The 56,478-nt window shown below is 73.2% G+C and carries 54 protein-coding genes and 1 pseudogene (1 of these 55 only partly in view); 24 read left to right on the forward strand and 31 right to left on the reverse strand.

Annotation, left to right across the window (positions count from 1 at the left end; translation table 11 throughout):
• Positions 1-252 (reverse strand): annotated as a pseudogene (locus VGN18_RS18080) (hypothetical protein); the annotation flags it as partial.
• Between the two features lie 34 nt (positions 253-286).
• Complete coding sequence (locus VGN18_RS18085) at positions 287-505, reverse strand: hypothetical protein (protein ID WP_327541117.1); 219 nt, start codon at positions 503-505, stop codon at positions 287-289.
• A 154-nt stretch (positions 506-659) separates the two neighbouring features.
• On the opposite strand from VGN18_RS18085, the gene VGN18_RS18090 reads away from it, so the two are divergent.
• Positions 660-2,000, forward strand: a complete 1,341-nt coding sequence (locus tag VGN18_RS18090; protein WP_327541118.1) for a zinc-dependent metalloprotease — start codon at positions 660-662, stop codon at positions 1,998-2,000.
• A gap of 3 nt (positions 2,001-2,003) precedes the next feature.
• On the opposite strand, the gene VGN18_RS18095 is transcribed toward VGN18_RS18090, so the two are convergent.
• Complete coding sequence (locus VGN18_RS18095; RefSeq protein ID WP_327541119.1) at positions 2,004-2,591, reverse strand: M48 family metallopeptidase; 588 nt, start codon at positions 2,589-2,591, stop codon at positions 2,004-2,006.
• Positions 2,592-2,843: 252 nt separating this feature from the next.
• Here VGN18_RS18095 and VGN18_RS18100 point away from each other — a divergent pair, with 252 nt between their 5' ends.
• The 3 genes from VGN18_RS18100 (at position 2,844) to VGN18_RS18110 (ending at position 5,582) form a co-directional block, all read left to right on the forward strand.
• A complete protein-coding gene (locus VGN18_RS18100; RefSeq protein WP_327541120.1) occupies positions 2,844-3,923 on the forward strand; it encodes a hypothetical protein in 1,080 nt (359 codons plus the stop codon).
• Between the two features lie 62 nt (positions 3,924-3,985).
• Positions 3,986-5,317 carry an ABC1 kinase family protein gene (locus VGN18_RS18105; RefSeq protein WP_327541121.1) on the forward strand — a complete coding sequence of 444 codons (1,332 nt, stop codon included), beginning with the start codon at positions 3,986-3,988 and terminating at the stop codon, positions 5,315-5,317.
• Between the two features lie 79 nt (positions 5,318-5,396).
• Entirely contained in the window at positions 5,397-5,582 is a 186-nt protein-coding gene (locus VGN18_RS18110) for a hypothetical protein (RefSeq protein ID WP_327541122.1), read from the forward strand.
• Positions 5,583-5,642: 60 nt separating this feature from the next.
• On the opposite strand, the gene VGN18_RS18115 is transcribed toward VGN18_RS18110, so the two are convergent.
• Both VGN18_RS18115 and VGN18_RS18120 read right to left on the reverse strand, forming a co-directional pair.
• On the reverse strand, positions 5,643-5,786 hold the full coding sequence (locus VGN18_RS18115) for a hypothetical protein (protein WP_327541123.1): 144 nt from the start codon (positions 5,784-5,786) through the stop codon (positions 5,643-5,645).
• A gap of 149 nt (positions 5,787-5,935) precedes the next feature.
• Complete coding sequence (locus VGN18_RS18120) at positions 5,936-6,223, reverse strand: WhiB family transcriptional regulator (RefSeq protein ID WP_349259966.1); 288 nt, start codon at positions 6,221-6,223, stop codon at positions 5,936-5,938.
• A gap of 329 nt (positions 6,224-6,552) precedes the next feature.
• Here VGN18_RS18120 and VGN18_RS18125 point away from each other — a divergent pair, with 329 nt between their 5' ends.
• Both VGN18_RS18125 and VGN18_RS18130 read left to right on the forward strand, forming a co-directional pair.
• Positions 6,553-6,834: a hypothetical protein gene (locus tag VGN18_RS18125; RefSeq protein WP_327541125.1), complete on the forward strand. Its 282-nt coding sequence runs from the start codon at positions 6,553-6,555 to the stop codon at positions 6,832-6,834.
• A gap of 141 nt (positions 6,835-6,975) precedes the next feature.
• Positions 6,976-8,559: an MFS transporter gene (locus VGN18_RS18130; RefSeq protein WP_327541126.1), complete on the forward strand. Its 1,584-nt coding sequence runs from the start codon at positions 6,976-6,978 to the stop codon at positions 8,557-8,559.
• Here the strand turns inward: VGN18_RS18130 and VGN18_RS18135 are convergent.
• Positions 8,487-10,487 carry an ATP-dependent helicase gene (locus tag VGN18_RS18135; RefSeq protein ID WP_327541127.1) on the reverse strand — a complete coding sequence of 667 codons (2,001 nt, stop codon included), beginning with the start codon at positions 10,485-10,487 and terminating at the stop codon, positions 8,487-8,489. The genes VGN18_RS18130 and VGN18_RS18135 overlap by 73 nt on opposite strands.
• A gap of 150 nt (positions 10,488-10,637) precedes the next feature.
• Between VGN18_RS18135 and VGN18_RS18140 the strand changes: the two genes are divergently transcribed.
• The 4 genes from VGN18_RS18140 to VGN18_RS18155 all read left to right on the forward strand — a co-directional run bounded on the left by VGN18_RS18140 (position 10,638) and on the right by VGN18_RS18155 (position 15,809).
• Positions 10,638-10,871 carry a mycoredoxin gene (locus tag VGN18_RS18140; protein ID WP_349259965.1) on the forward strand — a complete coding sequence of 78 codons (234 nt, stop codon included), beginning with the start codon at positions 10,638-10,640 and terminating at the stop codon, positions 10,869-10,871.
• Entirely contained in the window at positions 10,868-11,482 is a 615-nt protein-coding gene (locus VGN18_RS18145; protein WP_327541129.1) for a hypothetical protein, read from the forward strand. Before VGN18_RS18140 ends, VGN18_RS18145 begins: the two co-directional genes overlap by 4 nt.
• Entirely contained in the window at positions 11,479-15,258 is a 3,780-nt protein-coding gene (locus tag VGN18_RS18150) for an ABC transporter ATP-binding protein (protein ID WP_414655066.1), read from the forward strand. The genes VGN18_RS18145 and VGN18_RS18150 overlap by 4 nt, the downstream gene beginning before the upstream one ends.
• 362 nt (positions 15,259-15,620) lie before the next feature.
• Entirely contained in the window at positions 15,621-15,809 is a 189-nt protein-coding gene (locus tag VGN18_RS18155) for a hypothetical protein (RefSeq protein ID WP_327541131.1), read from the forward strand.
• A 298-nt stretch (positions 15,810-16,107) separates the two neighbouring features.
• Here the strand turns inward: VGN18_RS18155 and nudC are convergent, their stop codons facing one another.
• The 4 genes from nudC to VGN18_RS18175 form a co-directional block, all read right to left on the reverse strand.
• On the reverse strand, positions 16,108-17,016 hold the full coding sequence (gene nudC / locus VGN18_RS18160; protein WP_327541132.1) for an NAD(+) diphosphatase: 909 nt from the start codon (positions 17,014-17,016) through the stop codon (positions 16,108-16,110).
• Positions 17,017-17,027: 11 nt separating this feature from the next.
• Positions 17,028-18,374 carry a pitrilysin family protein gene (locus tag VGN18_RS18165; RefSeq protein WP_327541133.1) on the reverse strand — a complete coding sequence of 449 codons (1,347 nt, stop codon included), beginning with the start codon at positions 18,372-18,374 and terminating at the stop codon, positions 17,028-17,030.
• 100 nt (positions 18,375-18,474) lie between these two features.
• Entirely contained in the window at positions 18,475-19,782 is a 1,308-nt protein-coding gene (locus tag VGN18_RS18170; RefSeq protein ID WP_327541134.1) for a pitrilysin family protein, read from the reverse strand.
• Between the two features lie 36 nt (positions 19,783-19,818).
• On the reverse strand, positions 19,819-21,228 hold the full coding sequence (locus VGN18_RS18175) for a M20/M25/M40 family metallo-hydrolase (RefSeq protein ID WP_349259967.1): 1,410 nt from the start codon (positions 21,226-21,228) through the stop codon (positions 19,819-19,821).
• A 37-nt stretch (positions 21,229-21,265) separates the two neighbouring features.
• Here VGN18_RS18175 and VGN18_RS18180 point away from each other — a divergent pair, with 37 nt between their 5' ends.
• On the forward strand, positions 21,266-22,399 hold the full coding sequence (locus VGN18_RS18180; RefSeq protein WP_327541136.1) for an FAD-dependent oxidoreductase: 1,134 nt from the start codon (positions 21,266-21,268) through the stop codon (positions 22,397-22,399).
• 55 nt (positions 22,400-22,454) lie between these two features.
• Positions 22,455-22,922 carry a GNAT family N-acetyltransferase gene (locus VGN18_RS18185; RefSeq protein WP_327541137.1) on the forward strand — a complete coding sequence of 156 codons (468 nt, stop codon included), beginning with the start codon at positions 22,455-22,457 and terminating at the stop codon, positions 22,920-22,922.
• A gap of 9 nt (positions 22,923-22,931) precedes the next feature.
• Here VGN18_RS18185 and VGN18_RS18190 read toward each other — a convergent pair whose 3' ends face one another.
• The 5 genes from VGN18_RS18190 to VGN18_RS18210 are packed head-to-tail and all read right to left on the reverse strand — an operon-like array spanning position 22,932 to position 30,949.
• Positions 22,932-23,573 (reverse strand): class I SAM-dependent methyltransferase, encoded by a 642-nt coding sequence (locus tag VGN18_RS18190; RefSeq protein ID WP_327541138.1) that lies wholly within the window; start codon positions 23,571-23,573, stop codon positions 22,932-22,934.
• Positions 23,570-24,199: a VOC family protein gene (locus VGN18_RS18195; protein WP_327541139.1), complete on the reverse strand. Its 630-nt coding sequence runs from the start codon at positions 24,197-24,199 to the stop codon at positions 23,570-23,572. Before VGN18_RS18195 ends, VGN18_RS18190 begins: the two co-directional genes overlap by 4 nt.
• A complete protein-coding gene (locus tag VGN18_RS18200; RefSeq protein WP_327541140.1) occupies positions 24,196-27,435 on the reverse strand; it encodes an ATP-dependent DNA helicase in 3,240 nt (1,079 codons plus the stop codon). Before VGN18_RS18200 ends, VGN18_RS18195 begins: the two co-directional genes overlap by 4 nt.
• The gene (locus tag VGN18_RS18205) at positions 27,432-30,518 is read right to left on the reverse strand and encodes an ATP-dependent DNA helicase (protein WP_327541141.1); all 3,087 of its coding nucleotides are present in this window, start codon (positions 30,516-30,518) and stop codon (positions 27,432-27,434) included. The genes VGN18_RS18200 and VGN18_RS18205 overlap by 4 nt, the downstream gene beginning before the upstream one ends.
• Before the next feature lie 8 nt (positions 30,519-30,526).
• Positions 30,527-30,949 carry a VOC family protein gene (locus VGN18_RS18210; protein WP_327541142.1) on the reverse strand — a complete coding sequence of 141 codons (423 nt, stop codon included), beginning with the start codon at positions 30,947-30,949 and terminating at the stop codon, positions 30,527-30,529.
• A gap of 47 nt (positions 30,950-30,996) precedes the next feature.
• Between VGN18_RS18210 and VGN18_RS18215 the strand changes: the two genes are divergently transcribed.
• On the forward strand, positions 30,997-31,125 hold the full coding sequence (locus VGN18_RS18215) for a hypothetical protein (RefSeq protein WP_327541143.1): 129 nt from the start codon (positions 30,997-30,999) through the stop codon (positions 31,123-31,125).
• Between the two features lie 37 nt (positions 31,126-31,162).
• The gene (locus tag VGN18_RS18220; RefSeq protein WP_327541144.1) at positions 31,163-31,876 is read left to right on the forward strand and encodes a DUF429 domain-containing protein; all 714 of its coding nucleotides are present in this window, start codon (positions 31,163-31,165) and stop codon (positions 31,874-31,876) included.
• Here VGN18_RS18220 and VGN18_RS18225 read toward each other — a convergent pair.
• On the reverse strand, positions 31,873-32,736 hold the full coding sequence (locus VGN18_RS18225; RefSeq protein WP_327541145.1) for a hypothetical protein: 864 nt from the start codon (positions 32,734-32,736) through the stop codon (positions 31,873-31,875). The two genes, VGN18_RS18220 and VGN18_RS18225, sit on opposite strands and share 4 nt — an antisense overlap.
• A 115-nt stretch (positions 32,737-32,851) precedes the next feature.
• Entirely contained in the window at positions 32,852-33,166 is a 315-nt protein-coding gene (locus VGN18_RS18230; protein ID WP_327541146.1) for an MGMT family protein, read from the reverse strand.
• A 55-nt stretch (positions 33,167-33,221) separates the two neighbouring features.
• Here VGN18_RS18230 and VGN18_RS18235 point away from each other — a divergent pair, with 55 nt between their 5' ends.
• Positions 33,222-34,241, forward strand: a complete 1,020-nt coding sequence (locus VGN18_RS18235; RefSeq protein ID WP_327541147.1) for a nitronate monooxygenase — start codon at positions 33,222-33,224, stop codon at positions 34,239-34,241.
• Here VGN18_RS18235 and VGN18_RS18240 read toward each other — a convergent pair.
• The 5 genes from VGN18_RS18240 to VGN18_RS18260 all read right to left on the reverse strand — a co-directional run bounded on the left by VGN18_RS18240 (position 34,238) and on the right by VGN18_RS18260 (position 39,330).
• Positions 34,238-34,843: a TIGR03086 family metal-binding protein gene (locus VGN18_RS18240; RefSeq protein ID WP_327541148.1), complete on the reverse strand. Its 606-nt coding sequence runs from the start codon at positions 34,841-34,843 to the stop codon at positions 34,238-34,240. The two genes, VGN18_RS18235 and VGN18_RS18240, sit on opposite strands and share 4 nt — an antisense overlap.
• Before the next feature lie 46 nt (positions 34,844-34,889).
• Complete coding sequence (gene moeZ / locus VGN18_RS18245) at positions 34,890-36,068, reverse strand: adenylyltransferase/sulfurtransferase MoeZ (RefSeq protein ID WP_327541149.1); 1,179 nt, start codon at positions 36,066-36,068, stop codon at positions 34,890-34,892.
• A gap of 114 nt (positions 36,069-36,182) precedes the next feature.
• On the reverse strand, positions 36,183-37,226 hold the full coding sequence (locus tag VGN18_RS18250) for a DUF3152 domain-containing protein (protein WP_327541150.1): 1,044 nt from the start codon (positions 37,224-37,226) through the stop codon (positions 36,183-36,185).
• Between the two features lie 94 nt (positions 37,227-37,320).
• The gene (locus VGN18_RS18255; protein WP_327541151.1) at positions 37,321-38,310 is read right to left on the reverse strand and encodes an alpha/beta hydrolase; all 990 of its coding nucleotides are present in this window, start codon (positions 38,308-38,310) and stop codon (positions 37,321-37,323) included.
• A gap of 24 nt (positions 38,311-38,334) precedes the next feature.
• On the reverse strand, positions 38,335-39,330 hold the full coding sequence (locus tag VGN18_RS18260; RefSeq protein ID WP_327541152.1) for a Ku protein: 996 nt from the start codon (positions 39,328-39,330) through the stop codon (positions 38,335-38,337).
• 63 nt (positions 39,331-39,393) lie between these two features.
• Here VGN18_RS18260 and ligD (VGN18_RS18265) point away from each other — a divergent pair, with 63 nt between their 5' ends.
• The 4 genes from ligD (VGN18_RS18265) (at position 39,394) to VGN18_RS18280 (ending at position 42,279) form a co-directional block, all read left to right on the forward strand.
• Entirely contained in the window at positions 39,394-40,314 is a 921-nt protein-coding gene (ligD, locus tag VGN18_RS18265; protein ID WP_327541179.1) for a non-homologous end-joining DNA ligase, read from the forward strand.
• Positions 40,307-41,245, forward strand: a complete 939-nt coding sequence (gene ligD, locus VGN18_RS18270) for a non-homologous end-joining DNA ligase (protein WP_327541153.1) — start codon at positions 40,307-40,309, stop codon at positions 41,243-41,245. The genes ligD (VGN18_RS18265) and ligD (VGN18_RS18270) overlap by 8 nt, the downstream gene beginning before the upstream one ends.
• A 56-nt stretch (positions 41,246-41,301) precedes the next feature.
• Positions 41,302-41,949 (forward strand): TetR/AcrR family transcriptional regulator, encoded by a 648-nt coding sequence (locus VGN18_RS18275; RefSeq protein WP_327541154.1) that lies wholly within the window; start codon positions 41,302-41,304, stop codon positions 41,947-41,949.
• 102 nt (positions 41,950-42,051) lie between these two features.
• Complete coding sequence (locus VGN18_RS18280) at positions 42,052-42,279, forward strand: DUF3107 domain-containing protein (protein WP_327541155.1); 228 nt, start codon at positions 42,052-42,054, stop codon at positions 42,277-42,279.
• Positions 42,280-42,334: 55 nt separating this feature from the next.
• Here the strand turns inward: VGN18_RS18280 and VGN18_RS18285 are convergent, their stop codons facing one another.
• Both VGN18_RS18285 and VGN18_RS18290 read right to left on the reverse strand, forming a co-directional pair.
• Positions 42,335-43,309: a lipase family alpha/beta hydrolase gene (locus VGN18_RS18285; RefSeq protein WP_327541156.1), complete on the reverse strand. Its 975-nt coding sequence runs from the start codon at positions 43,307-43,309 to the stop codon at positions 42,335-42,337.
• Between the two features lie 95 nt (positions 43,310-43,404).
• Entirely contained in the window at positions 43,405-44,049 is a 645-nt protein-coding gene (locus VGN18_RS18290; RefSeq protein WP_327541157.1) for a ferritin-like fold-containing protein, read from the reverse strand.
• Between the two features lie 236 nt (positions 44,050-44,285).
• Between VGN18_RS18290 and VGN18_RS18295 the strand changes: the two genes are divergently transcribed.
• From VGN18_RS18295 to VGN18_RS18305, 3 genes are read left to right on the forward strand one after another with little or no spacing between them, the layout of a single operon-like run.
• Positions 44,286-45,983, forward strand: coding sequence for a DEAD/DEAH box helicase (locus VGN18_RS18295; protein ID WP_327541158.1), 1,698 nt, complete (start codon positions 44,286-44,288; stop codon positions 45,981-45,983).
• A gap of 26 nt (positions 45,984-46,009) precedes the next feature.
• A complete protein-coding gene (locus VGN18_RS18300; protein ID WP_327541159.1) occupies positions 46,010-47,371 on the forward strand; it encodes a PQQ-binding-like beta-propeller repeat protein in 1,362 nt (453 codons plus the stop codon).
• Positions 47,368-48,207 carry an alpha/beta fold hydrolase gene (locus tag VGN18_RS18305; RefSeq protein WP_327541160.1) on the forward strand — a complete coding sequence of 280 codons (840 nt, stop codon included), beginning with the start codon at positions 47,368-47,370 and terminating at the stop codon, positions 48,205-48,207. The genes VGN18_RS18300 and VGN18_RS18305 overlap by 4 nt, the downstream gene beginning before the upstream one ends.
• Here VGN18_RS18305 and VGN18_RS18310 read toward each other — a convergent pair.
• The 4 genes from VGN18_RS18310 to VGN18_RS18325 are packed head-to-tail and all read right to left on the reverse strand — an operon-like array spanning position 48,204 to position 50,674.
• The gene (locus VGN18_RS18310; RefSeq protein ID WP_414655067.1) at positions 48,204-49,016 is read right to left on the reverse strand and encodes a RecB family exonuclease; all 813 of its coding nucleotides are present in this window, start codon (positions 49,014-49,016) and stop codon (positions 48,204-48,206) included. The genes VGN18_RS18305 and VGN18_RS18310 overlap by 4 nt on opposite strands.
• 26 nt (positions 49,017-49,042) lie before the next feature.
• Positions 49,043-49,900 carry a PHP domain-containing protein gene (locus VGN18_RS18315; protein ID WP_327541162.1) on the reverse strand — a complete coding sequence of 286 codons (858 nt, stop codon included), beginning with the start codon at positions 49,898-49,900 and terminating at the stop codon, positions 49,043-49,045.
• Between the two features lie 35 nt (positions 49,901-49,935).
• Positions 49,936-50,508, reverse strand: coding sequence for a PH domain-containing protein (locus VGN18_RS18320; RefSeq protein ID WP_327541163.1), 573 nt, complete (start codon positions 50,506-50,508; stop codon positions 49,936-49,938).
• Positions 50,509-50,515: 7 nt separating this feature from the next.
• A complete protein-coding gene (locus VGN18_RS18325) occupies positions 50,516-50,674 on the reverse strand; it encodes a hypothetical protein (RefSeq protein ID WP_327541164.1) in 159 nt (52 codons plus the stop codon).
• 115 nt (positions 50,675-50,789) lie between these two features.
• Between VGN18_RS18325 and VGN18_RS18330 the strand changes: the two genes are divergently transcribed.
• A complete protein-coding gene (locus VGN18_RS18330) occupies positions 50,790-51,200 on the forward strand; it encodes an NUDIX hydrolase (RefSeq protein ID WP_327541165.1) in 411 nt (136 codons plus the stop codon).
• Position 51,201: 1 nt separating this feature from the next.
• Here the strand turns inward: VGN18_RS18330 and VGN18_RS18335 are convergent, their stop codons facing one another.
• The 3 genes from VGN18_RS18335 to VGN18_RS18345 all read right to left on the reverse strand — a co-directional run bounded on the left by VGN18_RS18335 (position 51,202) and on the right by VGN18_RS18345 (position 52,726).
• Positions 51,202-51,714, reverse strand: a complete 513-nt coding sequence (locus VGN18_RS18335) for a MaoC family dehydratase (protein ID WP_349259968.1) — start codon at positions 51,712-51,714, stop codon at positions 51,202-51,204.
• Between the two features lie 116 nt (positions 51,715-51,830).
• Complete coding sequence (locus VGN18_RS18340; RefSeq protein WP_327541166.1) at positions 51,831-52,412, reverse strand: suppressor of fused domain protein; 582 nt, start codon at positions 52,410-52,412, stop codon at positions 51,831-51,833.
• A gap of 23 nt (positions 52,413-52,435) precedes the next feature.
• The gene (locus tag VGN18_RS18345) at positions 52,436-52,726 is read right to left on the reverse strand and encodes a WXG100 family type VII secretion target (RefSeq protein ID WP_327541167.1); all 291 of its coding nucleotides are present in this window, start codon (positions 52,724-52,726) and stop codon (positions 52,436-52,438) included.
• A 183-nt stretch (positions 52,727-52,909) separates the two neighbouring features.
• On the opposite strand from VGN18_RS18345, the gene VGN18_RS18350 reads away from it, so the two are divergent.
• On the forward strand, positions 52,910-56,478 hold the 5' portion of the coding sequence (locus VGN18_RS18350; protein WP_327541168.1) for an FtsK/SpoIIIE domain-containing protein. The gene runs 208 nt beyond the window's last position; 3,569 of the gene's 3,777 nt are visible here — the first part of the coding sequence; it begins with the start codon at positions 52,910-52,912; the stop codon falls past the right edge of the window.

Raw genomic sequence — 56,478 nt, forward strand, 5'->3', positions numbered from 1 at the left:
GTTCAGGTGGCCCGACGTCTTGTTCGTCGTGCGGCCGTCGATGGTGATGATGACGTTGCCCGAGTCGTCCGAACCGAGGGTGTTGTACGTCGGGCCGGGCGAGAGGATCACGTACGGCACCGGCAGCGTCAGCGCCAGCACGAACAGCACGAGGAAGACGATCGTGGTGACGATCAGGGTGCGGACCCGGCGGCTCAGGGAGGCGAAGCCGCGACCTCCGGGGATTCGGTCGACGGACGGCAGGCGGACCACCCGGGCAGCGTAACTGCCGGGGTTCGGCGGCCGATCAGTCGCCGGGTGTGATCGTCCCGTCGGCGCCCGCGGGCGACACGTGGCCCCGATCCTTCGAGCGGGCCGTCTGGACGAGCGCGTCGAGGTACTCGCTGTGCGCCTGCATCGACTCGGCCGTGTTCGGCGTCGGGGCGGGCCGCGAACGCACCCACGACCACAGCGCGGCGAGCACGGTGGCGACGACCGGCACCGACAGCCACAGAACCCAGCTCACCCGGCGGACGGTACCGGCGCCGAACGGTTCGCTGTGAGCGCAACGCGGGGGCGGCGCGGAACGGTCTGCGGCTCCGGTTCGTCGCTACTAGCGTGGGGTGCATGTACCGCGCTCTGCACGACCTCGATGACGCCGTCCGAACGGAGCCCGTCCGATGAACCTGCCCTTCGGCTTCGGCCTACCCGGTGGCGGTGGTGGCGACGACCCGAACAACCCGTTCGGCGGCATGAACATGTTCGCCGAGCTGCAGAAGCTGCTGAACTGGTCCGGCGGCCCGGTGAACTGGGATCTCGCCAAGCAGCTCGCGGTGTCCACGATGGCCGACTCCAGCACCATCGTGAGCCCGGCCGACCGCACCGGTGTCGCGGAGTCCCTCCGCCTCGCCGACCACTGGCTCGACGACGCCACCGACCTGCCGTCCGGCATCCAGACCATCGAGTCGTGGACCCGGCAGGAGTGGCTCGAGCGCACCGTGCCGGTGTGGTCGGCACTCGTCGAGCCGGTCGCCTCGCGCGTGGTGGCGGCGATGTCGTCGGCGATCCCGCAGGAACAGATCGAGGCGCTCGGCGCCGGCAATCCGGTCGCCGGGATCATGCAGCAGGTCGGCGGCCTGATGTTCGGCGCCCAGGTCGGGCAGGGGCTCGGCGGGCTGGCCCAGGAGGTCGTGTCGTCGACCGACATCGGCATCCCGCTCGGCCCGGTCGGCGTGGCCGCGCTGATCCCGCAGAACATCGCGGCGTTCGGCGAGGGCCTCGAGCGGCCGGCCGAGGAGATCCGGCTCTACCTGGCCCTGCGCGAGGCGGCCCACCAGCGGCTGTTCGCGCACGTGCCGTGGCTGCGGCAGCGCCTGCTCGACACCGTCGACACCTACGCCCGCGGCATCACCATCGACATGTCGGCGATCGAGGAGTCGATGCGCGGCCTCGACCCGATGAACCCCGAGGGCATCCAGGAGGCGCTCAACGGCGGACTGTTCGCGCCCCAGCAGACCCCCGAACAGCAGGTGGCGCTGCGCCGGCTCGAGACGCTGCTCGCGCTCGTCGAGGGCTGGGTCGACGCCGTCGTCGCCGCCGCGGCCGGCGAGCGGATGCCCGGCGCCGACGCGCTGCGCGAGACCTCGCGGCGCCGCCGCGCCTCGGGCGGGCCGGCCGAGCAGACCTTCGCGACCCTGGTCGGCCTCGAGCTGCGCCCGCGCCGGCTGCGCGACGCCGCCGCGCTGTGGTGGAGCGTCACCGAGAAGCAGGGCGTGAGCGGGCGCGACGCGATCTGGTCGCACCCCGACCTGTTGCCGACCGCCGACGACCTCGACGACCCGCTGGGCTTCGGCGAGAAGAGCGTGGCCGAGGGCAGCTTCACCGCGCCGGACGATCTGAGCGGCCTGGAGGCCGAGCTCGCGGCCGAGCAGGCGAAGGCCGCGGAGCAGACCGAGGCGAACGACCCGGAGCCCGGGAACGGCGAGGCGGGCCCGGAGCAGCCGGGGACGACCGCCGGCTGAGCGCTACCCCGCGTCGGCGGCGTCCTCGGCCGCGTCGCCGGTGAGGTCGTCGGCCAGGTCGTCGGCCAGGTCGTCGGCGATGGGCAGGTTCGCCGCGGCGCTCACCCCGTCGAGGTAGCCCCGCGCCCGCTCGGTGCGCGGGTAGCGCTCGACGAGGCGCCAGAACCGCGGCCCGTGCCCGGATTCGAGCAGATGCGCCAGCTCGTGCACCAGCACGTAGTCCTGCACCCAGACCGGCATCTCCTGCAGGCGGCGGGAGAGCCGGATGGTGCGGTCGGCCGGGGTGCACGACGCCCATCGGGTGCGCATGGCCGGCACCCAGCGCACGCTCGCCGGGACGGCGCGACCGTCGAGGTAGCGCTCGGACAGCTCGGCGGCCCGGCGGGCCAGCGCGGCATCGCCCGGGCGACGGCGCGGGCGCGAACCCTCGACCCGCGCGACCATCTTCTCGACCCACTCGCGCTCCTCGGCGGCGGTGAACCGGGCCGGGATGAGCACGACGATGCGGGCGCCGTCGCGGTAGGCCGACACGGTGCGTCGCCGCTTCGCGCTGCGCCGGACCTCGATCGGGGTCGGGTTCGGGGTCACCATGACTCACTCCGCACGGACGACACGCTAACCACCGGCTCGGACATCAGGCCGATAGCCGGGCGTTTCGTCCACAGTTGTTCCCTGGTTTCCACAGCGTGAGCCGCCTTGTCCACACAGTTATCCACAGGTGTGGACATTCACTTCAGGGTTACCGTCCGTTCAGATACGCCCCACCGGCCGGCCATCCGATCGCGGCGATCCGGGCTGTGGACAACCCGCTCGGCGCGACCGGCGCGTGGCAGCGTCGGCGCCGTGACCATCATCGACGACCCGGCGCCGAGCGGCGACGATTTCGTGCTCGGACCGGCCACCCGGCTGCTGTGGCGCTCCCCGCACTCGATCCACCTCGAACTGGGCGAGCAGGCGGTCGTCGTCGAGGGCCTGCCGGCCTCGGCCGTGAGCCGGGTCGTCGCCCACCACCCGCCCCCCGATCCGGCGGCGAGCGACCCCGCGATCACCCGCGCCCTGGTCGACCTCGCCGACGCCGGCTACCTCTGGCCGCGCATCCCGGAATCCGGGGAGTACCGCGAGCCCGGGCCGGCCGGCGACCACAGCGACCCGCGCCGCGCGCCGCCGCATCCGCGCCTGGCCGGCGAGCTCACCGCCCTGGCCGTCACCCATGCCGAGCGGGCCGCCGAGGTGCTGGCCGCGCGCGGCCAGGCGAGCGTGGTCGTGCACGGCCGCAGCCGGGCCGCGGCTCACCTCGGCGCCGTGCTGGCCGCGGCCGGGGTCGGGCGGGTGCACTGTGTCGCCGGCGGCACGGTCCGGCTGCACCAGGCGATGCCGGGGGGCGTGCTGCCGGGCGACGAGGGTCTCGACCTCTCGGTCGCGGCCGACACCGCGCTGCACCGGGCCGCGCCGGAGGTCGACACGACGCCGCCACCGCCCGATCAGGCTCCCGACCTCACGGTTCTGGCGATCGACGCCCCGATCGACGACGACCGCCGGGTCGCGCTGCACGCCGCCGGGGCCGCCCATCTCGTGGTGTCGCTCGGCGCCGATCGCGGCACGGTCGGGCCGCTCGTGCTGCCCGGGCTCACCAGTTGTCTGCGCTGCGCCGATCTCCACCGCCGCGATCGCGATCCGGCCTGGTCGGCCCTCGCGGTGCAGCTCACCGTGCCCCGCCGCGGCGGCTCGGGCTCCGACGTCGCGGTGTCCACCGTGGTCGTCGGGGCGGCCGCGCTGCAGGCGCTCGCCTTCCTCGACGGCGGCGATCCGGCCTGCGTCGACGGCACCCTCGAGCTGCGGCTGCCCGACTGGCGCCTGCGCCGGCGCAGCCGGCCGCCACACCCCGACTGCGACTGCGCCCTGCCCGCCGATCCGGGCCGGTAGTCCTCGGCGTGGGGAGTCCCACTCAGCAGGGCATTCGTCGGGCGGACGGGCAGAATGGACCCGTGTCAGACATTCCCCAGCGGCGCGTGGCTCGGACGGCGAAGTTGGCATCCCTGCCGTTGGGCGTCGCCGGCCGCGCCACTGTCGGTCTCGGCCGCCGGATGACCGGCCGTTCGGCCGAGGACGTCACCGCCGAGCTGCAGGCCCGTACCGCCGAACAGCTGTTCACCGTGCTCGGTGAGCTCAAGGGCGGAGCGATGAAGCTCGGCCAGGCCCTGTCGGTCTTCGAGGCGGCGCTGCCCGAGGACAGCGCCGCCCCGTACCGCGAGGCGCTCACCAAGCTGCAGGAGGCCGCGCCGCCGATGCCTGCGGCCACCGTGCACAAGGTGCTCGACGAGCAGTTCGGCCGCCGCTGGCGGGAACGCTTCACCCACTTCGACGACGTCCCGGCCGCGGCGGCGAGCATCGGCCAGGTCCACCGCGCGGTGTGGTCCGACGGCCGCGAGGTCGCGGTCAAGCTGCAGTACCCCGGCGCCGGCCCGGCCCTGATGGCCGACCTCACCCAGCTCACCCGGCTGGCCTGGCTGTTCGCGCGCATCTCCCCCGGCCTCGACGTCAAGCCGCTGCTCGCCGAGCTCAAGGAGCGGGTGCTCGAGGAGCTCGACTACACCCTCGAGGCCGACGCCCAGCGGGCGTTCGCCGCCGCGTACGCCGACGACGAGCAGATCGCGATCCCGCGCATCGTGGCGAGCGCGCCGAAGGCGATCATCAGCGAGTGGATGGACGGGCGCCAGCTGTCCTCGATCATCGCCTCGGGCAGCCAGGACGACCGCGACACCGCCGGTTCCCTGATGGCGCTGCTGCACTACTCGGCCCCCGGCCGGGCCGGGCTGCTGCACGCCGACCCGCACCCGGGCAACTTCCGGATGCTGCCCGACGGCCGGCTGGGCGTGGTCGACTTCGGCGCCGTGGCGCGACTGCCCGGCGGCTACCCCGTCGGGCTCGGCCGCCTGACCCGCCTCGCCGTCGACGGGGACGCCGACGGCGTGCTGCAGGTCATGCGCGACCTGCACTTCGTGCGGGCCGGCGTGAAGATCACCGCCGACGAGGCGATGAACTACCTCGGCCCGATCCTCGACCCGCTGCGCGAGCCGTCCTTCACCTTCAGCCGCGAGTGGATGCGCACCCAGGCCGCGCGCCTGGCCGATCCGCGCGGCGAGGAGGCCCGGGTCGGGCGGCAGCTGAACCTGCCACCGTCCTACCTGCTGATCCACCGGGTCACGCTCGGTTCGATCGGTGTGCTCTGCCAGCTCGGTGCGACGGCGCCGTACCGCTCGCTCGCCGAGCACTGGCAGCCCGGCTTCGCGCACGCGTCGGGCGAACTCGGCGACTGAGCCTCGGCTCGACGGCCGGGACGATCCCACCCCTGGGTGTGCTTGTCGTGAGGCCGGGTCCCGCGGTGCAATGGCAGGTATGGACGTCGTGTGTTCGCTCTGCGGCCGGGTGGCCGATCCGGAGGCCGACGGCAACCCGCCCCTGGCCTGGTCGGCCGACATGGTCGAGACGAGTTCCGGGCACCGCACCCGCTGGGTCTGCGTCGACTGCACCCGGCGCTACGTCCGCTCGATCGAGGCGAAGCTCGACCAGGAGTGGTGGTGAACGACGGCGGCCGCCGGATCGGGTGATCCGGCGGCCGTCGTCGTTCGATGGTGCGGGCGATCAGCGGACCGACGCCTCGTGCACACGCTCGGCGTGCCGCGACTCGGCGGCCCGGGCGTAGCGCGACACGCGGTGCCAGCGGCGCCGGGCCGCGAGCTCGCGGGCCAGACGCATCTCCCGCGAGCGCTGTTGGGACTCGCGCATTCGGTCTCGTGCGAGTGCTTCATGCATGACGTACATGGTGATGCTCCTTGAAAGTGGGGTCGGCGGAACGGCATTGGCTCTTGCGTGCATCGGGTCGCGCCCGGACGGGTCGATCCCGATTGGGTCCTTCGTGACGTAGGGACAAAGGATCATGCGGCGACCTCGGTGCGATCGGCCTTGCGCGGACGACCGCGCGGCCGCTTGCGGGCCACGACCGTGCCCCGCTCGAAGATCTCGCCGCCCCAGACGCCCCAAGGCTCCCGACGCTCGAGAGCGCCGGAGAGGCAGGCGAGGCGGGCCGGGCAGGCCTGGCAGAACGACTTTGCGCTCTCCAGGTCGGCGGGTGTCTCGGCGAACCACAGGTCGGGGTTCTCCACCCGGCACGGCACGTCGTCGGGGCACTCCTTCGAGAGTGGGTCCAGCGGGTCGATTCCGATCGCGTCGAAGCCGATCTGGTCGAGGGGCTTCACCTCGTCGATCGCGCAACTGGTCAACACGTCGGGTCACCTCCTTCACTTCGGTTGATGTGGATGGATCTCGTGCGTTCGTGAATCACTCGGTTGACGGTCAATCGCTTGTAGGTGTGACGTCGGGTGCCGTTCTGGTCGGCGTCGGAGAAACAGAAAGGCCGCGGTTCCCAAGCTGGGAGCCGCGGCCTCGAGGAGCCATTGTCGTTGACTTTCGTCAACTGGATGTTCCTCGAGGTGGGCGGCCCTGCTTGCGGCCGGCGTAGGCGCCGAGACCGGCGGTGGCCGGGACGACATCCGTGAACCGGACGATGCTGGTGCCTGCGTGGACAGACGTGTCCTGCAGATCATTGGCGGTCGGGGCGATCAGGGACGGCGTGCACGTCGGCCACGAACCCTCGACCCGCGTCGGCATCGCGAACGGCGAGACGGCGGTCGGGAGGAGGCTGCGCGAACGCACGGCCGGCGGGAACACTGCGGGGATCGAGATCGTCTCGATCGTGTTCGTGTTCTTCATCGCGGGCCACCTCCTCTTCGACTCGTGCGCGCGCGGAATCGCGTGCGGTGTGCCTGCAGGCTAACGGGGGGCCAAACCGGCCCGCAACCCATTTATTCGCACCGGCCCGAAATCGACTTGTCCGCTCGTGTGGCTGCGATTTCGGCGCCGATCACGACCACACGGGCGGACAAGTGCGGGGGTTGGCCCTGACACACTGGCCGCCATGGCCCCCGCTCCCGCCCGGCCGACGTCCGCGGCGCTCGGCACCGTCCTCGCCGTGCTGTTCCTGACCTTCCTCGACACCACGATCGTGAGCGTCACGCTCGGCAGCCTCGAGACCGACATCGGCGCCGGCGTGATCCCCCTGCAATGGGTGATCAACGCCTACGCGCTTGCCTTCGCGAGTCTCATGCTGCTCGGCGGCTCGCTGGGTGACCGGTTCGGACGCCGCCGGCTGATGCTCGCCGGCATCGTGGCCTTCGCGGTCGGCTCGCTGCTGTGCGCCCTGGCCTCGGGCGTGGCCCTGGTCATCGCCGGCCGGGCGGTGATGGGCATCGGGGCCGCCGCCTCGGAGCCCGGCACGCTGTCGGTGATCCGGCAGCTGTACCCCGAGCGCGGCCCGCGGGCCCGGGCGCTCGGGGCGTGGTCGGCGGTGTCCGGGCTGGCGCTCGCGCTCGGCCCGGTCATCGGCGGCGTGATCGTCGGCGTCTCCGACTGGCGTTGGGTGTTCTGGTTCAACCTGGTCGCCGCACTCGGGGTGCTCGCCGCGGTGCTCGCGTTCGTCCCCGAGAGCCGCGACCCGCAGCCGGGACGCCTCGATCTCGCCGGCGCCGCGCTCGGCGCGGCCGGCCTCGGGTTCGTCATCTACGCCGCGATCTCCGGGGAGTACCAAGGGTTCGGCACGTGGTGGATCGTCGCGCTGTTCGCGCTCGGCGGTCTGTGCCTGGTCGCGTTCGTACCGGTCGAGACGCGTGCCCGCAGCCCGCTGCTCGACCTGCGGTACGTGCGACGTCCGATCGTCTCGTCGGCGCTCTTCTCGGCCTTCGCCGTCTACTTCGGCGTCTTCGCGATCTTCTTCTTCACCGCGCTCTACCTCGACATCGGGCAGCACTACTCGGGGCTGCGGCTCGCCGAGATGTTCGCGCCGATGGCGGCGGCGATCGTCGTCGGCGGTGTCGCCACCGGCCGGTGGGTGGCCCGCGCCGGCACGCGGGCCCCGACAGTGACCGGCTGCGTCATCGCCGCCCTCGGCATGCTGCTGGCCCGCGTCGAGCTCGGGCACGGCAACTCACTCACGTTCGCGCTGCTCGCGCTGGCGCTCGCGCTCGCCGGTGTCGGGTTCGGCATGACCGTGGTGCCGCTGACCTCGGCCGTGCTCACGCACATCCCGGCCCGGCACTCCGGCATGGCCGCCTCCGCCACCAACACCGCGCGCCAGCTCGGCGCCGTCGTCGGCGTCGCCGCACTCGGCGCGATCATCAACTCGCACCTGACCCGGGCGGTCAGCGAGTTCTTCACCGGTCCCCTGCTGGGCGGGGCGAAGGACAGCGTGCTCAAGGCGCTCGAGACCGGCGGCAGCTCCGACGGCCTCGACCTGTCCAACATCCCGGACGCATTCGTCCGCGCCTTCCTCGACGGGCTGCAACTCGCGCTGGCAGTGGCGATCGTCCTGATCGTGCTCGCCGGGGTGGCGGCCGCGCTGGTGAAGGAGCCCGCGCCCGAGCCGGACTCCGATCAGCTGACGTCGACCGGCTCGACGTCGGCCGGGTCGGCACCGCCGAGCACCGAGAGCACCGGCTCGGCGTAGCGGGTCAGCTTGGTCGGACCGACGCCGGTGATCTGGGCGAGCCCGGCCCGGCTCTTGGGGCGGGCATCGGCGATGGCGACCAAGGTGGCGTCACTGAACACGACGTAGGGCGGCACCTTCTGGGCCTCGGCCTGCGCCTTGCGCCAGGCGCGCAACCGGCCGAACAGCTCGGCGTCCTCGGCCTCGGGTTTCCGCGCCTTCGATTTCGCCCGCGGGGCGAAGTCGCGCGGCACCTCGGGCCGCAGCCCGTCGAGGAACCGGCTGGCCCGGCGCCCCTTGCGCTGCCCCGGGCTGCGCGCGAGCGCCCACGACAGGGCCAGCTGCTCGCGGGCCCGGGTGATGCCGACATAGAGCAGCCGCTTCTCCTCGGCGAGCTGCGCCGGGGTCGTCGCGTGCTGGATCGGCAGCGTGGTGTCGGTCAGGCCGACGAGGAACACGCAGTCCCACTCGAGCCCCTTGGCCGAGTGCAGCGACGCCAGCGTGACGCCCTGGACGGTCGGGGCGTGCTGCGCGCCGGCCCGCTGGTCGAGCTCGGTGGTGAAGGCATCGAGATGCGCCTCGGGCGTGACCGCCAGGAGGTCGTCGGCGAGGGTGACGAGGGCGGCCAGCGATTCCCACCGCTCGCGCGCGGCGCCGCCGGGCGGGGCGTTGTCGGGGTACCAACCCAGGCTGCCGAGCACGCTGCGCACGGCGTCGGGCAGCGACTCGGTGGTCTCCTCGCCGCTGCGGGCGGCACCGCGCAGCAGCAGCCGGGCCTCGCGGATCTCCGCGCGGTCGAAGAATCGCTGACCCCCGCGCAGAACATAGGGCACGCCGACCTGCGACAGCGCGGCCTCGTACACCTCGGACTGCGCGTTGATGCGGAACAGGATCGCGATCTCCGCCGCCGGGGTGCCGGCCTCGACGAGGCGCCGGCACTGCGCCGCGACGAACGCGGCCTCGGCCGGCTCGTCGTCGAACTCGGCGAAGGTCGGGTCGGGGCCGTCGGGCCGCTGGCCGACGAGGGTGAGCGCCGCGTCGCCGCCGCGCACCAGCGAGTTGGCGAGCGCGACCACCTGCGGCGTGGAGCGGTAGTCGCGGTGCAGCCGCACCAGCACGGCATCGGGGAAACGGCGCCGGAAGTTCAGCAGGTGATCGGGGGTCGCCCCGGCGAAGGAGTAGATCGTCTGGTTGGCGTCGCCGACGACGCAGAGGTCGGTGCGATCACCGAGCCAGGCGTCGAGCAGCCGCTGCTGCAGCGGCGAGACGTCCTGGTACTCGTCGACCACGAAGTGCCGGTAACGGCTGCGGATCTCCTCGGCGACGTCGGGCAGCTCCTCGAGCGCGCCGGCCATGATGAGCAGCAGGTCGGAGAAGTCGATCTGGCCCGAGCGTCGCTTCGTCTGCTCGTACTCGGCGTAGAGCTTGGCGACGGTGTCGGGCGTCGAGGTCGTCTCGCGCCCCGCGGCGCGGGCGATCCCGGGGTAGGCCTCGGGCGTGGCCAGCACGGCCTTGGCCCAGTCGATCTCGGCGGTGAGGTCGCGCAGCTCGGCGCGGTCGAGTCGCATCCGCAGCCGGGCAGCGGCGTTGCCGACGAGGCGCATCGGGTTGTCGACGACCTCGGGCGTGCCGCCGCCCAGGATCCGCGGCGCGAAGTACTGCAGCTGCCGCAGCGCCGCCGCGTGGAACGTGCGGGCCTGCACGCCGCCGGCTCCGAGGGTGCGCAGCCGGGTGCGCAGCTCGCCGGCCGCGCGGGCGGTGAAGGTGACTGCGAGCAGCTGCCCCGGCGGCACCGCGCCGCTGCGCACCGCGTAGGCGATGCGGTGGGTGATCGCGCGGGTCTTGCCCGTCCCGGCGCCGGCGAGGATGCAGACGGGACCCCGCACCGCGGACGCGGCCTCACGCTGCTCGGGGTCGAGCCCAGCCAGCACGCTCTCGGGATCCTGCACGAGGACCGATCCTGCCAGCGGACCACGACACTCCGGGCAGCGCCTGTGGACATGTGGCGACGGCCATGCGGCGGCGCGGGGAGCGGAATTCGGGGCAACCCCGCGGCGTTGGCCCCACGTCACCCCCGGCGCGAAGGAGCGGTTGCCCCGATGTTCACGATGTACACGACCAGTTGGTGCGGGTTCTGCTCCCGGCTCAAGAGCGGCCTGGCCCGCGAGGGCATCACCTACGACGAGGTCGACATCGAGCGCACCGACGGCGCCGCCGAGATCGTGATGGAGGTCAACGGCGGCAACCGGACCGTGCCGACCCTCGTCTTCGCCGACGGCACCGCGCTCACGAACCCGAGCGTCACAGAGGTCAAGGCGAAGCTCGCGGCTTGAGCTGGACCCCGCTCTCACCTGACCGGCTGACCGAGGGTCTCGCCGACCGGCTCGTCCGCCGACCGGGCATCGTCCGGGTGGCCGTCGACGGGCCCGAGTGCGCGCACGCCGAGCATCTCGTCGGCGAGGTGCAGGAAGCCCTGCGGGCGCGGGGGCGGCCGAGCGGGCACGTGCCGGCGCGCCTGTTCTGGCGCGACGCGTCCGTGCGTCTCGAACACGGCCACGAGGACATCGAGTCCTATCTCGGCTGGCTCGACGCCGACGCGCTGCGCCGCGAGGTGCTCGTCCCGATCGGCGCCGAGGGCACCTACCTGCCCTCGCTGCGCGATCCGGCGACGAACCGCTCGACCCGCGAACCGGTCCGCCGCGCCGACGCCGGCACCGTGCTGTTCGTCAGCGGCGAGTTCCTGCTCGGTCTCGGCCTGCCGTTCGACGAGGTGATCCACCTGACGATGTCGCCCGCGGCCCGCAGCCGGCACACCGCCGCGGACCAGGCGTGGACGCTGCCCGCGCACGAGCGGTACGAGGCCGAGGTCGACCCCGCCGCCCTGGCCGACGTCGTGGTGCGGCTCGAGGACCCCCGCCGCCCCGCGGTGCGCGGGCTCTCATGATGTTGTCGGACGGTCGACCTACCGTGGAGGACGTGACCGAGGAGCCGGGGTGGGTGCGCCGGCTCTGGGGTCAGGTGGTGCGGCACCGGCGCAACGTCGTCCTGGCCCTCGTCGCCTCGCTCGGGGGCAGCGCGGCCCAGACGACGGTCCCGCTCATCGCCCGCCAGATCGTCGACGAGGTGGTCGTCGCGAAGCAGGGGGCGCTGTGGCCCTGGCTCGTGCTGCTCTTCGCCGCGGCCGGTCTGGCCTTCGGCCTCGCCTACGTGCGGCGCTACCGCGGCGGGCAGGTGGCGCTGGAGGTGCAGTTCGACCTGCGCAACGCCATGCACGACCACCTGCAGTCCATGGACCAGGCCGCGCTGAGCCGCATGTCGACCGGGCAGCTCGTGTCGCGCGCGAACTCCGACTCCGCGCTCGTGCAGGGGTTGCTGAGCTTCCTGCCGCTGATGATCGGCAACCTGCTGATGGTGGTGCTGGCGCTCGGCGTCATGTTCGTCCTGTCGCCGCTGCTCGCGCTGCTCGCCCTGGTCGTCATGCCGGCCCTGTTCGTCGTCTCCTACCGCATGCGCCGACGCGTCTTCCCGGCCACCTGGGACGCGCAACAGCGCGAGGGCGACGTCGCCCAGATCGTCGACGAGGGCGTCACCGGCGTCCGCATCGTCAAGGCGTTCGGGCAGGAGGCCCGCGAACTCGGCCGGCTCACCGAGGCGGCCCAGAAGCTGTACGGCTCGCGGCTGCGGGCGACCCGCCTGCAGGCCCGCTACCAGCCGCTGCTCGAGGCGATCCCGACCGTCGCGCAGGTCGCGATCCTGGTGTTCGGCGGGCTGCTCGCGCTGCACGGCACGATCACGCTGGGCACCTTCCTGGCCTTCTCCACCTACGTCGGGCAGTTCGCGGCGCCCGCCCGCCAGCTGGCCGCGATCCTGACGGTCGGCCAGCAGGCCCGGGCCGGCGTCGAGCGAATCTTCCAGCTCCTCGACCTCCGCCCCGCGATCACCGACGCGCCCGACGCGATCGAGCTCCCGGCCGTCGCCGGCGAGATCGTCTTCGACCACGTGCGCTTCGGCTACGACCTCGACCGCCCGGTGCTGGACGGCGTGGACCTGCGCATCGCTCCGGGCGAGCGGGTGGCCCTGGTCGGCGCGAGCGGCAGCGGCAAGTCGACCGTGGCGGCCCTGGTGTCGCGCTTCCACGATCCCGACTCCGGCAGCGTGCGCCTCGACGGTCACGACCTGCGCGAGGTCGGACTGCACTCGCTGCGCCGGCAGATCGGGGTGGCCTTCGAGGAGAGCTTCCTGTTCTCCGCCACGGTGCGGGCCAACATCGCCTACGGCCGGCCCGACGCGTCCGACGCCGCGATCGAGGCCGCGGCCCGCGCCGCCCAGGCGCACGACTTCATCACCGAGCTGCCCGCCGGCTACGAGACGCTCGTCGGCGAGCGGGGCCTGACCCTGTCGGGCGGCCAGCGCCAGCGGGTGGCCCTGGCCCGCGCGATCCTCGCCGACCCCGCGGTGCTCATCCTCGACGACGCGACGAGCGCGGTCGACGCCCGCACCGAGGAGGCGATCCACGACGGCCTGCGGGCGGTGCTGCACGGGCGCACCACCCTGCTCATCGCGCACCGGCTGTCGACCCTCAACCTGGCCGATCGCATCGTCGTTCTGGAGCGGGGCCGGGTCGTCGACGACGGCACGCACGACGAGCTGACCGAGCGCAGCCCGCTCTACCGCAGCCTGCTGTCCGGGCTGGAGGACGAGCCGGCCCGCCGGGCGGGCGACCGCATCGAGGCCCTGGCCGCGCTGACCCGCGACGGCGTCACCGCCTCGGCGTGGCGCGAGACCGCGGCCCCGCGACCCGCCCGATCCGTCGCACCGTCGGCCGGGCTCGGGGCCGGGCTGGTGCACAGCGGCGGACCGAACGGCATCTTCAGCGGCCTGCCGGCGACCCCGCAACTCGTCGCGCAGGTCGAGGCGCTGCCCCCGGTCCGCGACGTCGCCGTGCTCGACCTCGCCCGCGAGAGCCGGCACCAGCGGGAGTTCGGGCTCGGCCGGCTGCTGCGCCAGTTCCGCGGCCCGCTGTTGATCGGGCTCGTCCTCGTCGTGCTCGACGCCGTCGCCGGGCTGGCCGGGCCGTTCCTCGTCAAGATCGGCGTCGACAGCGGCGTGGCGCACGGCTCGGAATCGGTCCTGCTCGCCGCCGCCGCGGCCTTCCTCGGGGTCGCCCTGGTCGACCTGCTGGTGAAGGTCGCCTCGACCTTCGTCACCGGTCGCACCGCCGAGCGGATCATGCTCTCGTTGCGCATCCGCATCTGGGCGCAGTTGCAGCGGCTCTCGCTGGACTACTACGAGCGCGAGCTCGCGGGCCGCATCATGACCCGGATGACGACCGACGTCGACCAGTTCGAGTCGCTGGTCAGCAACGGCTTGCTGTCGGCCCTGATCGCGTTCGTGACCTTCGTCGGCGTCGGCGTCACGCTGCTCCTCGTCGATCTCGAGCTCGGCCTGGTCACGCTGAGCGTGATGCTGCCGCTGGCGGTCGCGACGGTCTGGTTCCGGGCCCGATCGACCGTCCTCTACGACGTCTCGCGCGAGCGCATCGCGGCCGTGAACGCCGACTTCCAGGAGAGCCTGTCGGGCGTGCGCGAGTCGCAGGCGTTCGCGCACGAGGCGGCGACGATCCGGCGCTTCCACGACCTCGGCCGCGCCTACCTCGAGTCGCGCATCGGGGCCCAGCGGCTCGTAGCGGTCTACTTCCCGGGCGTGCAGTTCCTGGCCGCGGTGGCCGACGCGCTGGTCCTCGGGGTGGGCGCGTCGCTGATCCGCTCGGGTTCGCTGACCGTCGGCGCGCTCATCGCCTTCCTGCTCTACATCGACATGTTCTTCAGCCCCATCCAGCAGCTGTCCCAGGTGTTCGACTCGTGGCAGCAGACCCGTGTCTCGGTGCGGCGGATCGCCGAGCTGATGGCACTCGACCCACTCACCCCCGAACCGGCGGCCCCGGTCGCGCTCGATGCGCCCGACGGCGCGGTCGCGGTCGAGGACGTGCGCTTCGCCTACCCCGGCACGAGCGGCGGGGACGCGCTGCGCGAGTTCGCGCTCTCGGTCTCGGCGGGCGAGACGGTGGCCCTGGTCGGCGAGACCGGGGCCGGCAAGTCGACCGTGCTCAAGCTGCTGGCCCGCTTCTACGACCCGCTCGACGGCCGGGTGTCGCTCGACGGCCACGATCTACGGACGCTCGACCTCGCCGGGTTCCGGCGCCACCTGGGCTACGTGCCGCAGGAGGCGTTCCTGTTCACCGGCACGGTGCGCGACAACATCGCCTACGGACGGCCGGAGGCGGGCGACCACGAGGTCGAGGCGGCGGCCCGGGCGGTGGGCGCGCACGACGTCATCGCCTCGCTGCCCGGCGGCTACCTGACCCACCTGCGCGAGCGGGGCGGGTCGCTGTCCTCGGGCCAGCGGCAGCTCATCGCGCTGGCCCGGGCCCAGCTCGCCGATCCGGCGCTGCTGCTGCTCGACGAGGCCACCTCGAACCTCGACCTCGCCACCGAGTCGCACGTCACCGCGGCCATGCGCTCGGTCGCCGACGGCCGCACCACCATCGTCATCGCCCACCGGCTGCAGACCGCCCGCACCGCCGACCGGATCGCGATGCTCGACCGCGGCCGGGTCGTCGAGGTCGGCACCCACGACGAGCTACTCGCCCGCGACGGCAGTTACGCCCGGATGTGGCGGGCCTTCGAGCTGGTCGGGGCAGCGGCGTTCGCCCCGGACTGATCCGCTCGCCGACACCGGCATGATCATCATTCTGCGTGCATTCGCACTACGGCGGTCCGGTACCGCTGCCGCGCGAATCTTGAGTCAGGCGCTTCTGGGGCGGATCACCGCAGCCCCGTAACTTGGTCCCTGAGCGAGCAACCCGAACCCCCCGCCGGGTCGCGGACTCACGGTTCACGACAACGCATCAACGGTTCGGTTCCCCCGCCCGTACCGCGATGCCACACAAAGGTTCACCAGAAGTCGACGGAAACCCCGCCTGCCCCCGGCCGGCGGGGTTTTCTCGTTCCCGCGCCCGCGTGTATCTGCCGCCTGCGAGGGCCGCTCCTCCCCGATGCCAGGTCCTACCGAGGAGGAATCCCATGGACACCGTCGACCGCCACCGCACCACGTCACCGTCCCCGGCCGTCGCCGCCGCCGAGCAGCGGCTCTACGACGCCGAGACCGCACTGCACGCCGCGCGGCAGAGTGGAGTCGACGCCTGGGTCGCCGCCGCGTACGACCGCCTGCACGAGACCATCCTCGAGCACGACGCCGTCCGGTCACGCTGAGCAACGATCACGACCCGGTGGATCGAGTTAGTGCATCCGCACCAGAAAACACCGTGCAGAAACGCGGGCGATTGCGTACAGCGGTGCCTGTGTCGCTCGCGGGGTGACTACCTACAGTTGTGCCTGAGCGAGCAACCCGATCCCCCGCCGGGAAGCGACCTCAAGTCACACCCACAACGCATCGCGGCCCGGTTCCCCCGCCCGTACCGCGCTGCCACATAGCACCAGGACAGCCCCGCCAGCCCCCCGGCCGGCGGGGCGTCCTGCTTAACGGCGGCGGCGCCCGGCGGCACAGCGGTCAGATGTCGCCGGCCAGCCAGCGGTCGATGAGGAATCGGGAGATCGAGAAGTGCGGCGGGATGCCGCGCAGCCGCACGCCGTCGCTGACATCCAGGGGCGTAGTGAGGTCGTCGGTCCAGTCGGCCGCCCGCCGGATCTCCTCGCGGGAGAACCAGCCGGCCTCGGCCATCTCGACCGGGTCGAGGGTGATCGACGGGTCCCCGTCGAGCCGGGCGACGAACCCGAGCATCAGCGACGCCGGGAACGGCCAGGGCTGGCTGGCGACGTAGCGGATGTCGCGGATCGCGACGCCGACCTCCTCGTAGACCTCGCGGGCCACGGCCGCCTCGAGCGACTCCCCCGGCTCGACGAAGCCGGCCAGGGTGGAGAAGCGGCCCTCCCCCCACTGCGGTCCGCGCCCGAGCAGGGCCAGGTCACCGCCGTCGTGGATGAGCATGATGACGGCGGGATCGGTGCGCGGGAAGTGCTGGCTGCCGTCCTCGGGGCAGGTGCGGGTCCAGCCGGCGAGGGTCTCGCCGGTGGGCGCGCCGCAGATCGGGCAGTGCGTGTGGCGCTGGTGCCACTGTTCGAGCCCGACGGCGCTCACCACCAGGCCCGCCTCGAGGTCGTCGGCGGCGGCGCCGAACTCGCGCAGCGTGCGCCAGTTGTCACCGTCCGGCTCGGCCGTCACCGCGAAGTGCGGGACGTCGTCGATGACGCCGAGGAAGCGGCGCGGGCCGTCCGGGGCGTCGGCGGCGGCGCGGAACTCGATCCGACCGGCGTCGGTGACCGGGGTGGACGACTTGGGGCTGATCAGCACCACCCGGGCCCGGGCCCAGGCCTCGGCCAGCCAGGCGTCGTCGGAGCGGTGCAGCGCGGCGCGGTCGAACGAGACCCGCGACAGCGGTGGCCCGCCGGCGTCGTGCACCCCGCCACCGCTCAAGACTCGACCGCCCCCAGGGCGGCCAGCGGTCCGGTGATCGACACGGCGTCACCGACGACCACGCCGGTGAACTGCGACGGCGCGAAGAACTCGGCGGCCGCGGCGCTGACGTCGTCGACCGTGGTGGCGAGCAGCCGGCCGGGGTGCGCCTTGATCCAGTCGAGGCCCAGCCCGAACGCGGAGAACGCCGAGAGGGTCGAGGCCAACCCGGCCTGGGTGGCGGTCGACATCGCCAGCGTGCCGATCGCGTACTGGCGCACCGACTCGAGCTCGGCCTCGGTGACCGGCAGGGATGCGATCCGGCCGAGCTCGTAGCGCGTCTCGAGCATCGCCGGGCCGGTGACCTCGGTGGCGACCTCGACGTCGAGGTTCAGCGTCGAGCCGAGCACGTGATGGTCGATCCGGCTGTGCGGGCCGTAGGTATAGCCCTTGTCCTCACGGATGTTCTCCGTCCAGCGGGAGGAGAAGTAGCCACCGAAGATCAGGTTGGCGAGCTGCAGGGCCGGGTAGCCGTCGTCGGTGCGGGTGAGCGCCGTGCGGGCGAGCCGCACCGAGGTCTGCACCGAGCCGGGACGATCGACGACCAGCAGCGGACCGGCCGGCGGGGTCGGCAGGCCGGGCACGCGTGCCTTGGCCGCCGTGCCGCTCCACCCGGCGAGCGCCTCGGCAGCGAGGTCGACCATCCGGGCCGGGGCGGCATCGCCGACGAGCACGAGCACCGCGGTGCCGGGGCGCATGAGCGAGGTGTGCATCGACCGCAGCTGGGCCGGGGTCACCGCGGCGACATCGGCCGGCTGCGCGAGATCGATCGCGTAGGGATGCTCGCCCCACATGCGCTTGGCCAGCGCCTCGCTCGCGACGACACCCGCGCGGGCGCGGGCGATGGTCAACTTCTCGACCATGCGATCGCGTTCGGTGGCGACCTCGTCCTTGGCGTAGGCCGGCTCGGTGAGCACCGTGCCGACGAGGCCGAGCAGGTGCCTGAGGTTGGTGTTGAGGACGTTGCCACCGAGCACCAGCCGATCGGCATCGACCGACACGGACAGGTCAGCCCCCAGGGCCTGGATCGCGGCGGCGAGGCCGGCCCGGTCGAGATCGGCCGCCCCGGTGAGCATCGCCTCGGCCAGCAGCGCGCCGCGGGCCGGGTGCCCGGCCTTGGCCGACAGGAACGGCACGCGCAGCCGCAGCTCGACGATCGGCACGCCCGGCTTGCGGACCGCGATGACCTTCAACCCGTTGTCCAGCACGCTCTCGGTCACCCGCAGCGTCTTGGACACCCGTGGCTTGGTCAGCGCCGGAACGGTCTTGGGCTCGAGGTGCTTCTTTCCGCCCTTGTCGCTCATCGATCCTCCTCCCGGTCGCTCGCTCCGCTCGGGCCCGGCATCGGATCGATCCGCTCCTTCGTCGCGGTCTGTGCTTGCTGGTTCGCACCGCTTGCGTCGCTCACTTCGCCCCTCCCGCGATCAGCTCGAGCACAGCCCGTCGGTCCGGAGTCAGCCCGCTCGCCGCCTTCCGGACGTCGTCGCCGCTGACCGCGGCGAGGCGGCCGGGCAGCTCGGCGATGAGCTCGGCCCGCCCGTGGATCAGCTCGAACTTCGCGAACTCGAGGGTGCGCGAGATGACTGCGTCCATCTCGCGGAACAGCACGCTGATCAGCCGCGTGCGGACGCGATCGAGCTCGCCCGGCTCGAGCCCGTCGTCGGCGATGCGGGACAGCTCCTCGTCGACCCCGCGCAGGATCGCGTCGAGGGCGCCGGCGTCGGGGTAGTGCGCGCTGATCGTGAACGAGGTCGGGTCCCGCTCGTCGAACGGATCGCCGAACTCGCCGATGTAGGCCGACACGTCGGTGACGAGGTGATCGCGTTGCACGAGGCGGCGCTGCAGACGGGAGGCGTCGCCGTCGGAGAGCACCTCGCCCAGCAGCAACAGGGCGAGCAGGTCGTGGAACTCACCGACCGGGTCGGCCACCCGGTAGCCGATCGCCACCGCCGGGATCGGCGCGTGCGGGTCGTCGTGGGTGTCTCGCCGCTCGGCGGTGAGCGCCGGCTCGGCGAAGCTCGGCCGCTTCGGCGCCTTGCGCTTGCGGATGTCGCCGAAGTGCTTCTCGACGAGCTCGAGCGTCTCGTCCACGTCGAGGTCCCCGGCCACCGCGAGCACGGCGTTGGCCGGGGCGTAGTAGCGGTCGAAGAAGTCGCTGGCGTCCTCGACCGTGGCGCTCTCGAGGTCGGTGAAGCCGCCGTAGCCGTTGTGCGAGTTGGCGAACGTGTCGAACAGGACGGCCGGCAGGTAGATCCACGGGAAGCCGCCGTAGGGGCGGTTCATCACGTTGACCCGGATCTCGTTCTTGACGACCTCGAGCTGGTTGGCCAGGTTCTCCTCGGTGATGCGCGGGCTGAGCATGCGGTCGGCCTCGAGGAAGAGCCCGCGCTCGAGCGCATTCGACGGCAGCGACTCGAAGTAGTTCGTGTAGTCGAAGTGCGTGCTGCCGTTGAACGTGCCGCCCGAGGACTGCACGTAGCGGAAGTGCTCGAGCTTCTCGAGGTTGGCCGAGCCCTGGAACATCAGGTGCTCGAAGAGGTGCGCGAAACCGGTGCGGCCCTCGGGCTCGGAGCGGATGCCGACGTCGTAGAGCACCGCGACGCCGACGACCGGCGCCGACCGGTCGGGCGCGACGACCACGCGCAGGCCGTTGGCCAGCGTGTGGTGGGTGAGGTCGAACGTCGGGCTGGGCAGCTTCTGCGGACGCGGCACGTCGCCCACCCTAGTGTTCCGCTCCGGACCGATGGTTCAGCTCGAGCGCAGCGCCTCAGCGCCCACCTCGGCGAAGCGCGTCCACAGCAGCGCCGCGGCCTCGGCCCCCTTGTAGAGCATCGACAGCGTGACCTTCTCGTTCGGCGCGTGGATCTGGTCGTCGGGCAGGCCGACGCCGAGGAACACCAGCGGGCGGTCGACCGCGGCCTGCAGCCCGGCCTCGGGTCCGCTGCCGCCCTCACGGGTCGGCAGCACCTGGGCGCCGTCGAAGGCCTCGCTGATCGCGCCGCTGAGCGCGTTGTACGCCGGCGTGCCGAGCGGCACGAGGCAGGCCCGCACCCCGGAGCCCTCCCACTCGACGTGGGACACGATGCCCTCGGGCGTGTGGTCGGTGACGAACTGCTCGACGCCCTTGATGATCGTGGCCGGATCCTGGTCGGCGACGAGGCGGAAGCTGAGCTTCACGAACGCGTCGCTCGGCACGATCGTCTTGTGCCCGGCGCCGATGTACCCGCCACCGATGCCGTTGACCTCGGCCGTCGGTCGCGCCCCGAGCCGCTCGAGGGTCGAGAAGCCGTGCTCGCCCCGCAGCGCGCGGGACTTGGTGACCTTGAGGAACTCGCCCTCGTCCGACGGCACCTTCGCGAACAGGTCGCGCTCGGTGTCGGTGAGGTCGAGGACGTCGTCGTAGAAGCCGGGTACCTGCACGCGTCCCTGGTCGTCGTGCAGCGCCGCGACGAGGCGGGCGATCTCGGTCGCCGGGTTCGGGATCGCGCCGCCGAACACGCCGGAGTGCAGGTCGAGGTCGGGGCCGTGGAAACTGACCGTCGCCGCGACCATGCCACGCATGCCGGTCACCGTGCTCGGCACGTCGGGCGCGACCATGCCGGTGTCGGTGACGACGACGACATCGCAGGCGAGGCGCTCGCGGTGGGTGGCGAGCAACTCCTCGAAGTGGGGCGAGCCCGACTCCTCCTCGCCCTCGACGATGAACTTCAGGGTGACCGCCGGGCTGGTGCGGCCGGTGGCGGCGAGGTGGGCCTGCAGGCCGAGCAGGTGGAACAGCAGCTGGCCCTTGTCGTCGGACGCGCCGCGAGCGCGCAGCAGGTCGCCGTCGATCGTCGGCTCGAACGGGTCGGTGTGCCACAGCTCCAGCGGGTCGACCGGCTGCACGTCGTGGTGGGCGTAGACGAGCACGACGGGGGCATCCGGGTCGTCGCTTCGCCATTCGGCGAACACGGCCGGCAGCCACGGGCCGTCGCCCCACACCTCGACGGTCGGGAAGCCGGTGCGGCGGGCCGCGTCGGCGAACCACTCCGCGCTGCGACGCACGTCGTCGTGGCGCTCGGGTTGCGCGCTGATGCCCGGGATGCGCAGCCACTGGTCGAGGTCGTGGAGGAGGTCGTCGCGGTGCTCGGCGACGTAGTCGCGTTCGGTGGTCACAATCCCGACGATAGCGGGGCCCCGGCGCTAGCCTTGCCCCGTGGCAGCCGATGATCCCGTCGTGATCGTCGGCGCCGGCCTGATGGGGGCGGCGTCGGCGTGGGCCCTCGCCCGGCAGGGCCGTCCGGTCGTCGTGCTCGAGCAGTACACCGCCGGGCACGACCGGGGCAGCTCGCACGGCAGCGCCCGCATCGTCCGGCGCGCGTACGGCGACGAGCTGTACACCCGGCTGACCGGTCAGGCGTTCGAGCTGTGGCGCGAGCTGGAGAACGTCTCGCAGACGCCGTTGCTGCGCATGCTCGGCGGGCTCGACTTCGGCCCCGAGCGGCATGTGCCGACGGTGGCCGAGCACCTGCGCACGAACGGAGTGCCGCACGAGGTGCTCCCGGCAATCGAGGCCGAGCGGCGCTGGCCCGGCATGCGCTTCTCCGGCGACGTGATCTTCCACCCCGAGGCCGGCACCGTCGACTCCGCGGCCGCCGTCGAGACCATGCTGGCCGAGGCCGAGAAGCACGGCGCACTCGTACGTCGCTCGACCGCGGTCCAAGCGATCCGCCCGGGCGACGGACACGCCGACGTCGTCTGCGCCGACGGCTCGACGCTGCGCGGCTCGACCGTGGTCGCGGCCGCGGGCGCATGGGTCTCGTCGCTGGTCGGCGGGCTCGTCGACCTGCCCGCGCTGCGGGTCACCCGCCAGCAGGTCTTCCACTTCCCGCGCCTCGACCCGGCGGCTCCGCCGTGGCCCAGTGTCATCCACGAGGAAGTCCGGCCGATCTACCACCTCGCCGGCGGCCGCGACGGCGGCTCCGAGGACGACCGCAAGATCGCCGAGCACGACGGTGGCGTGGTGGCCGAGGCCGGCACGACCGGCCCGGTGCTCGACGAGTCGCGTGATCGCGTCGTCGCCTACGTGCGCGAGTGGCTGCCCGGGCTCGACCCGACGCCGCGGCGGGAGGCGACCTGCCTGTACACCCAGACACCGTCCGAGGACTTCCTGCTCGACCGCGCCGGATCGCTCGTCGTCTGCTCGCCCTGCTCGGGCCACGGCGCCAAGTTCGCCCCGCTCATCGGCGAGTTGGTCGCCTCGCTCGTGACCGGCTCCGGCGTCGGGGTGCCCGAGCGGTTCTCGCTCGCGTCCCACAACTCCGGGCGGGTCGGCAACGTCTCCTTCTGATCCCTCTCCTGGCGCCGATCTTCATGCTCACACTCACGCGGGACACCGTCGCGACATGAAGATCGGTGACGGCGGGGCGACGTTTCGACCGGCGCGGGCCGGCGACGCGGCGGCGATCGCGCGGCTCGTCGGCGACGCGTACCGGCACTACGTGCCGCGCATCGGGGCCGAGCCGGGACCGATGCGCGACGACTACGCCGAAGTGGTTGCGCGGGGTGGCGTATGGGTCGCCGAGCTGGACGACCAGCTCGTCGGGCTCCTCGTGCTCGTGACCGCGTCCGATCACGTGCTGGTCGAGAACGTGGCCGTGGCGCCCGAGCGGCAGGGCCACGGGCTGGGGCGTCAGCTGCTCGACTTCGCCGAGGAGCGGGCGCGCGAGGCGGGGGCCGGCGAGATCCGGCTCTACACCCACGAGCGGATGACCGAGAACCTCGCGATCTACGCCGAACGCGGCTATCGCGAGACGCACCGCGACACCATGCGCGGGCTGCACCGCGTGCACCTGGCCAAGCCGCTCGGCTGAGGCCGCCGCTCAGTGCGGGGCGCGCACCAGCAGGTAGGCGCGCCGGCTGGGGTGCTCGGCCCCGCAGTTCGGCTCACGCTCGAGGCGGGCCACCGGCTCGAACCCGGCGGTGGCGAGCGCGGCCGCCTCGGCGTCCGGGTCGAGGAAGTGGAAGGCGAGCTCGATGTCCTCGCCCCACCACTCGGTCAGGGTGCGGGCCGTGCCCATCGGGTTGTCGGCGTCGCCGGTGTGGAAGGCGACCAGGGCCGGGCCGCCCGGACGGAGCACCCGCACGAACTCGCGATAGGCGGCGGCGCGCTGCTCGGCGTCCAGGTGGATCACCGTGTACAGGCAGACCACGCCGGCGAGCGCCCCCGAACGGAGCGGCAGCGCGGTCAGGTCGCCGGCGAGGAAGGGCAGCGCGTTGTCGCGTCGCGCCACCGCGCACATCCCTGGCGACAGATCGGTCCCCACGGCCGGGCGACCGAGCCCGGCCAGATGGCGCGTGACGTGCCCAGGTCCGCAACCGAGGTCGGCCAGCGGGCCGTTGCCGGCCAGCTCGACGAAGGCCTGCAACAGGGCCCGATCGAGCGGCTTCCCGGCGAGCTCGTCGCCGACCTCCGCGGCGTAACGCTCGGCCACGCGGTCGTAGCTGTGCCGGGCGCGCGTCATGCCGGCGCCCCCAGTCGCACCGGGCCGTCTGCTCCGCCGACCACCGCGACCAGCGCGGGCCGCGGGCCCTGAATCACGTCGAGCTCGACCCCGAGTGCGGTCAACGCCGCGCGCACCCGCTCGGGCTCCGGATGCTCGGCCCGCCACTCGAGCAGCGGCACCGACGGCAGGTCACGCGTGGTCGGGTGCGGGGTCGTGCCCCAGTCGATCAGGAACGGCACGAGGCCCATCCCGTCGTCGAGGGCGGGTGGGGTCAGCCGCCATTCGAGCAGCTCGCCGTCGGGCGTGCGGCGCGACATCGACGCCGCGTCGCCCGGGTCGTACCCGGCGGCGCGCGCGGCGCGCACGACGGCATCGACATCGGCCGGGTGCACGGCCCAGGTGACGACCCGCGGGCCGGCCAGCTCGTCGATGCCGAACGGCCGCGGCCCGGACGGATCGGGCTGGTCGGGATCAGGCCCGACGATCTCGAGGTAGGCCGTGCCGCCGAGCCCGACCAGGTGGTTCGCCGAGCCGAGCCCGACGTGGCTGCCACCGCGCGCCGGCGCCACCCCGGTGCGCCCGGCGAAATCAGCCACCGCCCCCGCGAGATCGGGCACGGCCAGCACGATGTGGTCGAGACTCATCCGCCACCGCCCTCTCCCGCGATCAGCCGGCGCAGCCCGTCGGCGTCCAGCAGGGTCGCGGGCTCGACCGTCTCGTTCGAGCGGACGTAGTGGAACGCCGCCCGCACCCGACGGATCTCGGTGTCGGCGAGGCCGCACAGCCGGGCCCAGGCCAGCCGGTACGCCGCCAGCTGCACGTCGGCCGCCCGCGCCGCGTCGCCGATCGGTCGCGCGCCGGTCTTCCAGTCGACCACCAGCCAGTCGTCGCCGTCGCGGAAGACCGCGTCCATCCGGCCGCGGATCACCCGATCACCGACACCCAGTTCACCGATGCCCAGTTCACCGATGCTCATTTCGCCGATGCTCATTTCGAAGGGAACCTCGACATCGTGCGGCACTCGCTGCCCGAACGCACTCGCCTCGAACGCGGCGCGCAGCGCCTCGAGATCGCGGTCGTCGGCGTCGTCATCGGCGGCACCGGGCAGCTCGTCGATGTCGAGCAGGGCCTGGCTCTCCCAGCGCTGTTCGAGCCATCGGTGGAAGGCCGTGCCCCGCCGGGCGTGCGGCGCGGGTGCCCGCGGCACGGGTCGGCGCAGGCTGCGGGCGAGCGCCGCGGGGTCGCGCTCGAGGGCGACCAGCTGCGTGACCGACAGCTGGGCCGGCAGCTCGACCGCGAGACGGTCGGCCCCGGCCAGGCGTTCCCGCTCGGCCAGCAACACCTCGACGTCGCGACGCCAGTGGTCGGCCCGGGTGACCGGGTCGCCGAAGACCAGCTGGGGCACCTCGGGCCGGGCCACCGCGGCGCGGACGAGTGCGGCCGCGGCCTCGACCTCGTCGCGGCGGCTCGGGCCGCTGCCGTCAGGCAGCGCGAGCGGGTCGAACGGCCACGTGGCCGTCGGGCTGATCGCAGTGAGCGGGTTGGTCGCGCCGTCGGCCGGCTCGAACCACTCGTCCGGGGTGGCGAACTCACGCAGCGTCAGCAGGTAGTCCGACGGCTCCCGCGCCGTCTTCGCGTCGTCGAACACGAACCCGGACGCCAGCAGCACGTGCTTGGCCCGGGTGAACGCGACGTAGGCGAGCCGGCGCTCCTCGTCGGCGTGCCGGTCGCGCATGGCCGTGTCGTAGCCCTCGAGCCGGCGGCGCAACTCGTCGGTGTCGGCGGACTCCGCGGCCTGGAAAGGCGGCAGGTCGTGGTGATCGCCGCGCAGCGGGCCGGGCAGCTCCTGGCGCGTACGGGTCCAGTTCGTCGCCTTCGGCGCTGCCGGGAAGATCTTGTCGTCGAGCCCGGGCACGGCCACGACGTCCCACTCGAGACCCTTCGCGCCGTGCACGGTGAGGATCTGCACCCGCTCGGCCGCGACCTCGACCTCGCCGGCCTCGAGCCCGTTCTCCTCGTCCTCGGCGGCGTCGAGGAACGCGAGGAACGCCGTCAGGGTGGCGGTGGAGGTGTCGCCCGCCTCGCTCACGAAGGTGGCGGCCTCGTCGAGGAACCGGTCGAGGTGCACGCGCCCGACGACCGCGCGGTCGGGGCGCGCCAGCACCTCGATGTCGACCCCGGACACCCGCTCGACCTCGGCGATCAGCTCGGGCAGCGACGTCGACACCCGCCGCCGCAGCCGGCGCAGCTCGATCGACAGTGCGGCCAGGCGGCGGTACCCCTCGCGCGAGTACGACTCGGCCGGGCCGAGGTCGTCGAGTGCCTCGATGATGCTGACCGTGTCGTCGGGCGACGGCACGTCGGACGGACCCTCGCCGACGGCGAGCTCGCGGGCCCGCCGGCTCAGCGCGGCGAGGTCGTAGGGGCCGATGCGCCAGCGGGCCCCGGTCAGCAACCGGGCCAGCGACGTGCCGGCGGTGAAGCCGGCCAGCACCCGCAGGGTGGCCATCACGTCGGCGACCTCGGGCGTGGTCAGCAGACCGCCGAGCCCGACGACCTCGACCGGCAGACCCTCGGCCCGCAGCGCGTCGGCGAGCACCGGGATCTGGGCGCGGCGCCGCACCAGCACGGCCGCGGTGCGCCCGACCGGCGGGAGCTCGTCCCAGGCCTTGCGCATACGCGTCGCGAGCCAGGCGGCCTCGTCGAGATGCGTCTCGGTGAACGCGAGCTCGAGCCGGCCGTCACCCGCGACCGGCCCGGGCCGGAGTTCGCCGACGCTCGCCCGCGTACGCAGCGGTGCGGCGACGGCGTTGGCCGCGGTGAGCACGATGCGGTCGTTGCGGAAGCTGGTGGCCAGCGGATGCACGACGGCCGGGGCGCCGGCCGCCGTTCGGAACCGTCCGGCGAACGCGGCCATGTTGCCCGAGCTCGCGCCCCGCCAGCCGTAGATCGACTGGAACGGGTCACCGACGGCCGTGACCGCGTGGCCGTCGCCGAACAGGCCGTGCAGCATGGCGATCTGCGAGTGGCCGGTGTCCTGGTACTCGTCGAGCAGCACCGCCGCGAAGCGGGCCCGCTCGACGGTGCGCACCTCGTCGAGCGCGGCGAGCTCGGCGGCCAGTTTCATCTGGTCGCCGAAGTCGACCGAACCGCTCGACGCCTTCGCCTCCGCGAACTCGCGCACGAGCGGCAGCAGCGCTCGGCGATGGACAAGCGACTTGACCAAATCGGCCACGGGCCCCGTCTTGTTCCGCTTGCCCGGCAGCTCGTCGACACGACGAGCCAGCGCGACGCAGTAGTCCTCGACCGCTGCGGCATCCGTGAGGTGGTCGGCGAGCTGGTTGGCCATCTGCAGCAGGTACTTCACCACCGACGAGGGGGCGCCGATGTCGTCGGGCAGCGGTTGCAGGTGGTTGCGCATCACGCGGTCGGCCAGCTGCCACGACACCGCCTGCGACATCAACCGGGCGTCGGGCTCGGCCCCGAGCCGCAGGGCCTGCTCGCTCACCAGCCGCCCGGCGTAGGCGGCATAGGTCGAGACCGTCGGTTCGGCCGCGCGCAGCAGCGTCAGGTACTCGAGGTCGTCGGGCGACACCCGCTCGACGACTCCGCGCCACTGGGCCAATCGTCGTCGGATCCGCTTGCCGAGCTCGGCCGCGGCCTTGCGGGTGAAGGTGAGGCCGAGCACGGCATCGGGCGCGACCAGGCGGTTGGCCACCAGCCACACGACGCGCGAGGCCATCGTCTCGGTCTTGCCCGACCCGGCCCCGGCGATCACCGCCGACGGCGACAGCGGCGACTCGATGACGACGATCTGCTCATCGGTCGGGCGCGGCAACCCCAGTGCCGTGCTGATCTCGACCGCCGATACCCCGCTCATGCCGTCACCTGCCGGCCCTCGGGCTGCAGGGGGCAGCACTTCTTCAGATCGCAGATGCGGCAGTCCCGGCCGGCCGTCGCGGTGAACTCGCTGCCCCGCAGCCGTTGCGCGACGACGGCGATCTCGGCCTCGATCCAGCCCGGATCGTCGTCGGCGCTCAGGGCGCCCTGGCGCTGCTCGGCGTAGCGCGCGCCGGAGGCGAGCTGCACCAGCGCGGCGCCGCCCGACGGTGTGGCCTCCCCGAAGCCGCCCCGCTCGACGGCGAGCTGGTACGCGCCGAGCTGCGGGTGGCGCGGGAGCTCGTCGTTGCCGGGTTTGCGCTTGCCGGTCTTGTAGTCGATGACCACCAGCCGGCCCTCGGAGTCGCGTTCGAGGCGGTCGACCCGCCCGCGCAGCACGGCGTCGCCGACCTCGACCGTGAACGGCTCCTCGACCGCGAAGAGGGTCAGCTCGCGGCGGCTGTCGGCCAGCCAGGCGCACAGCCGGGCGAGGATCGCGGTGGCTCGCTGCCGCTCGTTGTCGGCGTACCAGCGCGCCCCGAAGTCGAGGGTCTCCCACCGCTCGTCGAGCCGGCGCAGGTACTCGTCGAAGTCGGACCCGGGCGGCGTCTCGGCCGCGATGTCATGGACGAGCACGCCGAGCGACGCGGAAAGAGGGTCGCCGTCGGTGGCGCCGAGGTCGCTCAGCACCGAGCGGACCTCGCAGGTCAGGAACGACTCGATGCGCGACGGGCTGACGCCGACCGGACGATCGGGTCGGGCCACCCCGCGATCGTCGGACAGCGGGGCCAACCCCCACCAGGACGAGGGGTCGGCCCCGGCGACGCCGGCCTCGACCAGCCGGGCCAGCGACTGCGCCGCCGCCTCGCGGTCGGCGGGCGTCTCCTCGGGATCGGCCACCACGCAACGCAGCTCGGCGATCAGCCCCGGCAGGTGGACACCGCGCGGCAGCTGGGTGATCGGACGCTCGCCGTCGGACGGGTCGAGCTCGTCGAGGAAGCGCGACGGCTGCTCCTCGTCACCCGCTACGGCCGAGACGACCACGCGCCGCCGGGCCCGGGTCACCGCGACGTAGAACAGGCGCCGCTCCTCCGCCAGCTGGGGCGCGACCAGCGAAACGCCCGCGGCGTCGCGACCGGTCAGCTCGTCGACGAGGGTCTCCGAACCGAGCAGCGAACCGCGGCGGCGCAGGTCGGGCCAGACGCCCTCCTGCACGTTGGCCACGCACACGAGATCCCATTCCAGCCCCTTGCTCGCGTGCGCGGTGAGCACGGCGACCGTCTCGTCGGAGGCGGTGCGGGTGGTGCCGGCGTCGCCCGGGATCTGCTGGGCCGCGAGGTGCGCGGCGAAGCCCTCGATCGTCTCGTGGGGCAGCCGGTCGGTGAAGCGGGCCGCGGTCTCGAACAGCTCGACCACGGCATCGAGGTCGCGATCGGCCGCCGCGCCACCGGAGCCGCCCGCCCGGCTGGCCTGCTCCCAGCGGCGGGCCAGACCGGACGCCTGCCAGATGGCCCACAGCACGTCTTCCGGAGACCCCTCGGCCCGCACCGTGTCGCGCCCGGCGGCGAGCAGCGCCGAGACCCGCACCACCGGACGCCGGACGGGTTCGGGCAGCACGTGCGCGCCGAGCGGGTCGAACAGCGCGGCCGCGAGCGTCGCCGGTTCGTCGGTGTCGGCGGTGACCCGGCGCAGCACGCGGCGCAGCCGGCGCAACAGCACGGCGTCGGCCCCGCCGATCGGCCCGAGCAGCAGCCGCTCGGCGGAGTCCTCGGACACCGCGGGCACCCCGCCCCGCTCGTGCGCCAGCACCGCGTCGACGGCGTCGAGCAGCGCCGAGACGGCGGGCTGGCCGGCGAGCGGCAGGTCGTCGCCCCGGACCGAGACCGGCACGCCCGCGGTGATCAACGCCCGGCGCAGGATCGGCAGGGCGCTCGCGGTCGAGCGCACCAGAACAGCCATGCGCGACCACGGCAGGCCGTCGAGATGGGCGCGCCGCAGCGTGCCGGCCACGAAGGCGGCCTCCTCGCTGGCCGAGCGGAACACCCCGACCTCGACGCGGCCCGCATCGGCGCCGTCGACCGGCACCAGCGCCCGCTGCGCCGCCGGGCCGGGCAGCCGCTCGCCGATCCGCCGCGACGCGGCCAGCAGCACCGGCCCGGACCGGCGGCAGGTGGTCAGCGCGACCGTCGGCATCGCGCCGAAGCGCGTCGGCGCGTCGCGGATCGCCGACTCGTCGGCGCCGCGGAAGGCGTAGATCGACTGGTCGGGGTCGCCGACCAGCACCAGCTCGTCGGCGCCGTCGGCGAGCACGGCGAGCAGCTCGGCCTGGGCCGGGTCGGTGTCCTGGTACTCGTCGACGAAGATCCGCCGGCGCCGGGCCCGCTCGCGGGCGAGCAGCTCGGGATCGTCCTCGAACGCATTGAGCGCGCCCCGGATGAGCTCGGCCGGGTCGTAGGCGCCGGGATCCTTCATGGCGTAGACGGAGTGGTACTCGGTCAGGAATTCCCCTGCCGCGACCCAGTCGGGCCGCCCGCGACGCCGCCCGAGACCGGCCAGGGTGGGGCCGTCGAGCCCGCGCTCGACGGCGCGCATCAGCAACTCGCGAACCTCGCCCGCGAACGCCTCGGTGGCGAGCGCCGGCTGCAGCGCGGCGGGCCAGCGATCGGTCGAGTTGGCGAGCAGGTCGCGCAGCACGATGTCCTGCTCGGCCGCGGCCAGCAGCCGGGGCGCCGGCAGGCCGCGGGCGAGGTTCGCCATGCGCAGCACTCCGAACGCGTACGAGTGCAGCGTGCGGGCGATCGGCTCGCGGACCGTGCGCCCGAGCCGGGCCGCTACACGATCACGCATCTCGCCGGCCGCCCGGCGGCTGAAGGTGAGCATGAGGAGCTGACCGACCTCGGCCCCGCGCGCGACGCGGTCGACGACCGTCTCGACGAGGGTGGTGGTCTTCCCGGTGCCCGGGCCGGCGAGCACGAGCAGCGGACCGCCGGGGTGCTCGACCACCGCGCGCTGGGCGTCGTCGAGCACCGGCGCCACCGCCCGCGGACGTGCGGAACGCACCAGGCGGTAGCTCGGCTCGGTCACGTCGGCAATCAGAACACGCTGCCCCGACAGTTCTGGGAACCGCCCAGTTCCTCGAAGAGCGTGAGCTGGGTGCCGTCCGGCGCGGTCAGCCGGGCGTTGAGAGAGTTCCACGGCGTGACGGTGGGTTCGGCGATCACGGCCGCTCCCCCGGCGGCGAGCCGGCGGGTCGCCCCGGTCGCGTCCGTCACCTCGAACGCGACGCGCACCGGGCCGGCCACGCGCCGTCCGACCTCGACCTCGTCGATGTACCCGGCCTGCGCCACGTCGGCCAGCTCGAGGGTGGCCCGGCCGGCGTCGAGCAGCGTGACCCGGCCGCCGTTGGGGGCCTCGTACGCGGCCTGCTCGGCCAGCCCGAGCACGTCGCGGTAGAACACCAGCGCCTGCTCGTAGTCGTCCACGGTGATCACCAGTCGCAGCTCACGAACATCCATGCCCGGATTCTCGCGCGCGCCCCACGCGACCTCGTACGGTCGGGTCCGTGAATGCCGACGCCGAACCCGACCTCGATCACGCCCGCGCGTTCGCGATCGCCGGTGACGTCGCGGCGGCCCGGCTCGGGGCGGAGCGCGCGCGCCGGGCGCCGACGCGGATCGCGCACAACGGGTGAGCGGCCTCGAGAACGTCCCTGGGCTGGAGCGCTTCCGGTGAGGGTGCTCGGCATCGACCTCGCCGCGTCCCCGGCCACGACGGCGATCGCCCGGCTCGATGGTCTGACCGTCACCGCGGTCGAGGTCGGCGTCGACGACGACCGCATCGTCGAGCTCGCGGCCGGCGCGGCGAAGATCGGGATCGACTGCCCGCTGGGCTGGCCCCGCGCCTTCGTCGACTTCGTCGCCGCGCACCAGGCTGGTCGTCCGACCTCCGCGGCCGACACCGTCGCCGCCCGGCGCCCGCTCGCGTACCGCGCGACCGATCTGTGGGTCGCCGCGCACCATCCGCCGCTGCGGCCGCTCAGCGTCTCGGCCGACCGCATCGGGCACGCGGCGATGCGGGCCGCCGGGCTGCTGGCCCGGTTGGGCGAGACCGACCGCAGCGGGACGGCCCGGGTCGTCGAGGTCTACCCGGCGGCCTCGTTGCGACAGTGGGGGATGCCCTTCCGCGGCTACAAGGGGCCCGACGGCGCGGCCCTGCGCTCGGCCTCGGTGTCGGCGCTCGCGAGCGTGCTCGAACTCGGCCCGCACGCCGACCTGTGCCGGGCCTGCGACCATGCCCTCGACGCGGTTGTGGCGGCCGCGTCGGCCCGCGCCGTGGAACTCGGCCGGGCGAGCGGTCCGGACACCACGCAGCGTGAGGTGGCGACGGTCGAGGGGTGGATCGCGATCCCGACCGGCGAGCTCGCCGGACTGCGCGAGGGTTAGCGAGCCGACCGGGGACGGCGGCCGAGCGCGAACGCGCCGATCATCATCACCACGGCCAGCAGCAGCATGGCGGTGAAGATCCAGCCTTGCGGGCCGCCGAACAGGCCGATCCCGGTGAGGTTGGTGATCTGCCGGCCGACGTCGCCCAGGGCCCCGCGCGGGTCGAACGGCGAGACCCGGTTCGGTGACCCGGCGTGGGGCGTGCCGGATCCGTTGTGCGAGCCGAGCTTCGGCGTCCGGTGCGCGTGGGGACGCGCCGTGGCTCGCGGCGCGACGGCGGCGCGGCCCGACGCCAGCGGGACGGTGTCACCGAACGCAGCGCGGGAGGCAGGCGTACCCGCGAGCTTGGCGGGCTTGGTCGCGCCGGGCTTGGTCGTCGTCCTGCCGGCGCCCTTGCCCGGATGCGCCTTGGCGGTACCCGGCGTCGTCCTGGCCGGCTGGGCGCCGTTCTTCGCGCCCTTCGCCAGATGCTTGCCGTGGTTCGCCGTCTCAGCAGCAGTGACGGCCGAGTCCGCCGAGGCGGTGAGGTGACCGGCGCGGGTCTTGTGCGCTTCGCGGGACTTGTGCGCGTGGCCACGCACCCGACCCGACGAGCCGGTAGCGGTCGACGCGGCCCGGACCGTCGTCGCTCTCGCGCCGTGCGCGGTCCGGCCCGCGTGAGCGGGGTGCGCCGGGTGGGCCTCGGCCCGCTTGTGGGAGTGCTCGTGCTCGGGTGAGGGGATGACCATTGCCGGCCGGACGGCCTGGCCGTGCGCGCGTTCCTGCCCGTGCGAGCCGGGCGCCGCGAACGCGGGCGTACTCGCAGCCACCACGACGGCGAACAGCCCCGCAGCGACGAGCGCTCGGCGAGCGGTGGGCACGAAACTGACCTCTGTCCCGATGGGCAGTTGTTACGAGCAGGTGGGATGACCGTGAAGATCAAGTAAAGTATACGGGCCGCTTCATCGCGTCGCAATTCGCGCGAGGCCCGGTGTGTCAGCTTCCGTCCCATCTCGCGGTGGCCAGATCGACCCGATGACCGACGAACCGGACACCCTCCGTGAGCAAGCGCTGGCGCTGTTCGGTGTAGAGGTGCTCGGCCAGCGTGCCGTCCGACCGGAGCACGCGGTGCCAGGGCACTCCGTCACCGTCGCGGGCCAGGACGCGGCCCACGGTGCGGGCGGAGCGGGTGCCCGCGAACTCGGCGACATCGCCGTAGGTCATCACCCGACCCGGTGGGATCGCCTCGATGCAGGCCAGGATGCGTTCGGCGAACCCGCTGGGTTCGCCGGGACCGGAGGAGGTCGTCACCGCCCCAGCCTCGCACGACACCGGATGCCCGGTCTGCGACGATCCGGGGGTGCCCATGACGCTGCCCAGCGCGCTGCCGATCGTGCAGGCGCCGATGGCGGGTGGCCCCTCCACCCCGGAACTCGCGGCGGCGGTCGCCGCCGCCGGCGGCTACCCCGGTATCGCGGCCGGGTACCTGACCCCGGCCGCGCTCCACGACGCGCTGCGCCGTACCCGCGCGCTGACCGGGGCCCCGCTCGGGGTCAACCTGTTCTGCGCCGGACCCGACCACGCCGATGCCGACGCGATCGCGCGCTACGCCGCCGGGCTCGCCGGCGAGTCGGCGCGGCTCGCGGTGCCGCTCGGCGCGCCGCGCTGGGACGACGACCAGGTCGCCGAGAAGGTCGAGGTCGTCGCCAACTCGCAGGCCCACCTCGCCGGCTTCACCTTCGGTTGCCCCGCACCCGGCACCGTCGAGCGGCTGCAGCGCGCCGGGGTACTGGTCGCGGTGACCGTCACCTCGGCCGAGGAGGCCGCGACCGCGACCGACGCCGGAGCCGACGCGCTGATCGTCCAGGGCACCGAGGCCGGCGGGCACCAGGCCGTCTTCGACAGCGCGACCCCGAACCGCACCCCGCTGCTCGACGCGCTCGCCGCCGTCCGGGGCGCGACAACCCTGCCGCTGATCGCGGCCGGCGGTATCGCAACCGGCGCCGAACTGGCCGCCGTCCTCGCCGCCGGCGCGGTCGCCGGCCAGATCGGCACCGCCCTGCTGCTCGCGCCCGAGGCCGGCACCTCGCTGCCGCACCGGGCCGCGCTCGAGACTGCGCGCTACGCCGGGACGACGCTGACCCGCGCGTTCAGCGGACGCTGGGCCCGCGGGCTGGCGAACCGGTTCGCGCTCGAGCACGAGGACGCACCCGACGGCTACCCGCAGATCCATCACCTGACCCGGCCGCTGCGGGCGGCCGCCACCGCCGCCGGGGATTCGGACGTGCCGAATCTCTGGGCCGGCACCAACTGGCGGCTCGCCGAGGCGCGCCCGGCCGGCGAGATCGTCCGCCGGCTGGCCGACGACGCCCGGCGGCTCGGCTAACGCGGATCGCGGCCGGTGAGCGCGACGAGCTTGTCGAGGGTCGACGCGTCGTCGGGCACCGCGACCGGGGCGTCGAACAGCCCGCTCGGCGAGAGGTCGCCGAGGTCGCGCGCCTGCGCGTAGAGCCGCTCGACGACATCGCCCGGCAGCGCCCCTGCGAACCCGATGGCCCGGCCGAGATCCCAGGCGTGCACGACGAGGTCGAAGGTCATCTCGCCGATGTAGGTGCGGGCCGGCGTCGCGCCGCGCGACAGCGCGACCGAGCGGCCCAGAGCTCCGTCACCGGAGAAGGCATCGGCCGACGCGGCCGCGGCCTCGTCCCAGGACTCGGCCAGGTTCGCGCCGGTGCCGCCGTCGACCGGGAGGTTGCGGGTGCCCCTCACGATCTGCCCGGCCGTGGTGAGGTCGTGGCCGTGCAGCAGGGGCGCGGCCCAGCGGTGCTCGTCGACCAGGTGGGCGACGAGGTCGGCGACCGTCCACTCGGTGTCCGGTGTCGGCTGCTGCCATTGGCCCTCGGCGACGGCGTGCACCCGCTCGCCGAAGCATCGCTGGGCGGCCAGGAAGGCGGCGAGCAGGTCGTCGTCGGTCACGTCGATAGCCATGCTTCGACGCTACCCGGACCGCCCGCCGCCGAACCCGGGCCGAAGGTCAGTAGACCGGCAGGGACGGGTCGATCTGGTTGACCCAGGCAGTGACCCCGCCCTGCACGTGCACGGCGTCCTTGAAGCCCGCGTTCTTGACCGCGGCCAGGGTCTCGGCCGAGCGCACGCCGGTCTTGCAGTACATGACGATCTGCTTGTCCTGCGGCAGGTTGGCCAGGGCGTCGCCGCGGAGGATCTCGTCCTTCGGGATCAGCGTGGCGCCGGGGATCTGCACGATCTCCCACTCGGCCGGCTCGCGGACGTCGACGAGGTAGATCGGCTTGTCCGAGTCGATGAGGTCCTTGAGTTCGGACGCGGTGATGGTCGAGCCCTTCGCCGCTTCCTGTGCCTCTTCGGACACGACACCGCAGAACGCCTCGTAGTCGATGAGCTCGGTGACGGTCGGGTGCTCGCCGCACACCGCGCAGTTCGGGTCCTTGCGGACCTTGATCTTGCGGTACTCCATCTCGAGGGCGTCGTAGACCATCAGCTTGCCCAGCAGCGGCTCGCCGATGCCGGTGATCATCTTGATGGCCTCGTTGACCTGGATCGAGCCGATCGACGCGCACAGCACGCCGAGCACGCCACCCTCGGCGCACGACGGCACCATTCCCGGCGGCGGCGGCTCGGGGTAGAGGCACCGGTAGCACGGGCCGTGCTCGGCCCAGAAGACCGAGGCCTGGCCGTCGAAGCGGTAGATCGAGCCCCACACGTAGGGCTTGCCGAGCAGCACGCACGCGTCGTTGACGAGGTAGCGGGTGGCGAAGTTGTCGGTGCCGTCGACGATGAGGTCGTAGTCGGCGAAGAGCTCCATCACGTTGGACGAGTCGAGCCGCAGCTCGTGCACGTTCACGGTGACGAGCGGGTTGATCTCGTGCACGCTGTCGGCCGCCGACTGCGCCTTCGAGCGGCCGATGTCGCTCTGGCCGTGGATGATCTGGCGCTGCAGGTTCGACTCGTCGACCTCGTCGAACTCGACGATGCCGAGGGTGCCGACACCGGCCGCGGCGAGGTACATGAGGGCGGGCGAGCCGAGACCGCCCGCGCCGATGCACAGCACCTTCGCGTTCTTCAGCCTCTTCTGCCCGGCCATCGCGACGTCGGGGATGATCAGGTGCCGGCTGTAGCGCCGGACCTCCTCGACGGACAGGGACTCAGCGGGCTCCACGAGCGGGGGCACAGACACGAGACTTCCTCACAGGTCGACTGCAGACTCTTGGGGTGAACCGGGGTCCGGGCCCCGGCATTCCGTCCACCAGTGTCCGTCATAGCCGTCCGGCCCGCTCGGGGGCGTCCGCTTTCAGTCGGCGATGTAGTACTCGTTGTTGGCCGTGGTGTCCTGCTGCTCGGCGCCCGGTGCCCCGGCCGCGCCCACGGGGTAGGGCCACGGGTTGGCCTGGCACATCTGCCTGGTCGCGGCCGAGCGCAACCCGAACGTCTGCTGCATCATCGCCGGCGCGAGACCGCCGGGCAGGCACTGGTGCGCGTGCATGTGCCCGAGAGCGTGGCCGTCCTCGTGGTTGATCATGTAGACGCGGTAGGACAGCAGGTCGCCGAGATAGGCCGACGAACCGCGCACCCACCGCGCGTCGTTGAACGCGACCCGGTTGACGTCGAGGCCCGACGTCGACCCGGCCGGGGCGTAGCACGAGGTCTCGACCGGGATGTCGTAGCCGCACACCTTGCGGATGGTCATCGACGACGTCAGCGTGACGTGGAAGTCGATCCGCCCGGAGTCGACGCGTTGGAGCGCGATCCCGTGACCCGACCAGCTGCGCCGGTCGGCCAGGGTGGTGACGACCAGGCGCTGGAACTGCTGCAGGTCGATGCCGGTGATGCCGTTCTCGACGTCGATGCTGTAGCGGTACAGCTGGCCCTGACCGACCACCGTCGAGGTGCCCGTGAGCACGCGGTAGGTGCCCTTGCCGACCACGGTGTACGCCGCGCCGGCCGGCAGCTGGCCCGCCTTGAGCACCGTCTGGTCGACGTTCGCACCGGCCGCGGTGTCGTTCTTCAGCGCGATGTCGGGGCCGGCGGCCGGCGGTGAGGACGACCCGGCCCCGCCGACCGCCGCGCCGGGATCGTTCTGCGGCGCGCTCTCGGCCAGCACCTGGCGGCGCACGGTGGTGGTGGTCATCAGGGCGGCGACGGTGACGACGAGCAGCACCGGCAGCGCGTAGGCCCGCCACCCGTAGCGGCGCACGAAGTCCCGCATCCAGTCGCCGACGGCGTCGCGGGGTGAGCGGCGGGAGTCGCGCGGGCCGTAGGTGACGCCGGCGCGGCGCACGGCGTCGCGGGCCGAGGCGACGTCGTCGGCGGGGTCACGACGACGGGGGACGGTCATCGTCGGCCCCCAGCCACCTCGGTCGTCATCCGTTGCCGGCACCTCACGAGGTTCCCATATCGCGACGAAATTCCCGGCATGCCGTACCGACGCGTCAGGATCGGAGCGACGCGACGTCGTCGAGCAGGCCCAGCACCGCCCGCGCCGTGGTGATCGGGTCCTCCATCATCGCGGTGTGCCCGATGTGGTCGAGCACGAGCAGCCGGGAGCCCGGGATCGCGGCCGCGACGTAGGGCGCGAGATCGGGGGCCACGAGCCGGTCGGTGTCGCCCCAGACCACGAGGGTCGGCACCGAGACGCTGCGCAGCGTGTTCCAACCGGCCCGGCCCCCCAGCATCTGCCACCGGGCGAGCCCGCGCATCGAGCGCAGGAAGCCGCGGCCGGCCCACGGCATCGTGTTGCGCACCTTGAGCTCCTCGACCGACTCGCGCAGGCGCTCGGCCGGGTAGCGCGACGGATCGGCGAAGCACACGTCGATCGTCGCCTTGACCCGCACCTCGGGCGGCAGCGCCGCCATCTTGCGCAGCGCCGCCATGCCGAGGAACGGCACGGCGAGCGCGGCCATGCGCGGGTCGTGCTTGAGCGGGTAGAGCCGCAGCCGCAGGTCGGGCACGGCCGGGGAGATGAGGGTCAGCGTGCGCACGAGTTCCGGACGGCGGGCCGTGACCAGGATGCTGATCGCGCCGCCCATCGAGTTGCCCGCGAGGTGCACCGGCCCACCGGTCTCGTCGACCTTGTGCTCCAGGTAGGAGATGACGATGTCGGCGTGGGCGTTCAGCGTGTAGTCGTTGCGGGCCGCCGGGCCGGTGCGGCCGTGACCGGGGAGGTCGAGGGAGTCGACGGCGAGGCGGTCACGCAGCACACCGGCGAAGTCGGTCCAGTTGTGCGCCGAGCCGCCGAGTCCGTGCACGAAGACGGCGGCCTCGGCGGAGTCGGACCCGGCCGGGGTGGTGCGCACGTGGATGCGGTTCGAGCCGATCTGGACGTGGCGGCCGGGATACATGCGCACGGAGGCGTCGAGCGGCGCGAGCGCGCCGTCGGACAGCCGCGCGGTCGGCGCGGTGCGGGATGGGGGTCTGGGCACGCTCCCAGAGTACGGATGCGCGGGTCAGGCGCTCTTGCGAACGGCCTTCTTGGCTGTGGCCTTCGTCGCCGTCTTCTTGGTCGTCGTCGACTTCGCGGCCGTCCTCGCCGTCGCCTTCTTCGCCGCCGCCTTCTTCGCCGGGGCCTTCTTCGCGGCCGACTTCTTCGCCGGGGCCGTCTTCGCGGCCGGCTCCTTCGTGGTGGTGGCCGTCCGGGACGCCTTGGTGTCGGCCGCGGCGGCGCTACGACCCTTCTTGGCCGCGTCGACCGATGCGCGCAGCGCCGACATGAGGTCGACGACGTTGCCGGCGTTCGGCTGCGGCTCCTCGGCCTCGACGACCTCGCGGCCCTCGATCTTGGCCTCGATGACCGACTGCAACGCCTCGCGGTAGCCGTCGGTGAACTGCTCGGGCTCGAAATCCGAGGCCATGCTCTCGACCAGCGAGCGGGCCATCTGCTGCTCCTGCGGGCGCAGGTCGATGTCCTCGTCGAGGAACGCGAAATCGGCCTCGCGCACCTCGTCGGGCCAGATCATCGTCTCGAGCACGATGACCCCCTCGCGCACGCGGAGGGTGGCCAGCTGTTCCCGGTTGCGGATGGCCACCTTGACCACGCCGACGGTGTCGCTCTCGAGCAGGGCGTCGCGCAGCAGCACGTAGGGCTTGGTCGCGCCCTTCTCCGGCTCGAGGTAGTAGCTCTTGTTGTAGTAGATCGGGTCGATCTGCTCGACCGGTACGAACTGCAGCACGTCGACGACGCGTGTGCTGGGCAGTGGGAGGTCCTTGAAGTCGTCGTCGGTGAGCACGACCGTCTCACCGCTCGGCAGCTGGTAGCCCTTCGCGATGTCGCTGTAGGCGACCTCCTCACCGTCGGCCTCGGCGACCCGCTTGTACCGGATCCGGGAGCCGTCGCTGCGGCGTACCTGGTTGAAGCTGACGTCGCGTTCCTCGGTCGCGGAGTAGAGCTTCACCCCGATGCTGACCAGGCCGAAGGACACGCTGCCCTTCCAGATCGAGCGCATGGAATCTCCCCGCTGGTCCGCACCTCATGGATCGGTTACCCATAGTTTGGACGGGTGGACCCCATGCTCGCCACTGCGATCTCGGCTTTGCCGGTCGGCGCGGGCTGGGCCTACGAGTTCAAGTGGGACGGTGTCCGGGCTTTGATCGACGTCTCCGACGGCGGTGTGCGCATCCGCAGCCGGGCCGGGAACGACGTGACGGGCGGCTATCCGGACGTCGTCGCCCAGGTCGCCGGTGCGGGCGACGCGCTGTTCGACGGGGAGATCGTCGTCTTCGTCGACGGCCGCCCGTCCTTCGAGCGGTTGCAGGCCCGCATGCACGTCCGGGGCCGCGCCGACGTCACCCGGCTGGTCGGCGAGGCTCCGGCGACGTTCGTGGTCTTCGACGTGCTGCGCCGCTTCGGCGTCGACCTCACCGAGCGGCCCTGGACCGAGCGGCGGGCGACCCTCGAACGCTTCGTCGCCGAGCACGAGGGGTGGACGCTCAGCCCGTCGTTCGACGACGGCCCGGCCACCGAGAGCGTCGCGCGTCAGCACGGGCTCGAGGGCGTCGTCGCCAAGCGGCTCGACTCGGTCTACCGGCCGGGCCGGCGCAGCGACGACTGGCGCAAGCTGCGTTTCGTCCGGGCCGGTGACTTCGCGGTGATCGGCTGGGAGGCCGCGGCGGCGCATCCGGCCACGCTCAGCTCGCTGGTGCTCGGGGTCGTCACCGACGACGGCGGGCTGCGATTCGCGGGCAAGGTCGGCAGCGGGCTCTCCGGCCGTACCGCCGCGCTCGTCAAGGGACTGCTCGTCGAGCGGGCCGACCCGCCCGTGACCGACGCACCGCGCCCGATGACCGGACGGCTGCTGCACTGGGTCGAGCCGCAGGTCGTGGTCGAGGTGGAGTTCGCGGCGTGGACCGGTGATCGGCGGCTGCGTCAGCCCGTGTTCCGCGGGGTAAGGAAGGACAAGCGGCTTGACGAGGCGAGGGGCGATGGCTGAGACGAAGTCGGAGAAGGTGACGGTCGACGTCGACGGACGCCACCTGACGCTGTCCAACCTGACCAAGGTGCTCTACCCCGACGCCGGCTTCGCCAAGGGCGAGGTGATCGACTACTACAGCCGCATCGCGCCGGTGCTGCTGCCGCATCTCGCAGATCGCCCGCTCACCGTGAAGCGCTACCCGAACGGCGTCGACGGCAAGTTCTTCTTCGAGAAGAACGCGCCGCGGAGCACGCCGGGCTGGGTGCGCACGGCGACCCTGCCCGTGCCGGGTTCGACGATGAACCGCGAGACGATCGACTTCGTCGTGGTCGAGGAACTGGCAACGCTGGTGTGGCTGGCCAACCTGGCGGCGCTGGAGTTGCACGTGCCGCAGTGGCGGGTACCGGTGCGGGCCCGCAAGCCGCGCACCGACGTCGTCGTGTTCGACCTGGACCCCGGGCCGCCGGCGACGATCGTCGAGTGCGCGCGGGTGGCAGTCATGCTGCGCGAGGTGTTGCACGGCGACGGTCTGACCCCGGTGGCCAAGACCTCGGGCTCGAAGGGCATGCAGGTCAGCGCGCCGATCAGCGTCGACGACATGGACCTGCCGTCGAAGTACGCGCACGTGGTCGCCCGGAGGCTCGAGCGCCAGGACCCGGCGCTCGTGGTCTCGCGCATGACCAAGTCGCTGCGCGACGGCAAGGTCTTCGTCGACTGGAGCCAGAACAACGCGGCCAAGACCACCGTGGCGCCCTACTCGCTGCGGGCCCGCCCGCAGCCGACGGTGTCGACCCCCCTGACCTGGGACGAGGTCGAGTCGGGTGAGCACCTGTCGTTCACCGCCGAGGAGGTGCTCGACCGGGTCGAGCAGCACGGCGACCTCTGGGCCGGGGTGCTCGACGACGACGCCCGCGCGCGCATCACGTCCGCCATGTGTACCGGCGAGTAGTCTGCTCGGACCCGGCCTTCGCCGGTCCGCGACCTGATTGTTGACGAGGAGTTGCCGTGACGAGCAGTGTCGGCGCCGACCTGGGCCGCGGGGCCCGGCTGCCCCGATCGGCCCGGCGCAAGCAGCTGCTCGCGGCCGCGCAGGAGGTCTTCGTCGCGAACGGCTACCACGCCGCCGCGATGGACGACATCGCCGAGCGGGCCGGGGTCTCCAAGCCGGTGCTGTACCAGCACTTCCCGGGCAAGCTCGAGCTGTACCTGGCGCTGCTGGACACCCAGGCCGATGCTCTGGCCGACGCCGTCGTCGCCGCCCTTGCGACCACCGACGACAACCGCGAGCGCATCCACGCCGTGCTCACCGCGTACTTCGACTTCGTCGACCGCGACGACCACGACGGCGCGTTCCGGCTCATCTTCGAGAGCGACCTCGTCAACGACCCGGCGGTACGGGTCCGGGTCGAATCGGTGACCCAGAAGACGATGGAGGCGGTGGCCGACACCGTCGCCGCCGACACCGGCCTCGGCCGCCCGGCCGCCGAACTGCTCGCGACGGCCCTCACCGGCTCGGCCCAGGTCGTCGCCCGGTGGTGGCTCGCCAGCGAGCGTCCGGTGTCGCAGGACGACGCCATCATGCTGCTCGAATCGCTGCTGTGGCGGGGCATCTCCAACTTCCCCCGCCAGGGCGAAGCACCCGCCGTTCGCTGACGGCGCAGCGGGGTCGGCGGCGACCCCGCGCCGGCTCGGCTAGCGTGGTGCCCAAGTTCGCGGCGGACGGTCGCGACGCACCAGGCAAGTAGGAGGCCCGGCGTGGAGGTCAAGATCGGCGTGCTGCACACAGCCCGCGAGATCGTGCTGGACAGTGGGCAGACCCCGGACGAGGTGGAAGAACTCGTCGCCGCCGCCCTCAAGAGTGTCGACGGCCGGCTCGTGCTCACCGACGAGCGCGGCCGCAAGGTGATCGTGCCGGCGAACCTGATCGCCTACATCGACATCGCGCAGGCCGACACCCGCCGCGTCGGCTTCGTATCGAGCTGAACCGCGTTTCGCGGCTGAACCGCGGTTGGGGCTGACCAGCGTTCCGGGCTGATCCTCAGCTCAGCGGGGCGCCGATCGCCGGCAGCACCAGCTGGCACGGCACCGGCTGACGGTGCGCGGGGTCCAGCGCGTTGAGGATGTCGCGGCCGACGGTCGGGTCGAACGCCACCGACAGGTGCTCGGCGAAGTCGAGTCCGCACTGGTCCTGCACGACGATGTTGGTCGCGTTCGGCGCGACCAACCGTCCCGACGTGTAGGGGATCACCAGCTCGTCGTACTTCGTCATGATCGTCGTGTAGGTGACCCCCTTCACCGCGTAGACGCCGTCGGCGTAGAGGTGCTTGTAGAACGGCGAGCCCTGCAGGAACTCCTCGCAGGAACCGCAGAACCGCGCCACCGACGTCGACACCGGTCCGGCGAGCGCCGGGAAGGTCGCCTCGAACGTGTGGATCAGGTTGCCGACCCCGGCGAGCGTCGTGCCGTGGTACAGCGGCGTCATCGCCACGTACTTGTCGACCTTCGCCGCGCCGCCGCGGAACTTCAGGTAGTACTGCGGCATGACGGTGCCCTCGGAGTGGCCGACGAGATCGACCTTCGACGCGCCGGTCGCAGCCAGCACCCTGTCCACGAACGTGGCCAGTTCAGCGCTGCTCTGCTCCATCGGCTGCACGCCGCCGTTGTACGGGTTGCCGGGGTAGCGGCCGTAGGTCAGCGCGAACACGCAGTAGCCGTTGTTCTTCAGCAGCGGCGCCATCGTGCCCCAGTTGTCGCCCATGGTGGCGAGCAGGCCGTGCACGAGGACGACCGGACGCGGGTGCGCCGCGGTCGGCCGGCAGCCGAAGTCGTTGGTGCCGGGCGGCGATGCGGTCGGCGTGAACAGCGCGCCCTTGGCCGAGCTGACGTTGTAGACGACCGGCAGGGTGCTCGCCCCAGCGGCGGGCACGGACACCACGGCGGCCGCGACGACCCCGAGAAGTCCGCCGATCAGGCCGAGGTGCAGTGGACGGGGGGCGCGGGATCGCGTGCGCATGGGTCTCCTCAGCGGCGATGAGCGGCACCGGCACCTCGGCGGGCTCCGGTTACCGCACGGTAACCCCGACGTCGTGTCCCGGCAAACCGGACGCGTCAACCGCTGAGGCCGAGGGTCTCCATCCGCTCGGTGTGCCGGTCGGTGATCCGGCCGAGCAGCGCGGCGACCCCGGTGAGATCGCCGGTGCCCTCGACCAGCAGCAGCATCAGCGACTCGCGGTCGGCCAGCACGTGCTGCGTCTGGCTGATCGCCTCCCCGACGAGCCGGCGGGCCCACAGGGCGAGCCGGCCGGCGACGGCGGGCTGGTCGGCGATGGCGGCGCGCACTTCGCGCACCGCGAACTCGGCCCGGTCGGCCTCGGTCAGCACGTCGCGGATCAGATCGCCCGTCTCGTCGTCGACGAGGGCGGCGACCTCGCGGTAGAAGTCGGCCGCCATGCCGTCGCCGACGTAGGCCTTGACGACCCCCTCCAGCCACGTCGACGGCTCGGTCAGCGAGTGGTAGGTCTCGAGCGCCGCGACGAACGGGGCCATCGCCTCGGTCGGCTCGGCGCCGAGCACGACGAGCCGGTCGGCGAGACGCTGGTAGTGCCCGAACTCGATCGCCGCCATCGACGACATCTCGGCCCGCCCGGCCAGCGTGGGCGCCATCCGCGCGTCGTCGGCCAGCCGGTCGAAGGCGCTCAACTCGCCGTAGGCCAGCGCGGCGAGGAGGTCGATGACGGCTTCTGGGGACGGCACGTCGGCAGGTTATCCCGGGCAGCCGATAGACTGGTCCAGCCAGACCATCCATCGCTTCACGAATCTGCGCGTTGACCAGTTCGACGGCGCCTCCCTCTCGCGGTACATCCCAGTGGGTCGCAGGCGCGACATTCCTCGGTCGGCGCACCCGTACCTGAGGACGTCATGACCGCCCTACGCTTCGTTCCGGCCGCCACAGGCCATGCCCATTCGTCATTCGCTCGCGGAGCTCGCTCATGACCGAAGAGACCACCACCGAGCTCTCCCCTGCCGAGGTCGATCACCGCACCGACCTGCCCGAGGCCGTCGTCACCCCCGAGGAGGCTGCTCCGCTGGCCGCCCGTGCGCCGGTGAAGGAGGAGAGCCCGGCCTTCAGCGAGTTCGACATCAAGCCCGAGATCATCGAGTCGCTGGCCGACGTCGGCATCGTGCGCACGTTCGCGATCCAGGAGCTCACGCTGCCGATCGCGCTGGCCGGCAACGACCTGATCGGCCAGGCCCGTACCGGCACCGGCAAGACCCTGGGCTTCGGAGTCCCGCTGCTCAACCGCCTCGAGCTGCCCGGCGGCGACGGCGCGCTGCCGCAGGCGCTCGTCATCGCCCCGACCCGCGAGCTCGCCGTGCAGGTGTCGGCCGACCTCGCCAGCGCCGGCAAGCGTCTCGGCGCCCGCGTACTCACCATCTACGGCGGCCGGGCCTACGAACCGCAGGTCGAGGCGCTGAAGAAGGGCGTCGACGTCGTCGTCGGCACGCCGGGCCGCCTGCTCGACCTCGCCCAGCAGGGCCACCTCAAGCTGTCGTCGGCCCGCATCCTCGTGCTCGACGAGGCCGACGAGATGCTCGACCTCGGCTTCCTGCCCGACATCGAGAAGCTGCTGGCGATGGTGCCCGCCGCGCGCCAGACGATGCTGTTCTCGGCCACCATGCCGGGCCCGATCGTCGCGCTCGCCCGCCAGTTCCTGATCCAGCCCATCCAGATCCGGGCCGAGCAGGGCAGCCACAAGCCGAACACGTCGCACGTCGACCAGTTCGTCTACCGGGCCCACGCCATGGACAAGGCCGAGATGCTCGCCCGCGTGCTGCAGGCGCGCGGCCGCGGCCTCGCCCTGATCTTCACCCGCACGAAGCGCACCGCGGCCAAGGTGGCCGACGACCTCGAGGACCGCGGGTTCGCGGCCGCGGCGATCCACGGCGACCTCGGTCAGGGCGCGCGTGAGCAGGCGCTGCGCGCGTTCCGCTCGGGCAAGGTCGACGTCCTGGTCGCCACCGACGTCGCCGCCCGCGGCCTGGATGTCGAGGGCATCACCCACGTGGTGAACTACCAGGCGCCCGAGGACGCGATGACCTACGTGCACCGCATCGGCCGCACGGCCCGCGCCGGTGCGAAGGGCAGCTCGGTCACCTTCGTCGACTGGGACGACATCCCCCGCTGGAAGCTGATCTGCGACGAGCTCGAGCTGCCGTTCCACGAGCCGGTCGAGACGTACTCCACCTCCCCGCACCTGCTCCTCGAACTCGACATCCCCGAGGGCGTCACCGGCACGCTGCCGCGCTCCTCGCGCACCCGCGCCGGCCTCGACGCCGAGCAGCTCGAGGACCTCGGCGGCCGGGACAACGCCAAGCGCCCGGCCGGCCGCGGCGGCGATCGCCGCGGCGGCGGGGGCGGCGGGCGCGGCAGCGCCGACACCCGGCCCGACGAGCGGGTCGAGCGGGTCGAGCGCAAGCCCCGACCGGCCCGGCAGCGCACCCGCACCCGGGCCGGCGAGAAGGTCGACGACGCGGCCGTGGCGTCCGAGGCCCCCGCCGGCAGCCCGGACTCCGGTCCGGAGACAGACGGCGCCGCCCCGCGCCGGCGGCGGCGCGGCTCCCGCGGCCGCGGTCGGGGCGACGCGAGCACCACGCCGTCGACCGACGGCGCGCCCGCTTCCGAGTGATCATGGCGATGGGCCAGGATTAGCCGGTGATCGAGCGAGGCGGAGCGGCGTCGGAGACGGACGAGAACATCCTCGACGAGGACTCGGCCGAGCTCCTCGCGACAACCGAGCCGGTGAGCCCGTCCGAGGCCGCGCTGGCGCGCCATCGCGAGTCGCTGCGGCGTCCGCGGCTCGTCTACGCCTCGGTCGTGTCCGTCGTGGTCGTCGCGCTGCTCGTCGTCGTCACGGTGGCCTGGTCGCGGGGTGAGGTCGCCAACACCGCGCTGCACACCGTGCCGAAGACGCAGGCCCCGGCCTCGCTCGCGATCGCCGCGCCGACACCGTCCCCCCAGGTCGCGTGGCGCACCGGCGACCGGAGCGCGATCGGCGTCCCGCAGTGGGGCGGCACCGTCGTCGTCTGGTCGAAGCACACCGTCCGCGGCCTCGATGCCCGCACCGGGCGCCAGACCTGGTCCTACGCGCGCAGCAACCGCACCGTGTGCACCGCCGCCCAGGCCGGCGGCACGACGGTGGCGATCTACCAGGTGAACGGCAACTGCGACGAGGTCACCGCCGTCGACTCGCAGACCGGCACCCGGCGCTGGACCCGCACCCTGGACATGGACGGCCTGCCGGTCTACGGGCAGCCGACCTACCAGGTGCTCTCGTTCACCGTCATGGTCACGACGCCGAGCGTCATCTACGCCATCGACCCGGTGTCGGGCTACAACCGCTGGACGTTCCGGATGCAGGGCTGCACCATCAACCGCGCCGTGCTGGGCAGCACCGGAGCGTTGATAAGCCAGTTCTGCGCCAAGCCCGAGTGCGGCAAGCTGACCTTCTGCGGCCGCGGCGCGCAGGTGCTGCTGCGCGACGGGATCGCCGGCTCCGACGACAAGAGCGACACCAACCCCGACAAGCTCAAGTGGAACAGCATCGGCGACACCGACCTGCCGGTGTCGGCCGACGCGGTGGTCTCGACGCTGGACCCGACGACGCGGACGCTGAACACGCTCAACCCGGGCAGCGGCAAGTCCGCCGGCGCCGTCGCCCTCGCGCCGTTCCCGACCGCCACCGATCCCATCGTCGCCACGGCGGCCAGCGGCACCGAGGTCATCTGGCTCGGCGGCGTCGTCTACGCGGTGCGCACGGGGTCGCCGGCGCCGATCTGGGCCGCGAAGGCGCCGAGCCCGCCCACCGTCGCGTCGACGACCGGCGAGGACAGCCCCGACCTCTCGACCGCCCGGGTCACCCTGCCGACGGCCACCGGCATCCGATTGCTCGACGGCAACGACGGCCACACCGCGCAGTCGTTCCCGGTCACGCCGCCCGCACCGGGATCGCTCGTGTACTCACTCGGCACCGGCTTCCTCGTCGCCGGCCCTGACGGCACGGTGGCCTACCGGTGATCGACCAGCTCGCGGCCGGCTCAGCCCGACGCATCGTGGTCGACCTGCCGCAGCAGCGCATCGCCGCGCTGCAGGCGGGGGCACCCGACGCGCCGGTCGCGCTGCTCGTGCCCGGCTACACCGGCAGCAAGGAGGACTTCGCGCCGCTGCTCGACCCGCTCGCGGGGTCCGGGCTGCACGTCGTCGCGATCGACCTGCCCGGCCAGTTCGAGTCACCCGGACCGGACGACCCGGCCGCCTACACGCCCGACCGGTTGGGTGAGGTGGTGCGCGCGCTGGCGGCCCGCTTCCCGGCGCCGGTGCACCTGCTCGGGCACTCGTTCGGCGGGCTGGTGTCGCGGGCCGCGGTGATCGCCGAGCCGGCCCGTTTCGCCTCGCTGGTGCTGCTGTCCTCCGGGCCGGCCGCGCTCGGCGGTACCCGGCGGGCCTCCATCGAGCAACTGCAGCCGGTGCTGGCCGGCGCCGGGCTGCCCGGCGTCTACGCGGCGATGCTCGCGGCGGCCGAGTCCGAGCCCGGCTTCGCCGCTCCCCACCCCGACCTCGCCGAGTTCCTCGAGCGGCGTTTCCTCGGCGGCTCGCCGACGATGCTGCAGGCGATGGGCGACGCGCTGCGGCACGAGCCCGACCGGGTGGCCGACCTCGCCGCCACCGGCGTGCCGGTGCTGGTGACGCACGGCGTCGACGACGACGCCTGGTCGCCGTCCACCCAGCACGACATGGCCACCCGGCTCGGAGCGCGCTACGCGGTCATCCCCGGCTCCGCGCACTCCCCCGCGGTCGAGAACTCGACCGGCACCGTCGCCGTGCTCGTCGACTTCTGGCGCAGCCTGGGTTAGCCGCGGTCGGCCAGGCCGTCCCAGGCCGCCCGGGTCTCCGAGGCCGCGCGTCCCTCGGGGCACAGGCTGCGGAAGTCGCACCACGAGCACGACGCCGACGGCGCCGGCGGGAAGGCGGCGTCGGCGTCCGCTCCGGCCGCGACGGCGTCGGTGGCCCGGGTGATCGCGACCGCGGTGGCCTCGGCCCGGTCGACGTGCTCGCGCAGCGTCCGGTCGGTGTGCTCGAACGACGCGACGTCGCCGGTGGGCAGGTGGTGCAGTTCCACCCGGCGGCAGGCGCGCCGCAGCGTCCGGCGGGCGCCGAGCACGTAGAGCGCGAGGGCCGAGGAGGCAGCCGCGTCGTCGTCGCCGAGTTCACGGCGCCCGGTCTTGTAGTCGACGATCACGACCTCGTCCCCACGATCGTCGATCCGGTCGACCCGCCCCGACACCGCGAGCCCGTCGGTGACGGCGGCGACGGTCCGCTCGACGCCGAGCGGCTCGTGCCGTGGATCGACGTGGTCGGTGAGGTAGCGGCGCACCCACTCGGCGGTGGTGGTGCAGGCCTGCTGCGACTGCACGTCGTCACGGAACCCGCTCGACTGCCAGGTGCGCTCGACCAGCGACGCGCCCTCGTCCGGCGTGCGGTGGGCCCGCGGCAGCAGCCACCAGCGGTAGAGGGCGAGGTGGGCGATGGCGCCGACGGTGTTGTGGGCCCACGGGATGCCGCGCGGCGGGGCGGGGCGGTCGACGTAGGCGAAGCGGTAGCGGCGCGGGCAGTCGAACGTGGCCAGGCGCGACGGGGTGCAGGCGAACAGCTGCGCCGGCATGTCGGCCAGGGTGAGCTGCTCGCCGGTCACGGGTCCCCCACCGGTCGCCGGGCCGACGGCAGGGCGAGCAGCTGCGCGTAGACCTCGGGGTCGGTGAGGCGAGCGCCGATCGGGGTGGTCTTGTTGCGCCCGTGGTAGTCCGACGAACCGGTGCCGAGCAGGCCGAGCTCGCGGGCGAGCCCGGCAGCGTGGGCCCGGTCGTCCGCGTCGTGGTCGGGGTGGTCGACCTCGAGCCCGACCAGACCGGCGGCGGCCATCGCGGCGACGGTGTCGTCGGACACGACCGGCCCCCGGCGCCGGGCGATCGGATGCGCGAACACCGGCAGACCCCCCGCGTCGCGGATGAGGCGGATCGCGGTGAAGACGTCGGTGTCGACCTTGCGCACGTAGTACTTCTGGCGCGACGACAGCAGGTCGCGGAAGGCGGTGTCGACGTCGGCCGCCACGCCGGAGTCGACAAGGGCGCGGCCGATGTGCGGCCGCCCCACCGCCCCGCCGGCGAGCGCGCTCACCTGCGGCCAGCTGATCGGGAAGCCGTCGGCCGCGAGGTTCTCGACCATGATGCGGGCCCGGTCGCGCCGGGCGGCCCGCAGCCGGGTCCACTCGGCCTCGATGGCCGGGTTCTGCGGATCGGCGAGGTAGGCGAGCAGGTGCAGGCTGATCCGGCGGCCGTCGTCGGTGTGGTGGACGGCGGAGAACTCGACGCCCGGCACGACGGTCAGGCCGGCCGGGCGAGCGGCCAGCGCGTCGTCCCAGCCGGCGGTGGTGTCGTGATCGGTGAGGGCGACGACATCGAGCCCGGCCGCGGCCGCGATGCGCATCACCTCGGCCGGCGAGTCGGTGCCGTCGGAGGCGGTGCTGTGGGTGTGCAGGTCGATACGCATGGCGCGTCCCAGCCTATGGGTGGGACCGCGGGTCTCTAGCGGCGGCGGCCGAAACGATCGCGGTCGGCCGGCACCGCCGGGATCGGTGCGGTGACGTACTCGGCCGGCTCCTCCACGATCGTCTCCTCGTCCGGGTCGGGACGGCCGTCCTCGACGAACACGATCTGGCGCAGCTCGAGGTAGAAGCGGCCCGGGCTCCGCATGCGCAGCAGACGGCTGATGCCGGGGTGGTTGCCCGGCGCCTCGAGCTCGATGTTGGCGTAGTTGAACAGCTTCCCCCACACCGGCTCGACGAAGCGGATGCCGCTGATGCGGTCGAGCCGCAACGACGACTCGCTCGACGACGTCTCGAGGATGCCCTGCACGTGGATGATCCGTTTGCCGGTGAGGATGACCCGCTCGGCCCGCCACTCGCGGTAGCGCAGCGAGGCCATCAGCCCGGCGACGAGCAGGAACACCCACGACATCGGCCAGGGCCAGATGAACCCGCAGACGAGCAGGATCGCCAGCACGATCACGGTGCTGCGGCGGGGCCTTCTGAGCAGGACGACCCAGTGCTGCCGCGCGACGGCGCGGATCGGCAGTTCCGAGGGCAGGAAGGCCGGCACCGAAACGTCAGGTGGCGAGCTTGTTGAAGAAGTTGCCGATGCCGTGGGCCACGTTGACCGCGACCTTCCACGCGCCGTGCACGATGTTCGCGGCCTGGTCGGGCGACGTGACGACGTAGAACAGGACGAACGCGCCGACGAGTGCGGCGATGGCGAGCTTGACCATCGAGGTACGCCTCCTTCGGCTGCAGGACTTGCGGGCAGGCCGAAACGGCGTGCCTCGTAACGTTCCTACCGCAGGTGGCGCGCCCGGTCGGGGAGCCGCGCCGGAAAGGAGCGTCGTGGGGGTTCGGCAGCCGTGTGCGGGCGGCATCGTGCTGGACGGTCGGGGGCGGCTGCTCGTGATCCGCCGCGGGCAGGCGCCGTCGGCCGGGCTGTGGTCGGTGCCGGGTGGCCGGTGCCGGCCCGACGAGGCCCCGGACGATGCGTGCGTGCGCGAGGTGGCGGAGGAGACCGGGGTGGCCGTACGGGTTCTGCGGCTCGCCGGGCAGGTCGAGCGGGACGCCCCCGACGGCGACGTCTACGTGATCGACGACTTCGTGTGTGCGCTCGCCGGCGGTCCGGCGGCCGCCCCGGTGGCCGGGGACGACGCCGACGACGCACGCTGGGTCACCCGGGCCGAGCTGGCCGCGCTCGAGCTCGTGCCCGGGTTGTGGGACTGCCTGGTCGGGTGGGGCGTGCTGCCTGCCTGATTCAGCTCTTGCGCTGCGGCTCCGGGCGGCCGGGCTGCTCGCCGCCGCGGGCGTCGATGTACTCGCGCGTCGGAACCATGACCTTGCGGCGGAAGATGCAGACGACGGTGCCGTCCTGCTTGTAGCCGATCGTCTCGACGTACACGACGCCCCGGTCGGACTTCGACTTCGACGGCGTCTTGTCCAGGACCGTGGTCTCGCCGTAGATGGTGTCGCCGTGGAAGGTCGGCGCGATGTGGCGCAACGACTCGACCTCGAGGTTCGCGATGGCCTTGCCGCTCACGTCGGCCACGGACATGCCGAGCAGCAGCGAGTAGATGTAGTTGCCGACCACCACGTTCTTGCCGAAGTCGGTCGTGTTCTCGGCGTAGTTGACGTCCAGGTGCAGCGGGTGGTGATTCATCGTGATCAGGCAGAACAAGTGGTCGTCGTACTCGGTGACCGTCTTGCCGGGCCAGTGCTTGTAGACCGCGCCGACCTCGAACTCCTCGTAGTACCGACCGAACTGCACGATGTCTCTCCTCTGCCCGGACGCGCTGTGACTGGCGCTCAGTGTCTCGCGCGCGGGCCCGATCCGCCCCGTCGGGCGGGGTCGGCGTGACGAACGCCCCTGCGCGTCGGTCCGGACCGTCAGTCGAGGGCGACCGGGCGGCGGGCGAGGTCGAGCAGGTCGGTGCCGCGCTCGGCCCAGCGCTCGCGCAGCGCGGCGCTGCCCCGCACCCGGGCCCAGGCGAGCTCGGTCGAGGTCGCCGGGATGGCCTGCAGGACGCGAACCTCTCGGTCCGTCCCCGCTGCGATGGGGGCGAGCGGCGATTCGACCACGATGATCCCGACGCAGGCCGAGCCCGGCGCCAGCGGCTCGCCGACCTCGACCGTCATACCGTCGGTGTAGACCACTCCTTCGACCGCGGGCGAGGCGGCGAGCAGCGCCACCTTGCGCCAGACGTCGGCGTACTCGTCGGTCGGGTCGAGCAGGTGCAGCATCAGCTCGGCCCGCGGGCCGTCGGTGCTCTGGACCGACTCGGTGGCCGAGGTCATCGGGTGCCGCGACATGCCGAGGGACAGGTAGGCCCGCTCCCCCGGGATGGGCTCGAACCGGAGGATCTCGATCGGGTCGACGCCGAGGAAGGACACCGACGCCCGTTGCGGGGTGTGGCCGAAGTGCGCCACGACGGCGGTCTCGACGGCGTCCAGGATGGGGTCCGAGCTCACCGCACGACGCTAGCCGACCGTCTTCACCGGAAGGACGCCGCAATGCTCGCCTCCGCCTCGGCGTAGGTCGCGCCGGCCCGGACGAGCAGGGCGGCGATGCCGTCGAGGGCGTCGGCCAGCCCGCGGGCGTGCCGGTCGAAGTCCTCGAACAGGGCGGTGAACTGGGCCGCGGCGGCACCGGACCAGTCCGCGCCGAACAGCGGCGCCAGCTGCGCCCGCAGGTGCTGATGCGCGCCGCGCACATCCGAACAGACGCGGTGGGTGCTGCCGCCGAGCGTCTCGAGCTGGGCCGGAGTGACTCGCAGAGTGGACACCGGGATTCCTTTCGCCATCGCCGGCGCCGCTCGCCGGACGAGGACCGAAAGGTAGGCAGTGGCACCGACGCCGCGCTGCGTCCGAGCCCGGGGCTGTGGACAACCCGGCATCGCGAGCGCGTTGTCCACAGGCGCCGGCCGCGCCGCCCGATGGTGTCGGTCGCGCCGCTCAGACTCGGCGAGGTGCGAATCGAACTCACGATCACCGGGCCGTCCGGGCGCCACGACATCGCGATCGTCGGCGACCCCCTCCCGACGGTCGGCGCGGTGCGGGCCGAGCTGGCGGCCCGGGCCGGGGCCGGCCCGGACGATGCGGTGTGGAGCGGATCGCGCGAACTCCGCCCGCACGAGCGCATCGGCGGCCCGGCGCTCCGCACGGGGGCGGTGCTCGGGTTCGGCACCCCCGAGCCGTCCACTCGCTCCGACGCCGGGCCGGAACTGCAGGTCGTGGGCGGTCCCGCCGCCGGACTCACTCTCCCGCTGACCCGCGGGCGGCTGACCATCGGACGCGCCGACACCTGCGATCTCACCCTCGCCGACGACCGCGTCTCGCGTGAGCACGCGCGCCTCGAGGTCACCGCGACGACCGTCGTCCTGCACGACCTCGGCTCGGTCAACGGCACGACGCTCGACGGTGCGCCGATCGGGTCCGGCGGGCAGCGCCTGCGGCCGGGGTCGATGGTCCGCCTCGGCGACACGTTGCTCGCGGTGCGCGAGGTCGACGTGCTGCCGGCGGCGCTGGTGCCGGGCGACGCCGCCCTGCTCGTGAACCGCGCTCCGCGCCATCTCGGTCCGCTTCCGACCCCGGAGATCCCGCGGCCCGATAGCGGCGACGCGCCGGCCGCGGGCCGGGTGCCCTGGCTGGCGGCCCTCCTCCCGGCCGCCCTGGGAGCGGCGATCGCCGGGGTCACCGGCTCGCGCCTGTTCCTGCTGTTCGCGCTGCTGTCCCCCGTGCTGCTGCTGTCGACCGCGCTCGGTGACCGGTTGCACTGGCGACGGTCCCGCCGCCGGGCCGGTGCGGCGCTCCGGCTCGCCCGGGCCGAGGCCGACCGCGCCGTGAGCCGTGCGCTCGCCGTCGAGTCGGGCGAGCGACGCCGCCGCGCCCCGGATCCGGCCGTACTCCACGGCATCGCCACGGCACCGGGCAGCCGGCTGTGGGAGCGGCGGCGCGGCGACGCCGATCATCTCGGCCTGCGGCTCGGCCCGGCCGAGCTCGACTCGGCGGTTCGGGTGCGCACCGGCACCGAGGTCGCGCCGGCGGGCCGGTTGAGCGCGGTTCCCTTCGTCGTCGACCTGCGGCTCGGACCGCTCGGTGTGTCCGGGCCGGAGGACGTCACCGCCGGGCTGGTCCGCTGGCTGGTCGTCCAGCTCGCCGTGCTGCAGTCACCGGCCGACATCCAACTGGTGCTGCTGCTCAGCCGGGACACCGCACCGGCCTGGACGTGGGCCCGCTGGCTGCCGCACCTGCGCGACGTCGGCACCTCGAGTGCCGAGTGGCAGCGCGTGGTCACCGATCTCGGCGAGGAGCTCGCCCTGCGCTCGACCCGCTCGGGCGAGCGCGCCGCATGGAGCGGGGTGTGGGTGGTACTCGTGCTCGACCGCGCCGGAGCCGTCGCCGATGTCGGCGGGCTCTCGGCGCTCCTCGCCCAGGGCGTGCCGCTCGGCGTCGCCGCCATCTGTGTCGATCGCGACGCCGCCGCGCTGCCCACCGTCACCCGCATCGCGGTGCGCGTCGACGACCCCGCCGGCACGCGGGCCACGATCGGCGGTCGGGCCGCGGGTGCGGTCGTGCTCGACCGGGTGTCGGTCGGGTACGCCCGACAGATCGCGCGGGCGCTGGCCCCGCTGGTCGACGCCGCCGATGATGCCGCCGCGCTGCCGGCGACGGTCGGGCTGACCCACGCCCTCGGGCTCGACGACGTCGCGGCGGAACCGATCGCGCGGCGCTGGGCCCGATCGGGCGGGGGCGCCGACACCGTGCTGGGCGCCACCGGCGACGGCCCGCTGCGCCTCGACCTGGCGGTCGACGGCCCGCACGCGCTGGTGGCCGGGACGACCGGATCGGGCAAGTCCGAACTGCTGCGCAGCTGGGTGGCCGGGCTGGCGGCGAGCCATCCACCGGACTCGCTCACCCTGCTGCTGGTCGACTACAAGGGCGGGGCCGCGTTCGCCGACTGCGCGCGGCTGCCGCACTGCGTCGGGGTCGTCACCGATCTCGACCCGGCGCTGACGCGGCGGGCCCTGATCTCGTTCGAGGCCGAGCTGCGGCGGCGCGAGCACCTGTTCGCCGACGCCGGTGTCGACGATCTCGCGGCGTACCGCGCGGCCGGTGGACGCGGGATCGCCCGGCTCCTGATCGTGGTCGACGAGTTCGCCACGCTGGCCGAGGAACTGCCCGAGTTCGTGCGCGGGCTCGTCGGGGTCGCGCAGCGGGGGCGCTCCCTGGGCCTGCACCTCGTGCTCGCGACGCAGCGGCCGGGCGCGGCGGTGACGCCGGACATCCGGGCCAACACGAGCCTGCGGATCGCGCTGCGGGTCACCGACCCGGCCGACTCGACCGATGTCATCGACGTGCCCGACGCCGCCCAGATCGACCGCGGTCACCCCGGGCGGGCCTACCTGCGCAGCGGCGGCCGGCTGGTGCCGTTCCAGACGGCGAGCACCGCGACGGCCGGCGCGGCGGGCACCGGCGTCGAGGTTCTCGGCCCGTGGCGGCGGCGGATCTCCGCCGGCCCGGTCGATGCGGCGGGCGGCGGTCTCGCCCGGCTCGTCGATGCCGTGGCCGCCGCGGGGCGCGACTCGGCGCGACCGGCGCCGCCTGCGCTCTGGCTGGCCCCGCTACCGGTGTCGCTGGCCCGATCCGGGTTGCCCGCTTCGGGGCCGGCGACCAGTGTCCCGCTGGGCCGGCTCGACCAGCCGGCCGAGCTGGCGCAACCGGTACTCGAGGTCGACCTGACCGCGGGCCGTTCGATCCTGCTCGTCGGCGGTCCGGGCTCGGGGCGCACGGGCGCACTCGCGTCGCTCGGCATCGGGGCCGCCGCTGGGCTACCGCCCGACGTGCTGCAGCTCTACGTCGTCGACACCGGCGCGTTGTCCCCGTGGCTGGGCGACCTGCCGCACCTGGCGTCGACGGTGTCCTCGGCCGACCCGGGCGCGGTCGGCACGCTGCTGCACCGGCTGCGGAACGCGGTCGAACCGGCGCGGCGGCGCCCGGCGCTGCTCCTTCTGCTCATCGACGACTGGGACGCCGTGCTCGACGCCGGCGACGACGCCGACCGATCGGCCTGGACCGAGGCGCTCGCCGCTCTGCTGCGCTCCGGACCCCGGGCCGGACTGACGGTCGCGACCGCCGGCGGCCGCAGCCTGCTCGCCGCGCGCACGTCCGCGGCCTACGACGCCCGCTGGCTGCTGCCCCTCGTCGATCCCGCCGACTACCCCCTCGGGGGCGTGCCGGCCCGCGCCGTGCCGACCGCGCTGCCGCCGGGTCGCGGGATCCGCGCCGCCGACGGCGCCCACTTCCAGCTCGCCGATCCGGCCGACCTCGACGCCCTCGCCCGGGTCGCGGCCGATCGCTGGGCGTCGGCGCCCCTACCCGAGCCGCTCGTGCGGGTTCGGCCGCTACCCGGTTCGGTGCGCCGGGCCGAGCTGCCGGTCGACGACCGGCTGGCGCCCGGCTGGTCGTCGTCGGGCCGCCCCGATCGGGCCGCACCACCGTGCTGCGGCTGCTCGCAAACGAGGCGGCCCGGCTCGGC

The organism is Jatrophihabitans sp., from assembly GCF_036000465.1.
GTDB lineage: Bacteria > Actinomycetota > Actinomycetes > Mycobacteriales > Jatrophihabitantaceae > Jatrophihabitans.

Bases quoted from the DNA above. Each gene is read 5' to 3' on its own strand.
- VGN18_RS18140 (WP_349259965.1), top strand. From the start codon at position 10,638: ATGTTCACGATGTACACGACCAGTTGGTGCGGGTTCTGCTCCCGGCTC.
- VGN18_RS18155 (WP_327541131.1), top strand. From the start codon at position 15,621: ATGGACACCGTCGACCGCCACCGCACCACGTCACCGTCCCCGGCCGTC.
- VGN18_RS18325 (WP_327541164.1), bottom strand. From the start codon at position 50,674: ATGGTCAAGCTCGCCATCGCCGCACTCGTCGGCGCGTTCGTCCTGTTC.
- VGN18_RS18095 (WP_327541119.1), bottom strand. From the start codon at position 2,591: ATGGTGACCCCGAACCCGACCCCGATCGAGGTCCGGCGCAGCGCGAAG.
- VGN18_RS18295 (WP_327541158.1), top strand. From the start codon at position 44,286: ATGACCGAAGAGACCACCACCGAGCTCTCCCCTGCCGAGGTCGATCAC.
- VGN18_RS18235 (WP_327541147.1), top strand. From the start codon at position 33,222: ATGACGCTGCCCAGCGCGCTGCCGATCGTGCAGGCGCCGATGGCGGGT.
- VGN18_RS18115 (WP_327541123.1), bottom strand. From the start codon at position 5,786: ATGCGCGAGTCCCAACAGCGCTCGCGGGAGATGCGTCTGGCCCGCGAG.
- VGN18_RS18210 (WP_327541142.1), bottom strand. From the start codon at position 30,949: ATGGATGTTCGTGAGCTGCGACTGGTGATCACCGTGGACGACTACGAG.
- VGN18_RS18165 (WP_327541133.1), bottom strand. From the start codon at position 18,374: ATGAGCGACAAGGGCGGAAAGAAGCACCTCGAGCCCAAGACCGTTCCG.
- VGN18_RS18260 (WP_327541152.1), bottom strand. From the start codon at position 39,330: ATGCGCTCGATCTGGAAGGGCAGCGTGTCCTTCGGCCTGGTCAGCATC.
- VGN18_RS18110 (WP_327541122.1), top strand. From the start codon at position 5,397: ATGGACGTCGTGTGTTCGCTCTGCGGCCGGGTGGCCGATCCGGAGGCC.
- VGN18_RS18250 (WP_327541150.1), bottom strand. From the start codon at position 37,226: ATGACCGTCCCCCGTCGTCGTGACCCCGCCGACGACGTCGCCTCGGCC.
- VGN18_RS18310 (WP_414655067.1), bottom strand. From the start codon at position 49,016: ATGCCGGCGCAGCTGTTCGCCTGCACCCCGTCGCGCCTGGCCACGTTC.
- VGN18_RS18240 (WP_327541148.1), bottom strand. From the start codon at position 34,843: ATGGCTATCGACGTGACCGACGACGACCTGCTCGCCGCCTTCCTGGCC.
- VGN18_RS18130 (WP_327541126.1), top strand. From the start codon at position 6,976: ATGGCCCCCGCTCCCGCCCGGCCGACGTCCGCGGCGCTCGGCACCGTC.
- VGN18_RS18185 (WP_327541137.1), top strand. From the start codon at position 22,455: ATGAAGATCGGTGACGGCGGGGCGACGTTTCGACCGGCGCGGGCCGGC.
- VGN18_RS18150 (WP_414655066.1), top strand. From the start codon at position 11,479: ATGATGTTGTCGGACGGTCGACCTACCGTGGAGGACGTGACCGAGGAG.
- ligD (WP_327541153.1), top strand. From the start codon at position 40,307: ATGGCTGAGACGAAGTCGGAGAAGGTGACGGTCGACGTCGACGGACGC.
- VGN18_RS18200 (WP_327541140.1), bottom strand. From the start codon at position 27,435: ATGAGCGGGGTATCGGCGGTCGAGATCAGCACGGCACTGGGGTTGCCG.
- VGN18_RS18285 (WP_327541156.1), bottom strand. From the start codon at position 43,309: ATGCGCACGCGATCCCGCGCCCCCCGTCCACTGCACCTCGGCCTGATC.
- VGN18_RS18195 (WP_327541139.1), bottom strand. From the start codon at position 24,199: ATGAGTCTCGACCACATCGTGCTGGCCGTGCCCGATCTCGCGGGGGCG.
- VGN18_RS18315 (WP_327541162.1), bottom strand. From the start codon at position 49,900: ATGCGTATCGACCTGCACACCCACAGCACCGCCTCCGACGGCACCGAC.
- VGN18_RS18090 (WP_327541118.1), top strand. From the start codon at position 660: ATGAACCTGCCCTTCGGCTTCGGCCTACCCGGTGGCGGTGGTGGCGAC.
- VGN18_RS18190 (WP_327541138.1), bottom strand. From the start codon at position 23,573: ATGACGCGCGCCCGGCACAGCTACGACCGCGTGGCCGAGCGTTACGCC.
- ligD (WP_327541179.1), top strand. From the start codon at position 39,394: ATGCTCGCCACTGCGATCTCGGCTTTGCCGGTCGGCGCGGGCTGGGCC.